We start from the raw sequence: 57,671 nt of genomic DNA on the forward strand, positions 1-57,671 counted from the left end.
CAAAAAACCTGTGAAGATATCTTCACAGGTTTTCATTATTTTTTTTAATAATCGTCAACCTATTTTAGGACGACTCATGAAATTTAGACTAGCGTCTTCTTTCTTGAATTCTAGCTTTTTTACCAGTTAATTCTCTAAAGTAGAAAATACGTGCTCTACGAACTCTACCTTGTTTGTTAACTTCAATTTTTTGAATTGCAGGTAAATTTATTGGGAAAATACGTTCTACACCAACTGTTCCAGACATTTTTCTGATGGTAAATGTTTCAGATGCTCCAGAACCTCTTCTTTGAATTACAGTACCTTTAAAAAACTGAGTACGTGTTTTTTCACCTTCTTTAATTTCATAGTATACAGTAATTGTATCTCCTGATTGAAATTGAGGCACTTCTTTTTTAGTTACAAATTCGTCTTGTACAAACTTTACTAAATTTTCCATTTCTATATTTTTATAAAAGTTTTTCAATAACCAACATTCACGATTTTCGTCAGAGGTTAATTTTGAGTGTGCAAATTTAATAAAAAAGATTAGTCTTCCAACAAATCTGGTCTTATTTTTTTTGTTCTTTCAAAAGATTGTTCATTTCGCCAATCTTCTATTTTTGGAAAGTTACCTGATAATAGGATGTCTGGAACCTTAAGTCCTTTATATTCAGAAGGTCTAGTGTACACTGGAGGCGATAATAAATTGTCTTGAAAACTATCTGTTAATGCAGAAGTTTCATCACCTAAAACTCCAGGAATTAATCTAATAATTGTATCACATAAAACCGCGGCGCCTAATTCTCCGCCACTTAATACATAATCGCCAATTGAAACTTCTTTGGTAATGAATAAATCTCTAACGCGCTGATCTACACCTTTGTAATGTCCGCAAAGAATTATTATATTTTCTTTTAATGAAAGTGTATTTGCTATTTGCTGATTTAAAGTTGGGGCATCTGGAGTCATATAAATAACTTCATCATACGTTCTTTCTGCTTTTAACTTAGAAATGCATTTATCTATTGGTTCAATCATTAAAACCATTCCTGCGCCACCGCCAAACTGATAATCGTCTATTTTTCCGTAATCATTTAACGCGTACGTTCTAAGGTCGTGAAAATGAACTTCAACTAAATTTTTGTCAATAGCACGTTTAATAATTGAATATTCAAACGGACTTTTTATTAATTCTGGTGAAACGGTAATGATATCAATTCGCATGTTGCAAATGTAAATCTTTTAATTTGAAAGTTGAAAATGAAAAGTTGAAAAGAATGATTAAACCAAAGTTGCTTTGATCATTCTGTCAACGTCGTAAAAATCTTTTTTCAAAATGCAGTTTTTAAAGCCTTTTTGCTCTAGTAAAAGTGTTATTTCATCACCCAAGTATTGATTGATTTCAAAATATAAACTGCCATTTTTTGTTAAATTATGTATAGCTAAATCTGCAATTTTATTGTAAAATATTAAAGGATCATTATCTTTTACAAAAAGCGCTAAATGAGGTTCATTGTCAACAACATTTTTTTGCATTAATTCTTTTTCTAATTCTCTAATGTAAGGTGGGTTACTTACTATAATGTCATATTTTTCTTGTAAAATTTCAATATCTAAAATATTAGCTTCTACAAAATTGATATTTACATTGTTTTTTAGGGCATTTGTTTCGGCAACTTTTAATGCTTCAGTAGAAACGTCAACAGCATATATTTGTGCTTTTGGAAAAAATTTAGCTAATGAAATAGCAATACAACCGCTACCTGTTCCAAAATCTAAAATTTTTAATTCCGATTCATTTTTATAGTCATTTACAATCCAATTTACCAACTCTTCTGTTTCTGGACGAGGAATTAAAACACTATTATTTACTTTAAAAATAAGTCCGTAAAATTCTGTTTCACCAATAATATATTGAATTGGAACCTGTTTTTTTAATTCTGATAAAGCATTTTGAAGATAATTTAAATCAACTTCGTTTATTATAAACTCTGGTTGAAGCGCTACTTCAATTCTCGTTAAGTGTAACTTGAATTTTGATAATAAATTAAAAAATGATTGTATTTCAGTTTCAGGAAATAATTCTGAAAGTTCAGAAAAAAAATATTTTTTAAATTGTAATAGTCTCATTATAAATCATTAAGCATCCATAAATTACACGAATAATGACCTGTATCTCCCATTGGAGCATCTAAGTCTTTAAAACCAACCTTTCTGTAAAGTTTTCTAGCATCTTGCATATAAGGTAAGGTTTCTAAATAGCAGTGTTCAAAACCGTATTCTTTAGCTTTTTTTAAGCAAATGTCCATCATTTTACTTCCTAAACCAATTCCTCTCGCTTCTGGTAAAAAATACATTTTTTGTAACTCACAAACGTTACCAGAATAATTGTCAAGTTGTTTAATGCCAGCACCTCCAAAAATTTCTCCATTTTTTTCAACAACAAAGTAAATTGCTTTTTCAATTGTATAGGCTTCAAACAATGTGTCTAAAATTTTATCGGCATATGCAGTTCCCACTTTTGGAACTCCAAATTCAATTAAAACTGATCGAATTGCTGTTGCTATTTTTGAATTATCTTCAGGTTTAATTTCTCTAATTAGAAAGTTGTTAAGAGTCATTTTAATGTACTATTTTTACAACGTGAATATACACGAAAAATATATAAAACGTTGCATACAATTGGCAAAAAGTGGTTTGGGAACCACATATCCTAATCCAATGGTTGGCAGTGTAATAGTTTTAAATGATAAAATTATTGGTGAAGGCTGGCATAAAAAGGCAGGAGAACCGCATGCTGAAGTGCACGCAATAAACTCGGTAAAGGAAAAAAACCTGTTGAAAAAGGCAACTATTTATGTAAGTTTAGAGCCTTGTTCGCATTATGGGAAAACACCGCCGTGCGCAAATTTAATTGTTGAAAGTGGTATTAAAAAAGTAGTTATTGGCATTGTAGATAGCAATAGTAAAGTGAGTGGAAAAGGAGTAAAACATTTAATAGAAAACGGTTGTGATGTAGCGGTTGGAATTTTAGAAAAAGAGTGTTTTAATTTGAATAAACGATTTTTTACGTTTCATAAATACAAACGACCATTTGTTATTTTGAAATGGGCAGAAACCACAGATGGTTTTATTGATAAAATTAGAACTGAAAACTCGGATAATTCTCCAAATTGGATTTCTAATACTTATTCTCAGCAATTAGTTCATAAAATGAGAGCTGAAGAACAAGCAATTTTAGTAGGAACAAACACAGCTTTAAATGATAATCCTAGTTTAACAGTTAGAAATTGGACAGGAGAAAACCCAATACGAATTGTTTTAGATAGAAGCACTAAAATTCCGAAAGCATATAATTTATTAAATGGAAACACCAAAACCATTGTTTTTTCTGAAGTAAAACATAATATTGATTCTGAAAAAAATGTAATTTTTGAACGGATTGATTTCAATAAAAATGTCACAGAACAAGTGTGTGAAGTTTTATATAATTATGAAATTCAATCGGTAATTATAGAAGGAGGGAAGCAAACTTTACAAAGTTTTATAGATGCTAATTTATGGGATGAAGCTTTTGTTTTTATTGGAGATGTTACATTTAATGAAGGGTTGTCAGCTCCCAACATTAAAAAAGCACCATTTAAAACGGTGGTAATTTTAAATGATACTTTAAAAGTTTTTAAAAACTATTAGTTAGTTGGTTTTTTCAAACATTTCAACTTTAGTTTCGCCAGTAGATTTTTTATAGCCTCTAAACATTCCTGTTGAGTTAAAATCCCAATAAACATCGCCATTTTTATCTAATAAAATCATTCCACCTTCACCACCTAATGGCCCAATTTGATTGAAAAGTACTTCGTGCAATGCTTCAGCAGGAGATAAACCTTTGTATTTGATTAAACTAGATACTTCGTGAGCGGCAACAGTTCTAATAAAATATTCACCAGTTCCTGTAGCTGAAATTCCACAAGTTAAATTATTGGCATACGTTCCGGCTCCAATAATTGGAACATCACCAATTCTACCATATTTTTTGTTGGTCATTCCGCCAGTAGAAGTTCCGGCAGCAATATTTCCATTTTTATCAATAGCAACAGCGCCAACAGTTCCAAATTTATGATCATCAATTAATTCATTATTTATTAAAAATGCAGTATGATCTAATTTCGTTTTTTCTTTTCCTTGAAGTTCTTTTAACTGATTCATTCTTTTTTCAGTAAAAAAGTACGAACTATCTACCATTTCAATACCGTATTTAGCGGCTAAAATTTCAGCTCCTTTTCCAGATAGTAACACGTGAGAAGAGCTATCCATTACAATTCTGGCTGCTAAAATCGGATTTTTTATATGGTTAACATTGGCAATTGCCCCTGCATTTAAGGTTTTTCCATCCATAATGGCAGCGTCCATTTCTTGATTTCCTTCGCTATTATAAACAGCACCTTTTCCAGCATTAAAAAGCGGTGAATCTTCCATAATATTAATCGCTGCTTGTACGGCATCTAAAGAAATTCCTCCTTTTTCTAAAATAGCGTAACCAGCTTTCAAAGCTTCTTCAAGCTTAAGCGTATAGGCTTCTTGTTGTTCTTCTGTAAAATATTCTTTTTTAATTCCACCAGCTCCACCATGTATAACAATAGCAAAAGAATTTGGTTCTCTAGTAGTTGTATCTTCTTTTAAATTGCTTTTTTGGTTGCAACTAGCCAAAATGAATGCTAAAACAACTACATAAAATAAATTTTTCATATTGATTTGTATTAATTACTCAAATATATTCATTTTTAAATAGAAATTTTAAAACTTAGAATTGATATATTTGTTTCTTTAAATCACTAGTTATTTTAGAAAAAGATACATATAATACTATTAAAGCAGCTGTTGGAGATGCTTTGTATAAAGAGAAAGGAAGTAAATTTATTGGGTTTGCTTTTCCTGTAACTTCTGAAGATGAGGTAAAAATTTATATAGAAGAATTGAAAAAGAAGCATCATTCCGCAAGGCATTGGTGTTATGCTTGGCAAATGGGTATAGAAGAAATTCAATACAGAGCAAATGATGATGGAGAGCCAAATAATTCTGCGGGTCAGCCTATTTATGGCCAAATTTTATCAAATGAAATTACAAATGTATTGGTAGTTGTTGTGCGTTATTTTGGTGGGACAAAGTTAGGTGTTGGTGGTTTGATAAGTGCTTATAAAACAACAGCAAAATTAATTTTAGATGAAGCCAAAATAATTGAAAAAACAATAGATGTTCATTTTCAACTAAATTTTGAATATGTAGATATGAACAAAGTTATGAGAATAATAAAAGAACATAACATTGAAATTCTGCAACAGAAAATGGCATTAAATTGTGAATTTTTAATTTCAATTAGAAAAAAATACGCTGCTATTGTACAGCAATCTTTTGAAGATTTAAGATGTTTAAAAATTAAAGAGATTACAGAATAAATTTTTCAATTTTTTCTAAAATCGCAGGTGGAATTCTCATAGGTCTGTTTGTTTTCATGTTCACAAAAACTAATGTTGAATTGGCAGTTGTTAATAAATCACCTTTCTCATTTCTTAATTCATACTCAAAATCAATTTTTGCGGTTGGTTTTTTAATTAAGGTTGTTTTTAAAGAGAGTAAATCGTCATATTTTGCAGGGTTCAAGAAATTTGTATTTAGACTAATTACAGGTAACATAATTCCTGACTCTTCCATATTTTTATAGGTAATTCCTAATTCTCTTAACCATTCTGTCCTACCTAACTCAAAGTATTGCGCATAGTTTCCATGGTAAACAAAACTCATTTGGTCAGTTTCTCCGTATCTTACTCTAAATTTAATTATATTTGATAACATTTTTATTTTTTTAAAATGTTATGTTACGTAAAAAAAAAATAATAATCAATAGGTATTTTATTTTTTTATGATGAAAAATATTCACATTTTTGTAATACCAAAAACATTTAGGGTTTACTCTAAATTATCGGCTTAAATAAACATTAAAATACGATTTAACCAACAATGACTAAAACTGCTTCATCAGTTTGGAAGGAATGCCTATCTTTTATACAGGATAATATTAAGCCGCAAGCATATAAAACTTGGTTTGAGCCGATTAAGCCAATAAAATTATCTGGCGAGGCATTAACCATACAAGTACCAAGTAAATTTTTTTACGAATGGTTGGAAGAGCATTATATTAAATTGTTAAGAGTTGCATTATTGAAGCAATTAGGTGAAGATGCTAAATTGATTTATGATGTTAGAATGGAAAATAACTACAGTAGTAATAATCCACATACTGTAAAGTTTCCTAGTTCCAATAGAAACCCAATTAATCCACAGGGAGTTAACGTTCCGATAGATTTAAATAAGCGAGAGTTGAAAAATCCGTTTATTATTCCAGGTATTCAAAAAGTTAAAATTGAATCTCAATTAAATCCAAATTACAATTTTGAAAGTTTTGTGGAAGGAGATTCAAATAGGTTAGCGCGTTCTGCAGGAATGGCAGTAGCAAATAAGCCTGGAGGTACATCATTTAATCCATTATTAATTTATGGAGGTGTTGGTTTAGGTAAAACACATATTGCACACGCAATTGGTGTTGAAATTAAAGATAAATATCCGGACAAAACGGTATTATACATATCTTCTGAAAAATTTACACAACAATATATAGATTCTGTAAAAGGAAATACGCGTATAGATTTCATTCATTTTTATCAAATGATTGATGTTTTAATTATTGATGATGTTCAATTTTTATCGGGTAAAACGGGAACTCAAGATGTATTCTTCCATATTTTCAACCATTTACATCAAAATGGTAAACAGGTAATTTTAACATCTGATAAAGCACCTGTAGACATGCAGGATATTGAACAACGTTTATTGTCTCGTTTTAAATGGGGATTGTCTGCGGAGCTACAAGCACCTGATTATGAAACACGTGTATTAATTTTACAAAATAAATTATATCGTGATGGTGTTGAAATGCCAGATGAAATAGTTGAATATATTGCAAAGCATATAAAATCAAACGTGCGTGAATTGGAAGGAGTTTTAATCTCTATGATTGCACAAGCATCTTTTAATAGAAAAGAGTTTACGTTAGTATTAGCAAAACAAATTGTTGATAAGTTTGTAAAAAACACCAAACGTGAAGTTTCTATTGAATATATTCAAAAAATTGTATCTAATTATTTTGAATTAGATGTTGCAACATTGCAATCTAAAACTAGAAAGCGCCACATTGTTCAAGCACGTCAATTGGCTATGTATTTTGCTAAAAGAATGACCAAAGCTTCATTGGCAAGTATTGGGTCTCAAATAGGTAAAAGAGACCATGCAACTGTACTTCACGCTTGTAAAACTGTTGATAACTTAACAGAAACAGACAAGCAATTTAAAAAATACGTTGAAGACATTACGAAGAAGCTTACTTTTTAAATAAATTTCATGACAAGAATATTAATGGTTTGTTTAGGTAACATTTGCCGTTCACCATTAGCAGAAGGGATTTTAAAATCTAAAGTATTTAGTTTTAAAACTTTTGTTGATTCTGCGGGCACCGGTGCTTACCATATTGGAAAAAAACCAGACCCTCGTTCCATATCAATTGCAAGCATAAATGGATTGGATATTACTGACCAACGTGCTAGAAAATTTACTATTGAAGATTTTGATAGCTTCGATTTAATTTATGCAATGGATAATTCTAACTTTCATAATATTATTGATTTAGCTAGAAATGATGAGGATAAATCTAAAGTAAAACTTATTTTAAACGAAGTTTTTCCAGACGAAAATTTAGATGTGCCAGATCCATATTATGGTGGAGAATTTGGGTTTAAAAATGTATATAAAATGTTAGATGAAGCCTGTGATGTAATTTCAAAAAAAATAAATCCAAATGTCTAAAAATAAAGGATCTTTATATTTAATACCAACTACTTTAGGTGATTGTGACCCTTTAGATGTTTTGCCATTAACTGTAAAAAGAGCTATTGAGACTTTAGATAATTTTATAGTTGAAAATGAAAAAACTGCAAGGAAGTTTATAAAAAGCATTACACCTGAGAAATCACAACCATCTTTAAAACTTTTTAAATTAGATAAATACGCTGATCCAATGGAGGTTTTAACGTATTTAGATGTTTGTGAAGAAGGTATTTCTGTCGGCTTGTTATCTGAAGCAGGTGTACCTGCAATTGCAGATCCTGGAGCTGATATAGTGAAGTTAGCCCACGAAAAAGGAATTAAGGTAATTCCGTTAGTGGGACCTTCATCAATAATTCTTGCCATGATGGCTTCTGGATTTAATGGGCAAAATTTCGCTTTTAATGGGTATTTACCAATTGATGCTTCAGAAAGAAAAGTAGCATTAAAAAACTTAGAGAAATTATCCCTAGAGAAAAATCAATCTCAAATATTTATTGAAACTCCGTATAGAAATGATAAGTTTTTACAAGATTTAAAATCTATATTACATCCTGTAACAAGATTATGTGTTGCTTGTGATGTTACATTGCCTTCAGAATATATTAAGACTTTAAATATCCAAGATTGGAAATCTGAAAATCCAGATTTGCATAAAAGACCTGCAATATTTATAATTCATAGAGAATAAAAAAAGGCTAAACAATTGTTTAGCCTTTTTTTATCGTTCTATTTTAGTGTTTTATTTCAGGTTTCTTATCGGCCTCAATAAATGAAACATCATATCCTGAAAATTGTTTTAAATAATTTCTTACAGAGGATCCAAAGGCATCAGAGAAATAAAAATCTCCATTACTTCTAAGGAATTTCTTTACATTTCCAGCTCCGGCTAAATGTGCTGCTGCTAAAATACCTGATTCTGTAATTTTAATGCCATCAATTTTCTTTCCTACGGTTCTCTCAATATCCTTTCTTAAAATCCATTTATTTAAAGAACATAATGCTAAAAACGCTTGTTCTTGTAATTTTGGAGTGTTTAAAAATCTATGAGTATCGTAAATGTTGAACCGTTCTAAGGTGCTTCTTCCAAATTGGTATTTTCCTAAATAGCCATAAGAGTTTACAATATCATATTGTCCTTGTGATTCTTTAAAAGCAATTGCCTCTCTAAATCCGTTGTACATTTTGCCAACAAAAGGAATGTTATTGTACTCTAAGAAAATACTTTCTTCTTCAGTAGGAACAGTACTTACAACTTCCGCTGCAATCCTGTTTTTGCTGTTGTTGTTTTTGCCTTTTGTAAAACTTGATATAAAAATTACAAGAGCCAAACAACTTAATATTAGTATTGTTTTTTTCATAATTTAAAGGTTTTGAGCCTATTAAATTTCGGGGCAAAGGTAAATTTTATTTTTACACTACCAATATTTTTTGACTAAAATGCACTTTTTTAGTACTTTTTTAACGATTTTTATGTTACGAAAACGTTGTATAAGGTTTTATAAATCAGGAAGTTGTTTGTTAGAATTATCTATTTATTCCTTGTTTTGATAACCAAATTTGATATTTTGCAGCATATTGATTGTGTTGCGATAAGGTTTTTGCAAACTCGTGCGTTCCTATTTTTGTAATGCTTGCACACATAAAAAAGTAATCATGTTTAGCCGGATTTAAAACAGCATTTATAGATGAAATATCAGGCATTGAAATAGGGCCTGGAGGTAAACCTAAATTTTTGTAAGTATTGTAAGGAGAGTCAATTTCAAGATCTTTTGTTAAAACTCTTTTTATAACAATATTAGCAACTAATTTTTGTTTTACAGCAAAAATAATAGTTGGATCAGCTTGTAGAGGCCATTGTTCTTGCAATCTGTTTAAGTATAATTTAGCAACCATTGGTCTTTCACTTACTGTTGAAGTTTCCTTTTGAACAATAGAGGCCAATGTAACTACTTCATTAGGAGTTAAATTTAATTTTTTAGCTTTTTCTAATCGTTCAGAATTCCAAAATCTTTTGTATTCATCGTTCATTTTTGATCGGAAAAGATTGGCAGATGTATTCCAATAAAACTCATAAGTATTTGGAATGTACATAGCTAAAGCTGTATTTTCATTAAATCCACTTTCTTTTAAAAATGTAGTATCTTGAAATGCTTTTAGTAATGTGATAGAATCGGCTTCAATTTGTTGGGAAATTCTTCCAGCTAATTTTTCAAAACTATCTTGGTTGTTAAAAGATAATTTTACCGCTGTCTGCTTCCCATTTCGCAATATGTTAATTAATTTATTATTGCTCATACCTTCGGTAATTTTATATTTACCTGGCTTTATTCCATTAGGGTAATCTTTTAGGTTAGCAATAAAACTAAAGGTATTCACTCTTTTTAAAAAAGGGCGCACTAAATTTTCAACAGTGGCATAATCGCTATTGGTTGGAATGTATATAAAACCTTCTTTTATAGTATTTGGTTTGTAAATTTTAGTATAAAAATTAAAACCTAAAACAATTCCTAAAATCACTAATAGGCTGATAATTAATAAAAAAAGTTTCTTTAAATTCATTGGTGTTATTTAATTAGTTGATAGAGTAACTCGTCTTTATAAGTTGATTTTGTGAAAATCCAGTCCTTTTTTAAACCTGCTAATTTAAAATTAAACTTTTCAAAAAGGGCAATACTTTTTTTGTTATCAGCAGTAATATTGGCAAATATTTGGTGAATATTTAAATATTGAAAAGCATAATCAATAATTAATTCTAACGCTTCCGAAGCAAAGCCATTGTTTTCATATTCAGGTAATAGAAGAATTCCTATTCCCACTCTGTTGTGTTGTGGATTAAAATCAAATAAATCAATCATTCCTACAGGAACATTTTCAGTGTTACAAATTATAAATCGATATTGTTTAGCTTCATAAATATCCTGATGTGCGTTTGCAATATATTGTTTTAATAAATACTTAGAAAAAGGGATTTGTGTGCTGCTAATTTTCCAAAAAGACATATTATTTTCTGTGGTGTACAAAAAATCTAAATCTTCTGGTTCTAAAGCTCTTAAATTAATATGTTTGCCAATTAAGTTAATCATTATATATCAATATCTCCTTCAAAAACAAATTTTGCCGGTCCTTTTAAAAATACATTGGTGTAATTAGAGCCTTCATTTTGAAAAGAAACTTCTAAATTCCCACCTAAAACTTCAATTTTAACAGTGTTTTTATTAGTTTTTTGTGCTTTATGCGCTGCAATTGCAACTGCAGTAACACCAGTTCCACACGCCAAAGTTTCATCTTCAACACCTCTTTCGTAAGTTCTTACTTTAAAAGTATCATCATTTAAAATTTCAACAAAATTCACATTAGCTCCTTCCTGAAAGTAAGGTGAACCATATCTAATTTTTGCACCTTCTTCTTTTACGTTTATTGCAGAAACTGCGTTGCAAAAATTAACGTGATGTGGTGAGCCAGTATTTAAAAAAGAATGTGTTTTTTCTTCAACTATATTGTCAACATCAATCATTTTAAGGCTTACAATTTTATTTTCAACACTTGCAAAATGCAATCCATCAACAGCATTAAAAGTAGTTTCATTTTCAATAATACCTAATTGTTTGGCAAATGCAACCAAACATCTTCCACCGTTGCCGCACATGCTTCCTTCATTTCCATCAGCATTATAATACACCATTTTAAAATCTTGTTCTTCAGAAGGTTCTAGTAAAATAAGTCCATCAGCACCAATCCCAAAACGGCGATTGCATAATTTTTCAATTAGCTGAACGTTTTTTTTAGGAAAAAAGAGACTTCTATTATCTACCATAATAAAGTCGTTTCCTGTACCTTGATATTTGTAAAAATGTAATTTCATTGGTACAAATGTACTAAAATATCTATAGGTTTTATGAAATTAAAATAGTTGAAATTCATTTTTGTTAAAATGCGTTAAATGAGCGTTAATAAAGCGTTAAAGCATTTTTTTGAATATAATAAATGTATAATTTTGAGTGTTAATTAATAAATTTTAAAATAAATAAAGATGAAAAAAATATTGAGTATTGTGCTGTTTTCAGCTTTAGGTGGCGCTTTAACTTTGGGAGCATATAAATTATTTGTTGAAAAACCTCAAGTAGTATTTGAACAATCTAGTTTAGAGAAACCCACTACAGTTCAAGCAAATTATACAAATGCAATGCTTGGTGCGGCTGAAAATACCGACTTTACAGTAGCGGCCGAAAAAACACTAAACTCTGTTGTTCACGTAAAAAACACGATGCTACAAACAGTTAAAGATCCATATGCTGAGTTTTTCTATGGGCAAGGTAATGGAACGCGTCAATTTTCTCAGGTAGGAACTGGAAGTGGAGTTATAATTTCTTCAGATGGCTATATAGTAACAAATAATCATGTAATTAATAAGGCTACAGATATTTCAGTTATTTTAAATAATAAAAAGGAATATAAAGCAAAAATTATTGGTACAGATCCAACAAATGATATTGCTTTAATAAAAGTTGATGCCAAAGATTTACCGTATGTTACTTTTGGAGATTCTGATCATATAAAAGTGGGTGAATGGGTATTGGCAGTTGGTAATCCGTATAATTTAACATCAACAGTTACGGCAGGAATTGTAAGTGCTAAAGGGCGAGATTTAGATGGAAACGGAAGTGTAGATTCTTTTATTCAGACCGATGCGGCTGTAAATCCAGGGAATAGTGGTGGAGCTTTGGTAAATGCACGTGGTGAACTTATTGGAATTAATACCGCAATTTCATCAATGACAGGTTCATTTGTGGGTTATTCTTTTGCGGTGCCTTCAAACATTGCTAAAAAAGTTATTGAAGATTTAATGGAATATGGTAATGTGCAAAAGGCTATTTTAGGAGTTGTTGGAGGTGAATTAGATGGTAAAATTGCCGAAAATCTAGATCTTAAAAATACAGAAGGTTTTTATATTTCTGATGTGTCGGAAAATACGGGAGCTGCAAAAGCTGGGTTAAAAGCAAAAGATATAATTATTCAGTTAGATGATGTTAAAATTTCTACATTTTCAGATTTAACAGGGTTTTTAAGAACAAAAAGACCAAATGATAAAGTTCAGGTTACTTATTTAAGAAATGGAGAGCAAAATAGTGTACAAGTTACATTAACAAAAAATGAAATAAGTAAAGTAAGTACACTTGGCTTGGAATTGAAAAATTTAGAGAAACCAGAACTTAAAAAATTGAAAATTGAAAATGGAGTAAAGGTTTCTGATATTTTAAATAAAGAATTAATAAGTTACGGCGTAAAAAAAGGGTATGTAATTATTGAAATAAATGATAAAAAAGTTTTTTCTGTGGATGATGTAAATGATATGATTTCTGCAAAATCATCTAATGAAGTTTTACGTATAGTAATGCTAAATTTAAATGGTGAATTAGAACGTTATATTTTCAGATAACAGAAAGTTTGTTTGATGTTTAAAAAACCTTTCAATTTTTGAAAGGTTTTTTTTGTTTAAAATAGTTTGCGAAAACGTTTGAAATAGGTATTTTTGCCGAAAATTTAAACAACACAACATAATATGTCATTTAACGAACTTTACGAAAAAGAACTAGCTTTTCAAACCGATAGAAGAAGAGCTACAGTTGAATTTATTAGAATTATTAGTGATTTATGGTATGAAGATACTATTGAATTGGTTTTGTTTAGAAATCAATTAATTGATAGAAATGTAAGTGAAATTTTAAATTTGGTGGAGTACGCAAGCGACTTTGTACAAAAACCTATTTCTATTTTTGATGCTGTTGAAATTGCACGAGAAATTAAAAGTCAAGCATTTCCACCTTCAAAAATTGATATTGGAAAATTAGTGTATGAGTTTCATTTAGATGATGACCAACATTCTATTAGAGATTTTGTAGTTGAACGACTTGAAGCGGCAAATAATTCAGAAGAAATTGAACCAAAAGATGTTGTTTTATATGGATTTGGAAGAATTGGGAGGTTAGTTGCACGTGAATTAATGGCAAAAGCTGGTAAAGGTAATTTAATGCGTTTGCGTGCCATTGTTACACGCGATGAAATTACAGAGGCAATTTTAGAAAAGAGAGCTTCTTTATTAAGAAATGATTCTGTTCACGGAGATTTTCAAGGAACTGTAAGTATTAATTTTGAAAAAAAAGCATTAATAATCAATGGTACAACTGTTCATATAATTAGAGCAAATGCACCAGAAGAAATTGATTACACCCAATATGGAATTTTTGATGCTTTAATAATTGACAATACAGGTGCTTTTAGAGATAAAGAAGCTTTAAGTAGACATTTAAAATCTAAAGGCGCTTCAAAAGTATTACTTACTGCGCCAGGCAAAGGAGTTCCAAATATTGTTCATGGTGTAAATCATAAAGAATATAATCCAAAAGAAGTAAATATTTTTTCCGCAGCTTCTTGTACCACAAATGCAATTACGCCAATTTTAAAGGTTATGGAAGAAAGTTTTGGTGTAGTAAGTGGACATTTAGAAACCATACATGCTTATACTAACGATCAGAATTTAGTAGATAATATGCATAAAAAATACCGTAGAGGTAGAGCTGCAGCTTTAAATATGGTAATTACAGAAACTGGTGCAGGACAGGCAGTAACAAAAGCGTTGCCTTCTTTTGAAGGAAAATTAACATCAAATGCTATTCGAGTTCCTGTACCAAATGGATCTTTAGCTATTCTAAATCTAAAATTGGAAAATGCTGCAAGTAAAGAAACTATTAATACTGTTATGAAAAAATATGCTTTAGAGGGTGATTTGGTGGAGCAAATTAAATATTCCTTAAGTAATGAATTGGTTTCATCTGATATTGTTGGAACATCGGCTCCGGCAATTTTTGATAGCCACGCTACAATTTCAAATAATGATGGCTCTAATGCTGTGTTATATATTTGGTATGATAATGAATATGGATATAGTCATCAAGTTATTCGTTTGGCGCGTTATATTTCTCAAGTGAGGAGATTTGCGTATTATTAATAATTAAAGAAAGCCTCAAGAAAATAGTTTCTTGAGGCTTTCTTTAATTTAATTGTAAAGTTATGTGAAAATTATTTGCGTTCTGTCACCATCACACATTTCATAAAATTCTCCAATGGTTATTATATCAGAAACTTCATCAGACAAGTCTTCTTTTTTTAACTTAAACATATCTACAGCTAATTTACAGGCATAAATTTCGCCTCCACCAGCAGTAATCATTTCTAAAAATTCATCAACAGGTGGCATTCCTAATGCATCCATTTGTTTACGCATCATACTTGAAACTGCAGATTCAACTCCAGGTAATCCACCAAGCATGGTTGGAAAAGGTATTCCACCAGGCATTCTCATTGCAGGATTTCCAGTAGTAGCTGTATGTAAATGATTCATTGCTTTTTTAGTAATACCATCTAATCCAAAAAATGTAAAAAATACTTTGGTTTCTATACCTTCCATTACGGCACCATTTGCCATAACTAAACTAGCATAAACATCTTCTAAACTTCCTTTGGCACATATTAAGCAAACTTTTTCTAAAGGTTTTTTTTCTGTACTCATTTTTTTGTTTTTTATTTATTAAGTAAACTGGTTAAGTATTTTAAATACAACTAGTTGGTTTTGGTATTCCTGCAATTTTAGATGAAAATTTTAATGGTCCTTTTGGAAATAAAACATATAATTGTTTTACATCTACAATTCCTGATTTTCCAACACTTCTAATAGTTAAAGCTTCTTTTGCTAAAGTTTTTTCACGTAAATAATTGATAACTTCAAAATGTTTTGGTGTTAATTCAATTCCTATTTCCGTTGCAATTTCTTTTGCAATTTCTTCATTCCATTGATTCATATCATCTAAGTATCCGTCTTCTGAAACGTTTACTGAAACTCCTGCTATAGTTTTTACTGACATAATTTTTATTTTTTATTGTTATTTTAAATTGTCTATTTTGTTTCTGGTTTAATATCAAATACTTTTCCTTTAAAACTCATGTTTCTCGATACAAAAGGAATTGCAATTCCTTTTAAAAGCATATTCCAGTAAATCCAACGGAAAGCCATTTTCCCCCAATGATTTAATACACTTTCTTTTAATAATTTAAGCGGACCAAATTTTGCGAACGGAAAATTTCCATGAACTGGTTCGGTTACATAATTAAAATCAATTAATAACGCTTTGTTATTTCCTGTTTCAATAAAACAATTTGCGTGGCCATCAAATTCTTTTTTAAGAGGATAACCATCAATGTATAAAAGGATATTATCAGTTAATGTTTCTGCTTGAAAATGTGCTACAGAACCAGCTTTGGAGGCTGGAACATTAGTTGCATCTCCAATCACAAAAATATTTTCATGTGCTTTTGACTGTAAAGTATTGTGATCAGTTGGTATAAAATTTAAATCATCACCTAAACCAGATTTAGCAATAACTTCGTCACCCATATTGGTTGGAATAGTTATCAATAAATCGAACGGAATCTCTCTTTCAGCATAATCTATAATTACTTTTTTATCATTATCGACACTTTCAATAGCAAAATCGGTTTCAATTTTTATGCCTTTATCTTTTAACAAATAATTCAATGCAGTTGTACAAGTTGGTTTTGTGAAAGCGCCTGAAAGTGGCGTTACATAAGTAATTTCTACTTTATCTCTAATCCCTTTTTTACGGAAATAAGCATCAGCTAAAAATGAGAATTCTAATGGTGCAACAGGACATTTTATAGGCATTTCAGTGATATGTACCACTAATTTTCCACCTTCCCAATTTCTAAGTTTGTCTCTTAGGGCTAAAGCACCTTCATAGGTGTAAAAATCAAAAATATCTTTTTTCCATAAAGGACCAATTAATCCTGCGGTTTCTTCCGGAGCAATTTTAGATCCAGTTGCAACTATTAATACATCATAATATAAAGTTTCATCTTCTAATTGTACTTTGTTTTCTTCAGGAAAAATTTGTTCAATTTTCTTTTGAATATATACTACTTCTTTAGGAATAAATTTTTTTCCAACTTTTTTTACTTGTTTTTCAGTATAAATATCAAAAGGAAGAAATAAAAAACCAGGTTGGTAATAATGTGTTTTATATTGATCAACAATAGTAATTTTCCATTGATCTTTATATAATTTATGTATTAAATGGTTTGCCATCATGGTTCCTGATGTGCCCGCACCTAAAATTATTAAGTTTTTCATATCTAGTACTTTAGTTTTAATTATTGCAATTAAAGACATTAAGTTAATTCCTTTAATTTTTAGTAAAGTTACTTTAGTCACATAATATTTAATATGATAAAAGTCAGTATGCAATGTCACTTTAGTTACATTGTGATTATATAATTAATTGATATGCTGTATGTTTTTTGGTTTAGTTTTTCAAAAAAAATATGAGTACTTTTAGCCAACAAAATATAGGTATGCAAGTAACAATTGAACAAAGGATTTTAGATTTACGAAATGAGTTAAATCAACATAATTATAATTATTATGTACTAGATACTCCTATTATTTCTGATTTTGAATTTGATAAAAAATTAAAGGAATTAGAAAAATTAGAATTTGAAAATCCACAATTTTATGATTCAAATTCACCTACACAAAGGGTAGGAGGAGAAATCACCAAAAATTTTACGACCGTTACACATAAAAACAGAATGTATTCGCTAGATAATTCATATTCGAAAGAAGATTTATTTGATTGGGAAAAACGTATTCAAAAAATAATAGGTACTGAAGATATTACATATACGTGTGAATTAAAATATGATGGAGCCTCTATAAATTTAAGTTATGAAAATGGTGTTTTGGTTAGTGCTGTTACCAGAGGAGATGGATTTCAAGGAGATGAAGTGACAGCGAATATTAAAACAATAAAATCTATTCCGTTGGTTTTAAAGGAGCCTTTTTTAGAGAATTTTGAAATTAGAGGCGAAATAATTTTGCCTTTTGATGGATTTAATAAAATGAATGAAGAACGTATTGATATTGGTGAAGAACCTTATAAAAACCCTAGAAATACAGCTAGTGGAAGTTTAAAATTACAGGATAGTGCAGAAGTAGCTAAACGACCTTTAGATTGTTTGTTATATCATATTGTGGCTAATAAAAATCCAATAGCAACCCATTTTGAAACCTTAGAAAAAGCTAGAAAACTTGGATTTAAAGTGCCTCCAGCAATGGCAGTTTGCAAATCTATGGAAGCGGTATTTACTTTTATTGAAAACTGGAATGTCAAACGTTTTGATTTGCCTTATGAAACTGATGGAGTGGTTGTTAAGGTGAATTCATTAGCGCAACAAGATGAGTTGGGTTATACGGCAAAATCACCTCGATGGGCAATTGCTTATAAGTTTAAAACCGAACAAGAAAGTACTATTTTAAATGACATTACCTACCAGGTTGGTAGAACTGGTGCTATAACACCAGTTGCAAATTTAGAACCTGTTCAATTGGCTGGAACTACAGTGAAAAGAGCTTCATTACATAATGCAGATCAAATTGAAAAGTTAGATATTAGAGTGGGAGATACCGTTTTTGTTGAAAAAGGTGGAGAAATAATCCCTAAAGTTGTGGGTGTAGATTTAGATAAGAGACCGGCTAATTCAGTAGCTACTAAATATATAACACATTGTCCGGATTGCAATACGGAATTGGTAAGAACAGAAGGAGATGCAAAACATTATTGCCCAAATGAATATGGTTGTCCGACACAAATTACGGGTAGAATTCAACATTTTATTAGCAGAAAAGCTATGAATATTGATGGCATTGGTTCAGAAACTATAGAGTTGCTTTTTAAAGAAGGACTGATTCATAATTATGCTGATTTGTATGATTTAAAGGAAGAGCAAATTATTCCTTTGGAGAGAATGGCAGAAAAATCCGCACAAAATATAATAGCAGGAATAGAAAAATCGAAAGAAATTCCTTTTGAAAAGGTATTATTTGCCTTAGGAATTAGATTTGTTGGTGAAACAGTTGCTAAAAAGTTGGCAAAACATTTTAAATCAATTGATAATTTAATGAATGCTTCTTTTGAAGAATTAATTACTGTTGATGAAATAGGTGAAAGAATTGCAAATAGTGTTATTGAATTTTCAACCAATTTGGTAAATATTCAACAAATAGTGCGTTTAAAAAGTTATGGTGTTCAATTGGAAGTTTCAGCCGAATCACTTTTAAATACTTCTTCAATTTTACAAGAAAAAATATTTGTGGTTTCAGGTGTTTTTACTCACTTTGATAGAAATGAACTAAAAAAATCCATTGAAGATAATGGAGGGAAAGTGGCGAGTTCCATTTCTTCAAAAACGACCTATGTAATTGCTGGAGATAATATGGGACCTAGTAAATTATCAAAAGCTGAGAGTTTAGGGATTCCAATTATTAGTGAATATGATTATTTGAAGTTTTTGGAGTAATTTAGTTAAAAAATCTCCATAAAAATATCGTAACCATATCTTAAAATCATTAAAGTTACTATTACTAAAAAAATGGTTCTAACAAATGTATTACCTCTTTTTAATGCCATTTTTGTACCTACTATATTTCCAGTTATATTGCATATTGCCATTAAAATTGCCAATTCAAGTATATAGTTGTCAAGTTTTATAAATACAATTAATGCGAAAATATTGGTTACACAATTTATTACTTTAGAGTAAGCAGAAGCCTCTACAAATTCAAACCCAAAAACAACGACAAAAGCCAACACCAAAAAACTTCCTGTTCCAGGACCAAAAAAACCATCATAAAAACCAATAATAAGTCCGATTAAAGAACCATAAATAATCATTTTATTGAATTTTAATTTTTTAGTTTGTATAGAACCTAAATCTTTTTTTATAAAAGTGTAAACAGCTATTAAAATTAAAATAACTAAAATTAATGGCTTTAGTGTATTTGCATTAATGTAACTAACCGTTTTTGCACCTAAAAAGGAAGCAATTGCTGCCCAAAAGGCAATTACAGCTAATACTTTATAATTAAATTTTATTTTTTTTGAATATTGTACGGCTGAAATACTTGTTCCAGAAAGCGCGGCAATTTTGTTTGTGCCAAACAATGTTGGAATATTGGTGTTTGGCAAATTAATTAATAGGGCAGGTAATTGAATTAATCCGCCGCCGCCTACAACGGCATCAATAAAACCAGCAACAAATGAAAAGAAGGCTAGTGAAATAAGACTTAAAAAGCCATAATCTGAAGCAAAGCTTAAAAGTTCCATGTCTTTTTAAGGTAATTAATATGGAAGTCAAATATATTATTTTTTAACTATTGTTAGCGTAATTTGTAGTGCTGTAATTAGGTGATAGTAAAATGCATTTTGAATAAAAGAATTTATAAAAAAGCACTAAAAAAATCACTCTGAACTTATTTTAGAATGGCAATTTATTGAATGGCAATTATTATGAAAACCAGAAACAAGTTTAATTTGTCTGAAATATAACTTTTCAGTAAGGCATATAATTTGCTATAAAAATTAGAGTTTATATATTATCTATAATAATTCTATTTCTTCTAATTTTAATTTTCCCTTCGTTTTCTAGTATTTTTAATAATCTTGAAACTACTACGCGAGATGTGTGAATATCATCAGCAATTTCTTGATGAGTAATTATTAAAGTGTTGTTATTCATAATTTTAACTTTATCAGTTAAATATTTATGAAGTCTGTCATCTAGTTTCATAAAAGCTAAACTATCAATAGATTCTACCATTTCAATTAAACGCATATGGTAACTATCAATAATAAAATGCCTCCAAGATTTATATTTCACCAACCATTCTTCAATTCTTTCAACCGGCACAAAAATTCCTTCTGTTTCTTTTTCGGTAATACCTCTAAACATACTTTTTGTGCGGTTAATACAATTTACAAAAGAAATGGCACAAGTATCACCTTTTTCAAGAAAGTACAATGCAATTTCCTCACCATTTTTATCTTCTCTTATAATTTTTACGGCCCCACATAAAATTAAAGGAACATGAGACATTTTATCACCAATGTCAATTAATAATTCATTGGGTTTTATGGTTCGGAGGATTCCAATATTTACAATTTCATCTATTAGTTCTTTTTCAAAAATAAGTGAATAGTAATCTTTTAATTTTTCACGAATGATTTCTTTATCTGTAGTCATATTTTTTTAATGCTGATTCTACAAATTTAAGAAAATATCATAAAAAAACTCCTGATTTCCATCAGGAGTTTTAGATTCAAATAATTTATAATTAAATAAATTAAAATTTAACTTGTAGTTGCATTAAAAGTGCGTCGTTATCTATAGTTGTAGCTGTTTCAATTTTATTTTGATAATTGATTTGTAATCTTGTATTATCATTAAAGAAATAGTTAACACCTAAAGTCATCATTTCTTGATACCCAATTTTTTTAATATCTAAATCTTGATCAAAAGTTTCATATTTAAATACTGGTTGCCATTGTTTATTTATATCATATGAAACCATTACATAGGCACCATCTCTTTTATTACCTAATTCTAATGGAGTTGATCCACAACCACCTCCGGCAGCTCTATTATAATCACCTTCATCATAAATATATTCACCAGTTACATTAAACTTGTTATAATTTAATGCAATTTCAGCTCCATATGAAGTTCTGTCAGTTTCGTTATTATTAGGGTATCCATATCTAAAGCTACCTCCAATTGTCATAAAGTCAAGAATTTTATACGATGCACGTCCAATAATATCTTTTTTAGTATTATTATCAGCAACTCCTAATCCTCTTCCATTCATTAATGCCAATGCATAACGGAATTTAGTTTTGCTAGTTCCACCTAATAACATTAAACCCATATCTCTTTGTGGTGCAACTAATTGGTCTGAAACAATAGCTCTATCAATAGTAGTTAAACTATGACAAGGAGTGTTAACTTCTAAACCAAATGGTTGTTTAAATGAACCAACAGAAACTTTTGCCCACTCATATTTATCATAAGTAATAAATGCATCCATTAAATACACGTTACCATCAGAAGATATAAAATCACTAGTTTCTAACATTACATAGTATGAAAAGGTTCTGTTAACTCTACCACGAACACCTAAACGAGCTCTTTTAAATTTAAAAGAACTAGTTTCATCATCCGTAAAATGAGAGTCATATTCTGGTTGAATATATCCAAAAAACGTTGTGCTACTAGTTGATGGAACTCCACTTGTACCTGCAGTTGCAGGAGCGTCACCTTCGCAACCTTGTGCAAATGAAGAAGCATAAGAAAGTGTAAAGAAGATTGTAAAAAGGAAAATTATTTTTGTTTTCATAATTTTTGTTATTTTAATTAAAGAAGCCCTAAAAATGTACGTTACTTATTGGTATATAAAACATCATTTAAAACAATGTGTTTACAATTTTTAGGGCTTTATATTATTAATTTTTTTATTATTTAGTTTCCAAATGGTAAATTTTTTGAAACACCAGTACTCCATTTGTTAGAAGTCCATGCAGTATTAGAATTGTACATTCCATTCATTCCAAATGATAAGCTGTATGCATCATACCCTAAAACTCTTAACCAAGCAGTAACAACAGCTGAAGTTTGACCAGTATAGCAGTAAGTAACGACTTTTGCATTTGGATCTAAAGCTAATACACTATTATCAGCTATTGATAATGGTTGAATTCTGTACGCACCTTTAATGTGTCCAAATCCTGTATAGTCAGCTGAACCAAAGAAATTATTTACAAAATAGTTGCTTGGAGCTGCTAATACATCACTTCCTTTAACAGTTTTAAATCCTGCAGCAACAACTTCTTCAACACGCTTTTTAAGAATTGCTTCACCTGTTGTAGATAAGCTAGTAAATGCAGGTTTTGAAAATACTTGATTTGCTGGAGCAGCATCATATGACCAGTTTGAATTTCCTTCTGCAATATTTCCAATATTATTATTCCAAGAACCTGCAGTTGTTGAATTCCATCCTGACATTCCCCATTTTAAAGCTTGGGTGTTTTTAAAGCCATACATACGCATTAAGGCAGTTGCATAACAAGCCGTTTGCCCTGTGTAGCAAACTACTAAAACAGGTTTAGCTCCAGCTGCAGTGCCTTCTGCTAAAATATTTGCAAAAACTACATTTTTTGCGCCTGCAATATGGCTAGTTGCATAATCAGCAGCACTTCTAATGTCTATAATATAATATTTGGCTAAAAAAGCAGGTAAATCAGCTTCTGTAGCTGGAGGAGCTGCAACAAATTTTGCTCCATCAACACTAGTATCTACATTAGGTAAATCTAAATTTGCCGATAGCATATAATCTGCCATTAAAGTTTGTGCAGGAGTTGATTCTATTAAAGTATCATCACCTTTATCGCATGAGGTTAAAAATAGAGTAGGAATTAAAAAAAGTCCAATTAATATTAATGATATTTTTTTCATGATATGTTTGTTTTGGTTATTATAATTAAGCCTTTTTGGCGTTGTTATTCTACTACTGGGTAATTATTAATTTCTTTTGCTGAAAATCCGTTCCAACCTTTACTATTTAAATTGGTATTCATATAGCTATTTGCACCATAGCCTAAATTGTATACATCATAACCTAAAATTTGTAGATAAGCTACAGCATAAGCAGCTGATTGACCAGTTTCGCAACTTACCAATATTTTTTTATCAATAGGTAATGTGTATAAATCTGAAGTTGAAGAAAGTGAAGTTCCTGGTTGGTATCTTAAAGCTCCTGGTACGTGACCAAAATTGTATTTTTCTTCACTTACGTAGTTAGCTGTATAAAAGTCGCTAGGGTTTTCAAAAACCACTTCAGCTTTTACAATAAAATCTTTGTAAGGTTTTGCAAATGCCTCTTTTAAACGAGCTTTTAAAATATCTTTTCCTTCAATTTTCCCCGTTGTGATAGTTGGTGTAGTACTTTTTTCTGGAAGAGGATTAGTTGTAGTTTCTAATTTGTCTGCAAATGCATCGGATGAATTTTTCTTCCAAATGTTTGTTGCAAATTCATCAGCCCAAGAACTCATTCCCCATTTTAAGTTATATACATTATTGTATCCTGCTAAACGTAATAAACCTGCATAATAAGCTGCTGATTGACCAGAGTAACATACAATTGTTATTTTGTCATAATTAGCAGGTATAATTTTTGTTTCAAAGTAATTTAATAATTCTGGACCTTCTACATTTTCTGCATTTTGGATATGTCCATAAGCATACCAGTCCTCACTTCTAATATCTAAAACCAGATATTTTTTGTTTTTAACATTTTCTTTAATTTCTGGAGCTAAAATTATTGCTGGAGCCAATTCACTATTAATGAAATTTCCATTGGCTTCTAAATATTGAACTAATAGTTCAAATTCAGTTGGATCATTTGTTTGTTGTTGGTTACTTTTAAAACTACTTAATAAAATGGTAGCTACAAAAAGTAGTGTTAAATATGATGTTAATTTTCTCATTCTTTAAATTATTTTAAATTAATATTTGGTTACAATTGTTGCTTTTATTTGCTATAATTGTTACATCAAAATTAATTACGAAACCGTTTTCTTTTTATGATTTATGTCATTAAACAGCTATATATAATTGGTCTGTTTAGTTACTTTAGTTACATAAGTAAAATACTGATAATTAAATAGTTATAATGAATTTTTTAAATTCAAATTTAAAGAAAAAGAGGAAGATAAAAGGGGTGGTTTTTTTAGTGCAATTTTGGGGCGTAAAAATATGCTTTTTTCGGCATGAAAAATAATTTGAGTTATAAAAATGTTTGCAAAAAAAAGCTGCTTTAGAAATAAAGCAGCTTATAATAATTTAAACTAACAACCACCTTCGGCGGGTTTTTTCTTCTTTTTTTGTACAGTAATTACTTTTTTAGGAGCAACAATTTTTACTGGAATAGGTTTTGGCTCAATTGAAGCCTTTTTAATGGATTCTTCAATAAATCCTTTTATATCTGCATATGATTTTTCAATCGTATCATTTTTTGAAATTAGCTTATTTTGATAATAACTATTTTCAATAGCAGCCATTTTTATATTAGTATAGCCAAGTTGATTTAACATTAAAAAAGGAATAGTAACATCATTTGTATTTGAACCATATAAAATAATTGTTTTATTCTCAGTTTTTAAGTTATTTAATAAATTGGTATTATAATCATTTAAAATTTCTGGAGTATATATGTTTATAGCATTTTCAATATGTCCTTTTTCAAATTCAAATTGATTTCTAACATCAATTAATGCTAAATTTTCTCCATTTAACTCTTCTAATGTTACAAAATAATTATTATTTGTAATATTTTCTAAAGTGCTTTTAGTATTATTAGTATATAAATGCTTTGGCTTTTTATATGATAAAACAGCTATTAAAACAACTAATATTGTTATTACCGCCGCAATTGATATTCTTTTAGTTTTTTCTAATTCTTTCATCTGTTTAAATTTTTTGTTTTATTGATCAGATGGAATTTGCATACTTTTAATTAATTGTAAGTAATGCATATTTCATAATTAATAATTTAATAAATTAACAACCTCCTTCAGCTGGTTTTTTCTTTTTCTTTTCAACCGTAATTACTTTTTTAGGGGCTGTTTTTTTAACTACAACTGGTTTGTCAACTTTAAATTGTTCTGGATAAGCTACTCCAAAAAACATACTTGCAGCTTTTCTAGTGCTGTAAAGTTCAAAATCTAAAGCTGTCATATTTTCACTTGGTTTGGTTGGATTTATAATTGTTTTGTACCATTCATTTAATCCTCCTTTTAAAACCTTTAAATTTTTATAGTTTAGTCTACTGCATAAAAGCCACGCTTGATCTGCATTAAAATTATCGTTTGAAAATAATATTACATTGTATTGGCTTTGGTTTAAATATGGAATAGAATCTTCATCTAATAATTTTTTTAAAGGAATATTTATAGCATTTGGCAGTGAATATTTTGCATATTCTGCTTCATCTCTAACATCAATTAAAATAAATGATGGGTCTTGATTCACTAATTTTTCAGCTAATAAGTCTGTTGAAATATATCTTTCAGGACTTATTGCTTTGCTTAATAATTCTTCAGGATTAATACCTTCATGTTTTTGATATTTAGGTAATAATACCAAACCTGCAGCAAGAATAACAAGTATTAGTGCTAAAATTGTGTATCTAAAAGTTAAAACTTTTGCTACTTTTCTATTAACCATTTTTATGTTATTTAATTAGTAAAATATTTTTTTTACTCTTTTTTTAATTTGATCTGAAAGTGCAAAAATTATAATTGCTGCTATTGTAAAAACAAAAACAAACCAATATCTATTTACACCAAAAGTATCCATTAATGTTATGTTTCCTTCAAAACTTCCTTCATAAATTGGTTGGAATAGGAAATATAATTCTGAAAAAATGAATACACCTATCATAATACCAATTACATAAATAATTGCATCAACTTTTCCTATAGCTACGGCGCATAAACTTGTTCCTGGGCAAAAGCCTCCAGCAACAAATCCAACTCCCATTATTGCTCCACCAATAATTGCACCCCATAAATATGTTGGATGAACATATAAGGAGCCCATATCTAAATATCCTAAATAATCCATATATAAAATACCTATTAATGATACCAATGCAGCAGTGAAAAATACTTTTAATACTGCAAAATCATAACCATAAAATACGCCAGCTAATTTTCTTGAGGAAGAAAAACCTGAAGCTTCTAACACAAATCCGAAAGCAATACCTATAATTATTGCTATTATATTACTCCATTCGTAAGGAATTACACCATTTGGAATTAAAGGTCCCATATATTTTGTTTTTTTATTTAATTAAATCCAATTTTTTCTAAAGAAATAGGCTACTAAAAATGCGGTCCCAAAGATGGCTAACATAGTTATAAAACCTCCAGTTGAAAGAACAGCCATTCCGCTTAAAGCAGCGCCACTTGTACAACCTCTTGCTATTTGAGCTCCTAACCCAAATAGTATTCCACCACCTAAGGCAAATATTAATCTGCGTTTTCTAGTAATTTTTGGTGAGTGTTGCACTCTCCATCCAATTCTACCTGAAAGACCACCAGAAATAAAGGCACCGATTAAAACTCCTAAAGTTTCAAAAACTAACCAGTTATTCATAGGTGATTCGTTATCTTTTATAAACTTACTGTAATATTCATTTTGCTCGGCATGGGAATGTGTTACAGTATTTACTATAGTTACAACACTACTTTTCATGGCACCACTAGCACCTAATCCTCTTCCAGTCATGTAAAAAGTGAATAGAATTAATATTCCAAGTAGAAATCCTCCAAAATATGGATTCCAATATATATGACTGTTTTTATTTGGGTCTATTTTTAGTTTTTTCATTTTAATATAGATAACGTGTTATTTGTCCAGCTTCCACAATTACAAATCTTAATACTAATCCTCCAATTAATACTAAAAGTGCAGGAACTGCAACAGGAACTTTAAAGCCAATAAGTTCAATTAATTCTAATATGGCAGGGACAATTAATCCCAGGATAATTACAAAGCCAAAGAACATTAAAGTAAATTCTCCTCCAACTAATAATTGCATTGCTTCTAATTGAACTTCTGATCCAGCGTACATTCCCATTAGCATATGTACAATTAAGCCTAATTCTAAAACAATTAGGGCTAAATCTATTTTGCCAAATAAATGTTTTTCTTTTTTAGTTTTTGCTAATAGAATTATTGTAGCTGCACCAGTTGATAACCCAGAAACTAAAAATAATGGGCCTAAAATTGCATTGTTCCATAATGGTCTTGCATTAAAAGCAGATAATAAAATACCTGTATAAACTCCTAAAATAATTGATAACGGAATTAAAGCATATGCCATATTTTTTCTATTATCTTTTAAGAACTTTTCAAAGTTATTTAAAAACTCAAATTTTAATTTCCATTTTGGGAATATTTCAGAGTAATAGCTAAAAACCCATAAGAATGATATTGGTGTAATAATTAACAATACCCAAGCACCCCAACTCATTGGAGATTCTATTCTAATAGTTGTGTATAATCTCCAAAAGTAAAATTTGTGAGTTAAATCATAAAATAAAGCTAACAAACCTAATGTTAATGCTATTGGCGATATTATTGATGCATACTTAACGGCAGCTGGGTAATCTTTTTCTTTTCCCAAAACTGTAATCAAGCTTGCAAAAAATAATAAACCAGCAGCTAAACCTCCTAAAAATAAATAGACTGATATTGGCCAATGCCATATTTCTAATGAAGGATCTATATGTGGTAAGTTTCTTCCACTTGTAAATAATTCTTCTTGCATACTATAAATTTTTAAATTAGATAATAAACGTTAGGTTTTGTTCCAGCTTCTGGAGCCAATGTTTTATGTTTTCTGTTCTTTAATAATTCTGAAACTTCACTGTTTGGATTGTCTAAATCACCAAAGTACATGCACTTTGTTGGACAAACAGAAACGCAAGCAGGAAGTTGTCCTTTTTCTAATCTATGATGACAGAAAGTACATTTGTCTACATAACCATCAGGATGTTGGTAACGGGCATCGTACGGGCAAGATTCTATACAAGCACCACAACCAATACATTCGTCACCAGTAACTAAAACAATTCCATTAACTAATTGATGACTTGCACCAGTTGGACAACAGCGCACACAAGGAGCGTTTTCACAATGATTGCAACGTTCAGATTTTAGTTCTAATTCTATATTAGGATATGCACCATTTACGGTTTCAGTAATCCAATCTCTACAGTACCCAATTGGTACATCATTTTCAGTTTGACAAGCAACAACGCAGTCGCTACAACCAACACATTTTAATGTGTCTATAACCATTGCATATCTCATATCTCAGTATTTTTATGTGGGTTTTCGGTTAAAATTGTTACAAAATTTCCTCTCATTCCAGTTCCACCCATTATTGGGTCAATAGCCACTGATGAAATTAATTCTGTATCGTTGATTCCTTTACCATAAGCACGGCTCAATTTTTTTTCTTGATGACCAAAACCGTGTACCATATAAACAGAATCCCAACGAACTCGTTCTGTTACTCTCACTTTTATTGAAAAGGTTGAAATAATATCATCTTGATTTTTCAACCATACTTCCTGACCCGTTTTTAATCCAAGTATTCTTGAAACTTTAGGGTTCACCCATAAGTTGTTTTCACTCTTTAAATCGTTTAAATTTGGATTGTTTGCCGTTCTGCTAAAAGTATGCATTGGCGCTCTACCGTAATTTAATCTGTAAAAACCTTGTTGAGGTTCTGGATGTTTTGTATAATTTGGTAATGGATCAAATCCTAAATTTTTTAATTCATTAGAATATAATTCTATTTTTCCCGAATGAGTTGGAAATTCATGAGGACCAGTTTCATTTAAATACATGGATCCAGATTTACGAGGGAAGTTTTTAACTCCAATTTTTTCCATTTCTTCTAAAGAAGTTCCCATTTGACCTAATTGCCATTCAATTACTTCTTTATAATCCGTATAATTAAAATATTCGCCAACACCCATTCTTTCTCCAATTTCTTTGGCAATCCACCAAGATGGTTTAGAATCATATTTAGGAGCTACAGCCGGAATTCTTATCGCAATTGATGGTTCTCTATTTGTTGCAGATCTAATTTCATCATAACGTTCTAAATAGGTACATTCTGGTAAAACAACATCAGCATAACCTGTAACATCCATTGGCATTGTATCAATAACAACCATAAAATCTAAAGCTTCTATAGCCTCTTCCAATAATTTTTTATTTGGAATAGATTTTGTGATGTTTGTACCAGCAACCATTAATGCTTTTACAGGATATTTATTATCTTCACTAGGTATTGCACATTTTATTACTTCTGTTGTAATACCCATTTGAGCTAATGGATATTTAGCTCCAATTTCTTTCCATCCCCATTTTGGGTGTGGATATTCTGGAGCTGGAAATTCAGGTACTTTTATACTTTCTTTAAAGTAGAAACCACCTCTGCGTCCCCAAGAACCTAACAAAGCATTTAAAATGGCCATGGCTCTAGCTCGTTGAGAATCATCTCCATACCATACTACGTGGCGACCAGGATGAATTATTACTGCAGGAGATGCATCTGCCATCTCTCTTGCCGTTTTTCTAATTTCTTCTGGTTTAATTCCTGTAATTCCGTATGCCCATTCTGGTGTGAATGTACTTACATGGTCTTTTAATTCATTAAATCCAGTAGCATATTTTTCAATATATTCTTTATCGTAAATATTTTCATTTATTAAAACATTCATCCAAGAAAGCATTAAAGCTATGTCGGTTGCTGGTTTAATAGCTAACCAATATTTAGATTTACTGGCAGCTGTAGAAAAACGTGGATCTACAGTTATAATGGTAGCACCGTTATCAATAGCGTCTGACATTTCTTGTACTTGGCTATTGTGCATGTTTTCTCCAATATGCGAACCAATTAATACTAAACATTTTGTATCTCTAATATCGGTTGGTTCAGGGGATCCAATCCAAGATCCAAAAGTTAAATTAAATCCGGTTTCACGAGGACCTCTACATTGTGCATAAGCTGGCTCTGCAATTGTATCAGAACCAAATGCTTGGTACAAATGCTCTAAATGTTTTCCAGGAGCACCATGTTTAATAAGTGCTAAAGATTCTGCACCAAATTCTTCTTTAATTCCTTTAAATTTAGCAGCAATTAAATCTAATGCTTCGTCCCAACTTGCCTCTCTAAAGGTTTGTTCACCATTAACAGTTGTTCTAATTAAAGGTGTTTTTAATCGGTCTTCATCGTTGTACATTCCTACACCGCCAGTTCCTCTTGGACATAATCGACCATAACAATGTGGGTCATTTTCATTTCCAATTATCTTTTTAACAGCACCTTCTTCATCTGTATAAGTCCAAGCAGCGCACTTCCAAAAACAAACTTCGCAATAGGTTGCAGTTCTTTTAAAAGTTTTCGCAACATTTTCTTTTACCAATTCATCTATGTATGAACTAGCACCAAACATATTTAATGCTGTGGTTGTTGCTGCTACACCTCCCAAACCTAAAGCAGAAATTTTTATAAATTTTCTTCTTGAAGTAGTCATAAGTTTAATTATTTTTTTCTTTGGTAAAGGTATTTACTGAGGGAAGTTTAATGTATGATAAAAGTCATTAAATAGAGGAAGATATAGTAACAATGGTTACATTAAGTGTTTGAAAATCAACATTGTATATGTAACAAAAGTAGCATATGTTATATAATTATCTGTATTAAAATGTGTTACAAAAATGAAGCTTTAAAATCTCTATTATTTTTAGAATTTAAATTCATGTAAATTTGTAATGTATTTTATGTTGAAATGAAAAATAAAAGATTTTTGTATTTTTTTAGTGCTGTTTTAATAATATTATTAATTACTTTTTTATTAACCAAAGGAGATAAAAATTCTACTATTAATAATGCGGATGATTATGTTAAAATAGATGCTATTGAAAAGGAATCTTGTTTAAATTGTCATATAAATACAACAGGGTATTCATCCTATCATAACCCAGATTTAATTGGTTGTGCTAGTTGTCATTTGGGAAATACTTCTTCAAATGATAAAGCTGAATCTCATAAAGGGATGATTTTAATTCCTGGAAATTTGGTTGATGCCAAAGAAACCTGCGGAAAATGTCACCCGAATGAATTAACTAAAATTGAAAATTCATTAATGACTACCAATAGTGGTTTGGTTGCGGTTGATAAATATATTTTTGACGAAGCAGATTCTCCAAATCATCAATATCATATTAAATTACTTAAAAATTCGGCATCTGATAAGCATTTGAGAGATTTATGTGCCAATTGCCATTTAGGCGCTGAGAAAAAAGAATTTGGACACATAACGCAATTAAGTAGAGGTGGAGGTTGTAATGCGTGTCATTTAAATTATAGCGAAGAAGCTAAAAAAGAGTTGGAAGCGTATTTAAAATCAGATAAAAAGATATTACCAAAATTTCATCCTGCAACCAATATTTTTGTGAAAAATGAACATTGTTTTGGATGTCATAGCCGATCAAGCAGGATTTCAACCAATTATGAAGGCTGGCAAGAAACCCTGTTAGAAGAAAATGATATTATAGGTAAAAAAGGTTTTAAAACTTTTGAAGATAAACGCATTTATAAGTTTATTGAAGAAGATGTGCATCATGCAAAAGGATTATTATGTGTAGATTGCCATTCTTCTCATGAAGTAATGGGCGATGGAAAAAAATATACCCACGAAGAGCAAGCTGTAAAATTACAATGTGCCGATTGTCATTTTAAAGAAAAGCCAAATACCATTCCGTATAGTAAATTAGATGCAGAAAGTTTGTTGGTTTTTTTACATAGAGATTATAAACATTCCGATAAGCAAATAATTGCAGTTAAAAAAGATGGGCATCCATTGGTAAATACTTTTATAGATTCTATTGGAAACGCTTTTTTAATTGGTAAAAAAGATGGAAAAACACACAAATTAAATCCTCAATCTGAAGTTTGTTCAAGAGATAATGCGCATAAAAATGTGAGTTGTTCAATGTGTCATTCTTCATGGACTTCCCGTTGTATTGGTTGTCATAATCAGTTTGATAAAAATGAACCACGTGCTTTTGATTTACTAGATAAAAAGTTTGTAAAAGGACAGTGGAAGGAACATGTTGCAGAATTTTCTTCATCATTACCAGCAATGGGAGTTCGAGAGAATTCAGATGGGAAACATATTGAACCAGCAGTTCCTGGAATGATTTTAACAATTGATAAAGGGAGTTATGCTGGAAAAGAAATTGGAACTGATGTTTCTTTTCACAGGTTGTACGCTCCTAATTCTCCACATACAACAATATCAAAAGCTAGAGATTGCAAAAGTTGTCATACAAATTCAGCAACGTTAGGTTACGGAAAAGGAACACTTAAATACATAATTCAAAAAGGAAATGGTACTTGGGAATTTACACCAGAATATGCCCAAAATCCGAATGATAATTTACCGGAAGATGCTTGGGTTCCATTTTTAAAACCTGTTAAAAAGGGAGTTGTAAATTCAACACGGACTGATTTTAGACCTTTTACCGTAATAGAACAACAACAATTATTATTGGTTGGTGCTTGTTTACAATGCCATAAAGAAGATTCTAAAATAATGCAACAAAGTTTAGTTAATGGTATTCAGCCACTATTAAAAAAACTCAATAAAAAGTGTGTTTTGCCAACTTGGAATTAAAAAACGGTTATTAAAAAAGTGATTTTTTAATTCCTAACTCTAATCCTCTTAACTCAGCTAATCCTCTTAATCTTCCAATAGCTGTATAACCTGCATATGCTTTGTCATTTTCTAAATCATTAAGCATTTGATGTCCGTGATCTGGGCGCATCGGAATTTGTACACCGCGTTTATTTTCTAATGTAACCACAGCTTTTACTATTTCATACATATCAGAAGAGCCATCTAAATGGTTATCTTCGTAAAAACTTCCATCGGCTTCTCTTTTTACGTTTCTTAAGTGTAAAAAATGAATTTTATCACCAAATTTTTCAATCATTTTTGGGAGATTGTTTTCAGGATTTGCACCTAATGAACCAGTGCAGAATGTAATTCCATTTGAAGGACTATCAATAAAACCTACTAAATCATCTAAATCTTTTTCTGATTTTATGATTCTAGGTAATCCCATAATATCAAAAGGAGGATCATCTGGATGAATGGCCATTTTCACTCCATTTTCTTCTGCAACAGGAATTACTTCATTTAAAAAATAGGATAAATTTGCTTTTAATGTTTGGTGAGAAACGCCGTTATATTGCGCAATCATTTCTTTAAAAATAGGGATAGTTAAATCATCAACAGTACCTGGTAAGCCTTTTAAAATACTATCTTCTAAACGTTGTTTTTCTTCAGATGACATTTTAGAAAATCTAATTTTAGCTTTTTCAATAATATCAGAAGTATATGAATTTTCAATACCTTGTCTTTTCATTATAAAGCATTCAAAAACTGCCATTTCAACTTTATCAAAACGTAATGCAGTACTGCCATCATTTAATTTCCAATATAAATGAGTACGAGTCCAATCTAATACAGGCATAAAATTGTAGCAAATATTTTTAATACCGCATTCAGCTACGTTTTTTATACTTTGTTTGTAGTTTGCAATGCGCTGTAGATAATCTCCAGTTTGTAATTTTATATTTTCATGTATTGGAATACTTTCAATAAAAGACCAAGTTAATCCTGAAGATTCAATATTGTTTTTTACTTTCAAAATTTCTTCTTTTTCCCAAATTTCACCATTTTTAATGTGGTGTAAAGCAGTTACAACTCCAGTAGCTCCAGCTTGTTTTATGTCGGATAATTTTACAGTGTCAGTTTCTCCAAACCATCTAAATGTTTGTTCCATTTGTCTTTTATTTTAAAATTTATACACCGCTAAAAGCACTGAAACCACCATCAACGGGAATGACTGCACCAGTTATAAATTTTGAGGCATCACTGCATAAAAAATGAACCGCACCATTTAATTCTTCGGCTTTTCCAAAACGTTTCATTGGCGTATTATTTATAATGGTTTCGCCTCTTTTTGTATAAGTTCCATCTTCATTAGTAAGTAAACTTCTATTTTGGTTTCCAATAAAAAAACCTGGTGTAATAGCGTTTACTCTAATGCCATCACCAAATTTTGTAGCCAATTCTACGGCCAGCCATTTAGTGAAATTTTCCATTGCGGCTTTTGCTGCAGAATAACCTGCAACTCTTGTTATAATTCTATCGGCAGCAACCGAAGAATAATTTATAATTGAACCTTGTTTTTGTTTGGCCATTACTTCACCAAATACAATAGAAGGGATTACGGTACCATTTAAATTTAGTTCGGTAACTGTTTTAAAATCTTCAATATTAATATCAAAAATAGTTTGATCTTCAGCAATAGTTGCCCCAGGCATATTTCCACCAGCAACATTAATTAAAACATCAATTTTACCAAATTGTTTTAAAATAAGATCTCGTACATTTTCAACTGATTTTTTATCTAATATATTGGTTGAAAATCCTACTGCAAGCCCATTGTTTTTTGTAATTTCTAATGCTTTATTTTCAACTGTTTGTTGGTCTCTTCCTAAAATTATAATTTTTGCGCGAGAACCAGCTAAACTTTCTGCAACAGTCCCACCTAAAACACCAGTTCCACCAGTTATTACAATTACTTTATCTTTTATATTGAATTGATTCATTATGATTGAAATTTTAATGAGCTAACAAAATTAAGGATTAATTTATTTTTTTGATGATTATTTAAAGATTCGTTAAACATAAAATTAATAAAAATTTATTGGCTAGTTAAAATTTGTATATTTCACACTTTAAATAAAATTTTATATGAATAAAACTAAAATAGCCTTTTTGTTTTTTGTATTTGTATCATTACTAGATATTGTTGGGATTATTTTTAAAATACCAATACTTGTGTATGTTTTTAAGCCTTTAATTATATTTTCGTTAATTTTTTTATATGTATTTTCTTTGCCAAAAAGATTAAAATGGTATGTAATTGCATTGGAATTATCTTTTTTTGGAGATGTTTTATTATTATTTGAAGGGGAATTGTTTTTTATTTTTGGGCTTATTTCATTCTTATTTGCACACCTATTATTTATTAAAATTGTAATTGATAGAATAAAGAAAATTACTTTAAAATCGGTTTTAGTACCTTCAATTCCTTTTTTAGTAGTTTTTGGATTGTTGATTTTTACTTTAAAAGATTCTTTAAATGAATTACTAATTCCGGTTATAATTTATGGTTTAGTAATTTCAATATTTGGAACAGTTTCATTTCTAGATTTTTTAAAAACAAAATCAAAATTATCTTTACTAATGCTTATAGGGGCAGTTATTTTTATAATTTCAGATGCTACTTTAGCAATCAATAAATTTTATTCACCATCGCATTTCTTTGAAATTTTAGTGATGGCAACCTATGTATTAGCGCAATATTTTATATTTAGGTCTATGGTTTTAGTGAAAAAATAATTTTTTGAAGAAAAGGCATAATTTTTTTCATAAAAAAACTTTCTCATATAGACGAGAAAGTTTTTAATTATTACAGTTTTAAATTGAAGTTATTTTGAAAAAACTTCATTATGTTGTTCTTGAACTCTAATAAAAGTAGTTCTTTTGGTGAGTTCTTTTAACCTATTTGCACCAACATAAGTACAGGTCGATCGAAGTCCTCCTAAAATATCTTGTAAAGAATTTTCTACAGAACCTCTAAATGGAATTTCAACTGTTTTTCCTTCGGAAGCTCTATATTCGGCAACGCCACCAACGTGTTTGTTCATGGCTGTTTCTGAGCTCATTCCGTAAAATTGTTTAAATTTTTCGCCATTAATCTCAATAGTTTTTCCACCGCTTTCTGTATGTCCGGCTAACATTCCGCCTAGCATAACAAAATCGGCACCACCACCAAATGCTTTTGCAATATCACCAGGAACTTTGCAACCACCATCAGAAACTATTTGCCCACCTAATCCGTGAGCAGCATCTGCACATTCAATAATTGCTGAAAGTTGTGGATAACCAACACCGGTTTTAACACGTGTTGTACAAACGGAACCTGGCCCAATTCCTACTTTTATAATATCTGCACCCGCTAATAATAATTCTTCAACCATTTCTCCAGTCACCACATTTCCTGCTAAAATAACTTTATCTGGATATTGTTCTCTTGTTTGTTTTACAAAGTTTACAAAATGTTCAGAATAGCCATTTGCAACATCAATACAAATAAATTTTAATTGTGGGTTTTGGGTAAAAATTCCTGCTATTTTTTTAGAATCTGCAGCGCTAGTTCCTGTACTAACTGCAATATAATCTGAAATTTCTTTTGGGGCTGAAGCCATAAAAGTATTCCATTCTTTTAATGAATAATGTTTGTGAATAGCGGTAAATAATTTATGGTTTGCTAATGCTGTAGCCATTTCAAAAGTACCAACGGTATCCATATTTGCTGCCATAATTGGAACGCCTGTCCATTTATGATTGCTGTGTAAAAAAGTAAAAGTTCTATCTAATGATACTTGTGATCTTGAACTTAAAGTTGATCGTTTTGGACGAATCATTACATCTTTAAATCCTAATTTTAAATCGGTTTCTATGCGCATTCTTTCTGGTTATATTTATACAATTATACTTTTTCCTTTACTTTCTAAATTTTTGTCGGTATCAAAATAAAAATCGATTCTTCCTAAATTTAAGCCATAACAGCCAACTTGATTCACTAGTACATTTTCTCCTACAATATTTTTAGTCACTGTCGGTTTTGGTAAAAAAGTATGCGTATGTCCACCAATAATTAAATCAATATCTTTTGTTTTTGCTGCTAATTCTAAATCGCTAATTTTATTTTCTTCTTTTTTGTAATGATAGCCTAAATGCGATAAACAAATAACTAAATCACAGTTTTCTTCTTCATTTAAAATTCTACTCATTTCACGAGCAACTTCAACAGGATTGTTATAAATAGTTTCTTTATACATTCTTGGATCAACCAATCCTTCTAATTTTATTCCTAAACCAAAAACACCTATTTTAATTTCATTTTTTACAAATACTTTATAAGGTTTTACATGCGAGTCTAACACGGTATTTTTAAAATCGTAATTAGCAGATAAGAAATCGAATTTTGCATGTGGAAGTTGCGCATATAAGCCGTCAATTCCATTATCAAAATCGTGATTTCCTATGGTTGCCGCATCATATTTCAGCATACTCATTAGCTTAAATTCTAATTCGCCACCATAAAAGTTAAAAAAAGGTGTTCCTTGAAAAATATCTCCAGCATCTAATAATAATGTATGTGGATTTTCTTTCCTAATTCCATCAATTAACGTGGCTCTTCTGGCAACTCCTCCAAGGTTTGGATATTTATAATGTGAACTTTCAAAAGGTTCTATATGGCTATGCACATCGTTAGTATGTAAAATGGTAATGTGCTTTTTATCTGATGAAGCAAACGACTGTAATGGTAAACCACCTAAAGTTAATAGCGCCGTTGCAGTTGATGTTTTCTTAATAAAATTTCTTCTTTTCATAATGCTATTTTTCTTTCAAAAATCGGCCGTCTAATGCAACTTTAATAGTGTCGTTTTCTTTAAAATAATCTATAATAGTATTTCTAATTTTATAATCTAAATTATAACTGCTGATAGAATTTTTGAAAAAAATCATATTATCTCCACCTGTTTGTAAATAATCTGAAGTAAGTACAAAATAGGTTTTATTTTTATCTAACGGTTTGTTGTTGATTTTTAAATTGTAACCACTTTTTGTAATTACTAAATTAAATTGTTTAGATAGTGGGTGCGCTTTTTCTTCTGTAACCAAATAGTGTACTAATTCTTCAACTTTTTTTGGAGATAATTCAAGAACTACTAAACTGTTTTCAAAAGGCATTAAGTTAAATGCGTTTTGAGTTGTAATGTTTCCTTGTGTAATACCAGCTCTTATTCCACCATAGTTAAAAAGTGCAAAATCAATATTTTTTCCAGTTCTACTATTAAAAATGGGATTTCCTTTCTCATAACATAAATCAGCCATTAAATTTCCTAAAGAACTTTCCAATACACCATCAGTTCTAACCAAATTATGCGGTGTATAACTTAGTACTGTATTCATTTCCTTATCAACACTTTCTTTAAAAGGTTTAATAAAATTCTCAATTTCTACTTTAGGTTTAATTCCTTCAGTTATAGGAAGTTGTTTTCCTTCAATTTTAGTTAAAAATGGCGGGTCACTTTTACAACTTACAAGGAGTGAAATTATAAAAATGTGAATAATAAATTTTTTCATTGTTGAAATACTAATGATTTTAATTAATTTTGTCAATCAATCGTAAATATAAATGATTTTTACAGGATTTAAACGAAAAAGCAATCAAATTTTTTTTAATAAAAATTGGCAAGAACTTCTTGAAAAATCAAGTTTGGTTTCAAATGGAAATATTAAAAATGCATTAATAATTGTTAATAGCCAAATTGAAAAGGATGCGGTTGAAAATGTATTAGTTGAAATTTTAAAGCTATCAGTTGATAAAATTGATTGTATTATTTTTCAGCAAAAAATAAAAAAGGAACAGCGTAATTTAGCTATCATTACTCCAAAAGATTTTGGTTGGAATGGCAAAGTGCCTTCAGAAAAATTGAAAAATATTTTAACAAAAAACTACGATTTGTTAATAAATTATAGTAAAGTTGAAAATGTATATGTCAACCTATTAATTTTGCACTGCAAAGTGGCTTTTAGAGTTGGTTTTGGTCATTTAAATAAAAAACTATATGATTTTATTGTAAAATGTGATCCAACAGAAATAAGTTTATTTCATACAGAGTTAATCAAATATTTAAAGATTTTAAAAAAAATAGAATGAAGGAATTATTAGGAACTGGGGTAGCGTTGGTAACGCCATTTAATAAAGATAAATCAGTAGATTTTGAAGGATTAAAACGGTTGGTAAACTTTCAAATAGATAATGGCGTAAACTATTTAGTAGTTTTAGGCACAACTGGTGAACCTGCAACATTAACTGTTGAAGAAAAAGAGCAAGTTAAAAAAACAATTATTGAGACCAATAAAGGAAGATTGCCATTGGTAATTGGAATTGGAGGAAATAATACAATGAATGTAGTAAATGATATAAAATCCACAGATTTATCAGCTTTTTGTGCAATTTTATCTGTTTCTCCGTATTACAATAAGCCAAGTCAAGAAGGTATTTATCAGCATTTTAAAGCAATTTCAGAAGCTAGCCCACTACCAATAATAGTGTATAATGTTCCAGGAAGAACTGGCCGTAATTTTGAACCTAAAACAGTTTTAAGATTGGCAAACGATTTTAAAAATATAGTTGCCGTTAAAGAAGCAGCAGGAGATTTGGTTCAAGCAATGCGTATTTTACAGCATAAACCAACAAATTTTATGGTTATTTCTGGCGATGATATGATTGCCTTGCCAATGACATTAGCAGGTGGATCCGGTGTAATTTCGGTAATTGCACAAGGCTTACCTAAAGATTTTTCCGAAATGATTCAAGAAGGATTAAAAGGGAATGTTAAAAAAGCTAATGAGTTGCATTACAAAGTAATGGATAGTATTGATTATATTTTTGAAGAATGTAATCCTTCAGGAATAAAAGCGCTTTTAAATGCCATTAATATTTGTTCAACGGATGTTCGTTTACCTTTAGTTGAAGCATCTGAGGCTTCGCAACAAAAAATTAATAACTTTGTAGCAAATTATTAATTAATTTTACACGAAATTTAAATACTTAAAAATATAGAATTATGTTATCAGAAAGAATGCAAAAAGCCTTAAACGATCAAATTAGAATAGAAGCTGAATCTTCACAAATATATTTAGCAATGGCTTCTTGGTCTGAAGTGAAAGGATTAGAAGGAATTGCTCAATTTATGTATGGGCAATCAGATGAAGAGCGTATGCATATGTTAAAAATGTTTAAGTATGTAAACGAACGTGGCGGAAAAGCAGAAGTTTCTGAATTAAATAAACCGGCAGATCAATACGGGTCAATTAAAGAAATGTTTGAAACGTTATTTAAACACGAAGTTTTTGTTTCTCAAAGTATTAATGAGCTGGTTCATATTTCTTTAGAAGAGAAAGATTACGCTACACATAACTTTTTACAATGGTATGTTGCAGAACAAATTGAAGAAGAAGCTCAAGCTAGAACAATTTTAGATAAAATTAATTTAATTGGTGATGATAAAGGAGGTTTATATTTGTTTGACAATGATATTAAACAATTAACTGTTGTTAGTTCAGTAGCTCCAGGAGTTTAACAATTAACAAACAATTAAGATTGTTAACCCGTTTATATTGTAAAAGCGAGTTATTTTTGTGAATTATTGATGTAAAAAAAATCATTTTAATAATCCATATTAAATAACTAATTTTGCCAAATGCAAAAAAATAAAATTTTCATTTTCATTTTATTAGTCGCTATAGGTTTTTCATCTTGTAGTGAATATCAGAAAGTATTGAATAAAGGTACTGTAGAAGACCAATATAAAATGGCTACAGATTTGTATGAATCTCAAAAGTATAATAAAGCAATTCAATTATTTGAGAAAATTACACCTAGCTATAGAGGGAAACCTCAAATGGAACGTATACAATATATGGTTGCGCAAGCACATTATAATACCAAGCAATATAGCTTAGCAGCATATTATTTTGATAAGTTTGTGAAAAATTATCCAAAAAGTTCTAAATTAGAAGAAGCTGCATATTTATCTGCACATAGTTATTATTTAGCTTCTCCAGTATATAGTTTAGATCAAAAGGATACTCAAGAAGCTTTAAACGCTTTGCAAAATTTTATTTATAAGTTTCCAGAATCTGAACATACAGCTGATGCAAATAAAAATATTAAAGAGCTAACACATAAATTAGAAAAGAAATCTTTTGAAATTGCAAAGCAATATTATCATACAGAAGATTATATTTCAGCAATTGCGGCGTTTGATAATTTATTAGCAGATTATTTAGGAACTTCATATAAAGAAGAAGCTTTATATTTAAAATTTAAAGCCTCTTATGAATTAGCAATAAATAGCTATATTTTAAAGAAAGAATCTAGATTAAATGATGCTATTAAAGCACATGAAAAATTCAAAAGAAATTTTCCAGATTCTGAACGTTTAAAAGAAACTGAAAAATTAGTAATAAATATAAATGAAGAGTTAAGCTCTTTACCAGTTATTAAAACTCAAACTAATGGAATATAAAAACACAAAGGCACCAACTTCTACTATTACTTATGATAAAAATAAGATAGAAGCTCCAACAGATAATATTTATGAAGCTATTACAATTATAGCTAAAAGAGCAGATCAAATTAGCAGTGATTTAAAGAATGAACTAATTGAAAAATTAGAAGAGTTTGCCACATATACTGATAGTTTAGATGAGGTTTTTGAAAATAAAGAACAAATTGAAGTTTCAAAATATTATGAAAAATTACCAAAATCTACCGCAATTGCTGTGCAAGAATGGTTAGATGGTAAAATATATCACAGAAACCCAGAAGAAACTCAAAAATAGATGTCAGTTTTAAGCGGTAAAAATATACTATTAGGTGTTACAGCCGGTATTGCTGCTTATAAAACTGCCCATTTAGTTCGACTTTTTATAAAAGCAGGTGCAAACGTTAAAGTAGTTATGACACCTGCTTCTAAAGATTTTGTTACACCGTTAACATTAGCAACACTTTCCCAAAATCCAGTTTATTCAACTTTTTTTGAAAAAGGAGAAAATGAAACTGAAGAATGGAATAGTCATGTAGATTTAGGTTTGTGGGCAGATTTAATGGTTATAGCTCCAGCTACAGCAAATACATTGTCTAAAATGGCAAATGGTGTTTGTGACAATTTGTTATTAGCAACCTATTTATCGGCAAAAAGCACTGTTTATTTTGCTCCAGCAATGGATTTGGATATGTATAAACATCCAACAACAAAGCAAAGTATAGAAAAATTACAGAGCTTTGGAAATGTTTTTATTCCACCATCTACTGGCTTTTTAGCAAGTGGTTTAGAGGGTGAAGGTAGAATGGAAGAGCCAGAAAATATAGTTTCCTTTATAGTGAAAAATTGTATAAAAGGTTTGCCACTTTTTGGAAAGAAAGTATTAATTACTGCTGGTCCAACATACGAGGCTATTGATCCCGTTCGTTTTATAGGAAATCATTCATCAGGTAAAATGGGTTTTGAACTGGCAAAAACTGCGGCAAACTTAGGTGCAGAAGTTTATTTAATTACTGGGCCATCTAACGAGAAAGTTTCCAATAATTTAATTCATAGAATTAATATTGTGAGTGCAGAAGATATGTATAATGAAGTTTATAAATATTATGAAACTTCTAATATTACTATATGTTCAGCAGCGGTAGCAGATTATAAACCTTGTGTTGTAGCAGAAAATAAAATAAAAAAATCAACCGATACTATTTCAATAGAATTGGTGAAAACCCATGATATTTTATCATCATTAGGTAAAAATAAAAAACAGCAGATTTTAGTAGGTTTTGCATTGGAAACTGAAAATGAAATTGAAAATGCTAAAATTAAATTAACAAAAAAGAATTTAGATTTAATTGTTTTAAATTCGTTAAATGATAAAGGTGCTGGTTTTCAGAAAGAAACTAATAAAGTAACAATTATTGATAAATTCGAAAATATTTCGGAATTTAGTTTAAAATCTAAGGCTGAAGTTGCTAAAGATATTTTTAATGAAATTTTAAAAAACAAGTATGTTTAAAGTTTTTAAAATTATTCTTATTTTTTTTTCGGTAATACAATTAAGTGCGCAAGAATTAAATTGTACAATAACTGTTAATGCTGACAAAATTCCAGGTTCTAATAAACAAATATTTAAAACCTTAGAAAATTCTTTAAATGAATTTGTAAATCAAAAGCGCTGGACAAAATTTAGTTATAAGCTTCAAGAAAGAATAAATTGTAATTTAACACTCACTATTCTAGAACAAACTGGAAGTGAATTTAGAGGCCATATCCAAATTCAATCATCAAGACCCGTTTATAATACTTCATATCTTACGCCAGTTTTTAATTTTAAAGATGATAATTTTTCTTTTCAATATACAGAGTTTGAACCCTTGCAGTTTAATCAAAATTCATTTGAATCAAATTTAGTATCTATAGTTACGTTTTATTCATATATCATGTTAGGAATGGATGCAGATACTTTTATGTTAAACGGAGGGGCAACTTATTTTACAATGGCACAAAATGTACTTGTTCAGGCTCAACAAAGTGGTTATGCAGGCTGGAATCAGAATGATGGATCTAAAACAAGATTTACGTTAATTGATAATATAATTTCTCCTACATATAGCATGTTTAAATCTGTTATGTATCAATATCATAGAAATGGTTTGGATATTTTGAGTACTGAAACCAAAAATTCAAAAGAGAATATTGGAGAAACAATTTCAATGTTAAAATCTATTTATGACTCAAGACCAAATGCCTTTTTGTTAAGAATCTTTATGGATTCTAAATCTGATGAAATTGTAAATATTTTTTCTGAAGGCCCAAAATATGATACGTATAAATTAAAAGAAAACCTCATGAAAATTTCGCCTATAAATGCTGCGAAGTGGAGTGAAATTAAGTAAATTGCTTAAAATTTTAAATACAAGTGCTTTCAAATCTTTCTATAAAAAATTACGCCTTAATTGAAAATCTTTCAGTTAATTTTAAAGATAATTTATCAATTATAACTGGTGAAACGGGCGCTGGTAAATCTATTTTGTTAGGTGCATTAAGCTTGGTTTTAGGGAAAAGAGCCGATTCCACAACACTTAAAGATACAACTATCAAATGTGTCATTGAAGCCCAATTTTCAATAGGAAATTATAAGTTAGAACCTTTTTTTAAAGAAAATGATATTGATTTTGAAAAGGAAACCATTATTCGAAGAGAAATTTTACCAAATGGTAAATCCAGAGCTTTTATAAATGATACACCTACAACCTTACAACTCTTACTAGCTTTAAGTGAATTGCTTATTGATGTGCATTCTCAACATCAAACATTAGAATTGGCAGATGTAAATTTTCAATTTCATATTATTGATGCTTTAGCAAATAATTCCGCAAAAATTGAATCGTATAAAAGAGGTTTAATTTTATTTAATAAATTGAATAAAGAATTAAATAAAATTAAAAAAGATCAAGAAGTAGCAAAAGAGCAATACGAATATAATTTACACCTTTATAAAGAACTAAATTTAGCAAAGTTTATTGTGGATGAACAAGAAGAAATTGAACAATCTTTAGACAAATTAAATAATATTGAAGAAATTAAATTAAATCTTTCTGAAGCACAAGCAATTGCATCAAATGAAGAGGTTGGAGTGCAAGCTTTATTGGTTGCTTTTACGCAGAATTTAAATAGAATAGCTAATTATTCATCTGAGTATAAAGAATTGTACGATCGGATGTTGGCTGTAAAAATAGAATTTGAAGATGTTGCCTCAGAAATAGAAAATTTAAATGAAAATGTAGATTTTGATGCTTCTGAATTAGAAAAATTAAATGATAGATTGCAACTTATTTACAATCTTCAGAAAAAGCACAGCGTTAAGTCAATTTCTGAACTATTAGATATTGAAGAGGAACTTTCTGTAAAAGTGGACGCTGTAGAAAATTCATCTGCAGCAATAAAAGCAAAAGAGAAAGAAGTAAAAGAAGTAGCTGAAAAAATTGATATTTTAGCAAAAACAATATTTTTAGAACGACAAAAAGCAATTCCAGTTTTAATTAAAAAATTAGAGACGGCTTTAGCTAATTTGGGAATGGAAAACACCCGTTTCTCCATAAAAATTAATCACAGTAAACATTACTATCAAAATGGGAAAGATGAATTACAACTATTAATTTCGGCTAATAAGGGTGCTAATTTTGGAGAATTAAAAAAAGTAGCTTCAGGAGGAGAAATGTCTAGAATTATGTTAATTGTAAAATCTATTTTATCGGAATACTTAAAGTTACCAACTATTATTTTTGATGAAATTGATACGGGAGTATCTGGGGATGTTTCACAAAAAATGGCGGAAATAATGCAGCAAATGAGCAACAATATGCAGGTAATTACAATAACACATTTACCTCAAATTGCAGCTAAAGGAAAGCAACACTATAAAGTTTACAAAGAAGATATTAATAATAATATAGTTACTCAATTAAAAGAGTTATCTAAAAACGAGCGAGTTGATGAGATTGCCGAAATGTTAGGAGGTAAAAACATTACTTCAACGGCTATTGAACATGCAAAACAACTTTTAAATTAAGAAATTAGTATATTTGCAGACTAAATTAAAAATAAATCAAAACAAATACAATTATGTATAATTTACTGAAAGGAAAAAAAGGGATTATTTTTGGAGCATTAGATTCAAAATCAATTGCCTGGAAAGTTGCTGAAAGAGCGCATGAAGAAGGGGCGAAATTTGTTTTAACAAATGCACCAGTTGCAATGAGACTTGGTACAATAACTGAATTAGCTGAAAAAACTGGTTCAGAAATAATTCCAGCAGATGCAACTTCAATTATGGATTTGGAAGATTTGGTGGATGGAGCAATGAAAATTTTAGGCGGAAAAATTGATTTTGTATTACATTCAATTGGAATGTCTGTAAATGTTCGTAGAGGAAATCATTATACATTACAAGATTATAATTTCACCAAAACTGGGTTTGATGTTTCTGCATTATCTTTTCACAGAGTTATGAGTGTTTTATACAAAAAAGATGCTATGAATGAGTGGGGAAGTATTGTTGCTTTATCTTATATGGCAGCCCAAAGAGTATTTCCAGATTATAATGATATGGCAGACAATAAAGCATATTTAGAATCTGTTGCTCGTAGTTTTGGATATTTCTTCGGTCGTGATAAAAAAGTAAGAGTAAATACAATTTCTCAATCGCCAACACCAACTACAGCAGGAAGTGGAGTAAAAGGTTTTGATGGATTTATTGCTTATGCAGAAAAAATGTCACCACTCGGAAATGCAACAGCTTTAGAATGTGCAGATTATACTATTAGTTTATTCTCAGATTTAACTAAAAAAGTAACACTTCAAAACTTATTTCATGATGGTGGATTCTCTAATATGGGGGTAAGTACTGCAATTATGGAAGATTTTATGAAAGATTACAAACCAGAAGAAGTAGTTGAAGATCCAAAAAAGATAGCTAAAAAATAGTAGTTAATACTTTAAATATTTTAAAAAAGCGAAGATTATATAATCTTCGCTTTTTTTTTATGTGTTTTTTTTACTTCTAATTTTAGAAGTATGAGTATTATCATGGTTTGCGTGAATAAATTCCTATAAATTTATATGCTTAATACTAAAACAACCAAATATTTAAATATGAGACCACTTAAAATTGTAGTTCTCGCCAAGCAAGTTCCAGACACGAGAAATGTAGGTCCGGATGCTATGAAGCCTGACGGAACTGTTAATAGAGGTAAGCTTTCAACGGTTTTTAATCCAGATGATTTACACGCCTTAGAGCTTGCTTTAGATATAAAAGATAGAATTCCAGGAACGGAAATTACCATTTTAACAATGGGTCCGCCAAAAGCAGCTGATATTATTAGAGAAGGTTATTATAGAGGCGTAGATTTTGGTGTTATGATTTCCGATAGAAGATTTGGAGGAGCAGATACCTTAGCAACAAGTTACACCTTGGCTAAAGGAATTGAAAAATTAGCTCCTTTCGATTTAATTGTTGGAGGTAGACAAGCAATTGATGGTGATACAGCACAAGTTGGTCCACAATGTGCTGATAAATTAAATCTTCCACAAGTTACATATGTTGAAGAAATTTTAGAAATTAAAGAAAATGAAATTATAGCCAGAAGAAGATTAGAAAAAGGGATTGAAGTTGTTTCAGCACCTTTTCCTTGTTTAATGACGGTTCACGGATCTTCACCTGCTTGTAGATCTAGACATGCAAAAAGGGTCATGAAATATAAATACGCAAGATCTGCTACAGAATTAAGATCTGCGGATGAATTTATGATTGATTTACACACTAAAAGACCACATTTAACTATTCCAGAATGGAATGTTGAAGATATAAATGCCGATGTTGAAAAAATTGGACTTTCAGGTTCTCCAACAAAAGTAAAAAGTGTAGAAAATATTGTTTTAACAGCAAATGAAGCAAAATTACTAAGTGATTCTGATGCTGATATTGAAATGATGATAAAAGAATTAATTGAACATCATACCATTGGGTAATTTGTATAAATTTTAAAATATAAAGTATGAAAAGTGTAATGGTATATTGCGAAGTTGAAAATCAAAAAGTCGCAGATATAAGTCAAGAATTATTATCAGCTGGGAAACGTTTAGCTCAAAAATTGGGCTGCCCGCTAGAAGCAATGATTTTTGGATCAAGTTTAAATGGCATTGAAAATCAAATAGCTCCTTTTGGTGTAGATAGATTATTTGTTGGAAATAGTATGAGGTTAGAACCTTATAGAACACTTCCTCACGCAGCATTGGCTTCAAAAATATTGAAAGAAGAGGATCCTCAAATAGTATTGTTTGGAGCAACTTCGGTTGGTAGAGATTTAGCACCAAGATTGGCTTCAGTATTAAATTGCGGTTTAACTGCAGATTGTACAATTTTAGATATTGGTGATCATTTTGTTAAAAAAGAGAAAAAAGAATATAAAGATTTATTGTATGCCATTCGTCCAGCTTTTGGTGGAAGTATTATGGCAAATATTATAAATTGGGATATGCATCCGCAAATGGCAACAGTGCGCGAAGGTGTTATGAAAAAAGAAATTTTTGATGAACATTATGCCACAGAAATTGTTGAGGTTGATGTAAATGCCGTATTAAAAGAAGAAGATTTTGTTGTAAAAATAATTGACCGACAAATAAAAGAATCTGGTGTAAATTTAAAAGATGCACCAATTATTGTTGCTGGTGGTTATGGTGTGGGCTCAAGAGAAAACTTTGATTTGTTGGTAGAGCTTGCGCAATTATTAGGCGGAGAAGTTGGAGGCTCTAGAGCAGCTGTTGATGCAGGTTTTATTGAACATAATCGTCAAATTGGTCAAACGGGTACAACTGTTCGTCCAAAATTATACATTGCTGCGGGTATTTCAGGCGCAATTCAACATACAGCCGGAATGCAAGATGCTTCTATGATTATTTCAATAAATAATGATCCCGAAGCACCAATAAATAAAATAGCAGATTATGTAATTAACGGAGATATAGGAGTTGTTGTTCCTAAAATGATCAAATATTACAAGCAAAACGCAAAATAAAATAATAACAAAAGTTAAGGAAAAATTTAAGGAACGTCATTCTGAAATTGTTTCAGAATCTTATAATTACTTTACCAATTTTATAGAGAACTTAAATTAAATTTGGGTTGACGAGATTTTTTAGATAATTTTTTAGAATATAAAATATATAGAAAATGGATAATTTTTTTAATGATACACCTGATTTTAAATTTCATTTAGATCATCCAATAGTAAAAAAAATTGTGAAATTAAAAGAGCGCAATTTTGAAGAATCTGAAATTTATGATTACGCACCTTTAAATCACGAAGATGCAATTGATACGTATGAAAAAATACTAGAAATTGTTGGTGAAATTTGTGCAGATACTATTTCAGTGAATGCCGAAGGGGTAGATATTGAAGGACCTCATATTGAAAATAATGAAGTTATTTATGCTAAAGGAACTACTGCAGATTATAAAGCATTATACGATGCAGGCTTAATAGGAATGTCGTTGCCCAGAAAATATGGTGGACTAAATTTTCCGTTATTGCCATATGTAATGGCGGCTGAAATGGTAGCAAGAGCAGATGCTGGTTTTGCTAATATTTGGGGATTACAGGATTGCGCCGAAACCATTTATGAATTTGGTAGTGATGAACAACGAGAAAAGTATTTGCCTCGTTTTAATAGAGATGGTGCCACAGCTGCAATGGTTTTAACAGAGCCAGATGCAGGATCGGATTTGCAATCGGTGAAATTAAAAGCAACTTTTGATAAAGAAAAAAATACTTGGATTTTAAACGGAGTGAAGCGTTTTATTACCAATGGTGATGCTGATATTTCATTAGTTTTAGCGCGTTCAGAAGAAAATACAACCGATGCTCGTGGATTATCTATGTTTATTTATGATAGAAATGACCACGCAGTTGAAGTACGTCATTTAGAGAAAAAATTAGGAATTAAAGGTTCTCCAACATGTGAGTTGGTATTTAAAAATGCGCCTGCTGAATTAGTTGGAAAAGAGCGTTTTGGACTGATAAAATACGTAATGGCTTTAATGAATTCTGCTCGTTTGGGAGTAGGAGCTCAGTCTGTAGGAATTGCGGATGCAGCGTATAGAGAAGCTTTAAAATATGCAGAAGAAAGAGCCCAGTTTGGAAAGTTCATTGTAAAATTTCCTGCGGTTTATGAAATGCTTACTAATATGAAAGTGAAATTAGATGCGCTTCGTTCTTTATTATATGAAACTACGAGATTTGTAGATGTTTTTAAAGTATATGAAGATGTTTCAACATCTAGAAGTTTGGAAAGTGAAGAGCGCGCTGAAATGAAAGGATATTCAAAATTAGCCAATGTTTTTACGCCACTTATAAAATTAATTGCGAGTGAGGCATGTAATAGAATGGCATATGATTCTTTGCAAATACACGGAGGAACTGGTTTTATGAAAGATTTCCCTATTGAACGTATTTATAGAGATGCCAGAATTACTTCAATTTATGAAGGAACAACACAGTTACAAGCAGTTGCAGCTATAAAAGGTGTAACAACGGAAGTCTTTTTAGACCAAATTAAACAATATGATAGTGAAGTTTTAGAAAAAACTCCAACGAGAGAAAAACTTCAAAAAATGACTGTTAAGTTTGAAACTGTAAGTAAAAAGGTAATTGAAACCAATAATACTGAATATTTAGATTTTCATGCAAGACGTTTGGTAGAAATGGCTGGAAATATTATTATGGGATATTTACTGGTTTTAAATAGTCAGCGTGATGAGAAGTTTGGTAAATCTGCAAAACTTTATGTGAATTTAGTGAGTTCTGAAAATAATGAAAAGTTTGATTATATAGATAATTTTGAAATTGAAAATTTAGAATTATATAAATTAACACAAGTTGAAATTTTAAAAGCTGCAGAAGAATTAGAGGAAGCATAGTAATATTAGTCTACAAGTTAAAAAAACTGTTTGAAATTTACTTTTTAAACAGTTTTTTTGTTTCATATAAAATAAAGTAAATTTGAATTCTTAAAAAAATAGTTGTGGAACTACATTTTTCAATCATCATTCCCGTTTATAATCGTCCTCAAGAAATTGATGAACTATTACAAAGTTTAACCAAACAAACGTATTCAAAAAAGTTTGAAGTTGTAGTGGTTGAAGATGGTTCAGAAAATATTTCAAAAGAAATTGTTGAAAAATATTCCAGTGAATTGAATATTCAATATTTTTTAAAAAACAATACGGGTGCTGGAGCAAGTAGAAATTATGGAATGCAGCTTGCAACAGGAAATTACTTTATAATTTTTGATTCAGATTGTATTATTCCGTCTCGTTATTTGGATGCAATTGAAAATGCGTTAACTAAAAAATATACAGATGCTTACGGTGGTGCAGATGCTGCTCACGAATCTTTTACCAATATTCAAAAAGCTATAAATTATAGTATGACTTCCCTTTTTACAACCGGAGGAATTAGAGGAAGTAAAAAGTCAGTTGATAAATTTCAACCTCGCAGTTTTAATTTAGGGATTTCCAAAAAAGCTTTTGGAGAAACTAAAGGTTTTAGCAAAATGAAAATAGGAGAGGATATTGATTTAACTTTTAGACTTTGGGAACATAACTTTGAAACACAGTTTATTGAGGAAGCATTTGTTTATCATAAGAGAAGAAGTACTTTTCGGCAGTTTTTTAAACAAACATTTGCTTTTGGAAACGGACGACCTTTTTTAAATAAAAAATATCCTGAAACGGCAAAAATAACTTATTGGTTTCCTTCTGTTTTTATTGTTGGATTTTTATTGTCTATAGTATTCTCAATTGTTGGAATACATTTTTTTATAGGATTTTACACAGCATATTTTGTGATTATTTTTGTAGACGCCTTAATTAAAAACAAAAGTTTTAAAGTTGCTTTTTTAAGTATTGTAACAACACTTATTCAGTTTAGTGGTTATGGTTTTGGGTTTTTAAAGGGGATACTAGTTAAATAATTTCAAAAAAAAACTGACTAAAATTTTTAATTTCAATCAGCTTTTTAAATTGTTTTAAGATTTTTTATTCAACCTTTTTTTTACCTTTTCCCTTACTAATTTTAATAGTAAGTTCATTTTTTTCTGTATCTAAATCCATATTTATGGAATCTCCTTCTTTTAGTGAAGAGTTTACAATTTCTTCAGCTAAGGCATCTTCAATATATTTTTGAATAGCACGTTTTAAAGGTCTTGCCCCATATTGTTTATCAAAGCCTTTGTCTGCAATATAATCTTTAGCCTCTTTAGAAAGATTTAATTTATAGCCTAGCCCTTCAATACGAGTTACTAATTTTTCCAACTCAATGTCAATAATGGCATGAATATCTTCACGTTCTAAGGCGTTGAAAACAATTACATCATCAATTCTATTTAAAAACTCTGGAGCAAAAGATTTCTTAAGTGCGTTTTCAATAACGCTTTTTGCATTTGCATCAGCTTGAGCAGTTTTTGAAGCGGTTCCAAAACCAACACCTGCACCAAAATCTTTTAATTGACGAGAACCAATATTGGAAGTCATAATAATGATGGTATTTCTAAAATCAATGCGTCTTCCTAAACTGTCAGTAATATGTCCATCGTCTAAAATTTGAAGTAGCATATTAAAAACATCTGGATGTGCCTTTTCAATTTCATCTAATAATACAACAGCATAAGGTTTACGTCTAATTTTTTCTGTTAATTGACCACCTTCTTCATAACCAACATATCCTGGAGGTGCTCCAATTAAGCGAGAAATGGCAAATTTCTCCATATACTCACTCATATCAATTCTAACAAGCGCTTCTTCAGAATCGAATAATTCACGAGCTAAAACTTTGGCTAATTGGGTTTTTCCAACACCAGTTTGACCTAAAAATATAAATGAACCAATTGGTTTATTAGGATCTTTTAAACCAACTCTATTTCGTTGAATTGCTTTTACAACTTTAGAAACAGCTTCATCTTGTCCAATAACTTTTCCTTTAATTAAAATTGGAAGTTCATTTAAACGTTTAGTTTCTGCTTCAGCAACTCTATTTACAGGAATTCCAGTCATCATTGAAACTACCTCAGCAACATTATCTTCTGTTACAATTTCACGATTTAATTTAGAAGCTTCTTCCCATTTTATTTGTTCTGTTTGAAGTAATCCTTCAACACGTTTTTCATCGTCACGTAAACGTGCAGCTTCTTCATATTTTTGACCATTAACAGCGGCAGTTTTATCTTCTTTTATTTTTTCTAATTGTGCTTCAAGATTTAAAACTTCTTTTGGAACAATAATATTTGTAATATGAATTCTAGATCCACTTTCATCTAAAGCATCAATAGCTTTGTCTGGTAAAAAACGATCGGTCATATATCTGCTTGTTAATTTTACACAAGCTTCAATAGCCTCGTCAGTATACGTTACATTATGGTGATCTTCGTATTTATCTTTAATATTATTTAAAATTTGTATGGTTTCTTCAATATTTGTTGGTTCTACCAATACTTTTTGAAATCTTCTTTCTAAGGCTCCGTCTTTTTCAATATTAGTTCTAAATTCATCTAAAGTTGTAGCACCAATACATTGAATTTCGCCTCTAGCTAAAGCTGGTTTTAACATATTTGAAGCATCTAAAGATCCTGTAGCTCCACCAGCACCAACAATGGTATGAATTTCATCAATAAATAAAATAATATCATCATTTTTTTCAAGTTCATTCATGAGCGCTTTCATACGCTCTTCAAACTGTCCACGGTATTTTGTGCCAGCAACTAAACTTGCTAAATCTAACGATACAATTCGCTTGTTAAAAAGAATTCTGGAAACTTTACGTTGAATAATACGCAATGCCAATCCTTCAGCAATGGCAGATTTACCAACACCAGGTTCTCCAATTAGCATTGGGTTGTTCTTTTTTCGTCTACTTAAAATTTGAGAAACGCGCTCTATTTCTTTTTTTCTTCCAACAACAGGGTCTAACTTCCCTTCTTCCGCTAAACGTGTTAAATCGCGTCCAAAATTATCTAAAACAGGTGTTTTAGACTTCTTTAAGGGAGCTTTTTCTCCAGGTTTAGATTGCTCAAAGGGATTTGACTTTGGTGAATCAAAATCATCATCAGAAGAATTTTCTGCTTTAGGCAAATTAATTTCTTCATCTAAAAACAGTTGTTTAAATACGTTTTTTACATCTTCGTATGATGCATCAAAATTATGCATAAGCTTTGTTGTTGGGTCGTTTTCATTACGCAAAATACAAAGTAATAAATGAGCTGTATTAACAGCTTCACTTTGATATAGTTTAGCTTCTAAAAACGTAGTTTTTAAGGCCTTTTCTGCTTGTCTAGTTAAATGTAAATTCTTTTTTTCATTTGAAAATACATTTGTGGGGTTTGTAGGACTTAAGCCTTCAATTTTTTTTCTTAAATGATCTAAATTTATTTCTAAATAATTTAATATTTCAATTGCTTTTCCTTCCCCTTTTCTTAAAATACCTAACATAAGATGTTCAGTGCCTATAAAATCATGTCCTAAACGTAAGGCTTCTTCTTTGCTGTAAGCAATCACATCTTTAACTTTTGGTGAAAAATTATCGTCCATTTCTTTAAGTTTATATGGTAAAATTAACTGATTTTTTTCTTTTTTATGCACAAAAACAAGTCCACTTTTTATAAATTTAAATATTTAACATTTTTTTAGGTGTAAAAAAGCGAGTTAATTAACTGTTTTCGTGTGTTTTACAGATGTGTTTTGTTGTTGATAAATATTAAAAAAACATCAAGATATTTGCCTTGTAAAAAAGTGAAAAATTGTATATTGCTTTGTTAAATTTAGACACTAAAATAAATTAAAAATATATGGCAGACGGAGAAAAACTGATACCAATAAATATAGAAGATGAGATGAAATCTGCGTACATTGATTACTCAATGTCCGTAATTGTTTCAAGAGCTTTACCTGATGTGAGAGATGGTTTAAAACCAGTTCATAGAAGGGTGCTATATGGTATGCATGAATTAGGAATTAAAGCAACAGGATCTTATAAAAAATCAGCTAGAGTTGTTGGGGAAGTTTTAGGTAAATATCACCCACATGGAGATACTTCTGTTTATGATTCAATGGTTCGTATGGCGCAAAATTGGAGTGTGCGTTATATGATGGTAGATGGGCAAGGTAACTTTGGGTCTGTTGATGGAGATAGTCCAGCAGCAATGCGTTATACAGAGGTTCGTATGCAAAAAATATCAGAAGATATGTTATCTGATATTGAAAAAGACACTGTAGACCATAAATTAAATTTTGATGATACTTTAAACGAACCTACGGTTTTGCCAACTCGTATACCAAATTTATTGGTAAATGGAGCTTCGGGAATTGCTGTTGGTATGGCTACAAATATGGCGCCACACAACTTAACAGAAGTTATTAATGGTACCTTAGCTTATATTGATAACAGAGAAATTGAAATCTCTGAATTAATGCAGCATATTAAAGCCCCAGATTTTCCTACTGGAGGAATTATTTATGGATACGAAGGCGTAAAAGAAGCTTTTGAAACAGGTAGAGGTAGAATTGTAATGCGTGCAAAAGCAACAATTGAAGAAGTTCAAGGGCGTGAATGTATTATTGTTACAGAAATACCGTACCAAGTTAATAAAGCAGAGATGATTAAAAAAACTGCTGATTTAGTTAATGAGAAAAAATTAGAAGGTATTGCCAATATTCGTGATGAATCGGATAGAAATGGAATGCGCGTTGTGTATATTTTAAAGCGCGATGCAATCCCTAATATTGTACTTAATAAATTATTTAAATATACGGCTTTACAAACATCTTTTAGTGTTAATAATATTGCATTAGTAAAAGGTCGTCCACAACAATTAAACTTAAAGCAATTAATTCATTATTTTGTTGAACACAGACATGAAGTAGTTGTTAGAAGAACAGAATTTGAACTTAAAAAAGCAGAAGCAAGAGCGCATATTTTAGAAGGTTTAATTATTGCCAGTGATAATATTGACGAAGTAATTAAAATAATTAGAGCATCTTCTAATGCTGATGAAGCAAGAGAAAGCTTAATGGAGCGTTTTGAATTAACAGAAATTCAAGCAAGAGCTATTGTTGAAATGCGTTTGCGTCAACTTACTGGTTTAGAGCAAGATAAATTGCGCGCTGAGTATGATGATATCATGAAATTAATTATAGATTTAAAAGATATTTTAGCAAACGAATCAAGACGTTACGAAATTATTAAAGAAGAATTAGTTGCTGTTAGAGATAAATACGGTGATGATCGTAGATCTGTAATTGAATATGCTGGTGGAGATTTATCTATTGAAGATATGATTCCAAATTCTAACGTAGTAGTTACAATTTCTCATGCAGGATATGTAAAACGTACTAATTTAGATGAGTATAAAGTTCAAAATAGAGGAGGAAGAGGTCAAAAAGGCGTAGCTACTAGAAATGAAGACTTCTTAGAGCATTTATTTGTTGGAACCAACCATCAATATATGTTATTTTTCACTCAAAAAGGAAAAGTATTTTGGATGCGTGTTTATGAAATTCCAGAAGGAGGTAAAAACTCTAAAGGACGAGCAATTCAAAACTTAATAAATATTGAGCAAGATGATAAAGTAAAAGCTTTCCTTGTTACCGAAGATTTAAAAGATGAAGCATATGTAAATAGCCATTATATTATTATGGCTACTAAAGAAGGACAAGTTAAAAAGACTTCATTAGAACAATATTCTCGTCCAAGAACAAATGGAATAAATGCAATAACAATTAAAGAAGGAGATGAATTGTTAGAAGCAAAATTAACCAATGGAAACAGTCAAATTATGTTAGCTGTTAAATCTGGAAAAGCAATTAGATTTGAAGAAGAGAAAACACGACCAATGGGAAGAAATGCTTCAGGTGTTAGAGGTATTAGATTGGCCAATAAAAAAGATGAAGTTATAGGAATGATTGCTGTAGATGAAATTGGTAGTAATATTCTTGTAGTATCTGAAAATGGTTATGGTAAGCAATCTAGTATAGAAGATTATAGAATAACAAACCGTGGAGGTAAAGGAGTAAAAACAATTAGTGTTACTGAGAAAACAGGAAATTTAGTAGCTATTAAAAATGTAACAGATGAAGATGATTTAATGATTATTAATAAATCAGGAATCACAATTCGTTTAGCAGTAACAGATTTAAGAGTTATGGGTCGTGCTACTCAAGGTGTTAAACTCATAAATATTAAAGATTCCGACTCAATTGCAGCGGTAGCCAAAGTGCCACATGAAGATGATGAAGATATTGAAAATATAGACGGAATAGAAAATGGCACGGAAATTGAAAACAATAATAACGAGAGTACAAATAATGAATAAATAAGAATAAATTAAGAATAAAATGAAAAATCAATTATTATTTCTGTCTGTTTTTTTAATAAGCATGACAATGTTCGGTCAGAAAGATGAAATTAAATCAGCCGAAAAATCAATAAAATCTAACGATTTTAATACCGCAATTACTACAATTAATCAGGCTGAAAGCTTAATTTCAAGTGCAGATGATAAAATGAAAGCAAAATTTTATTATTTGAAAGGTATTGCTTTATATCAAAATGGAGGTCCACAAATGGATATAGATAAAACAGCAGCTGCTTTTAATGAATTAATTAATTTTGAAAAAAGTATAAATTCATATAAATACAGCGATGAAGTTAAAGGTTTAGTAAACACTATGGTAAATGGGTTAGCTTCAAACGCATCTAAAGATTACAGCACTGCAATTGAAACTAAGGAGCCTAGTGATTTTTTAAAAGCAGCGAAACAATTTCATCAAGTATATATGTTAAGTAAAACTGATACAGTATTTTTAGATAATGCTGCATTAGTTTATTATTTCGCA

General features: G+C 30.1%; 56 protein-coding genes (1 of these 56 running past the window's edge). 25 read left to right on the forward strand and 31 right to left on the reverse strand.

What is annotated here, in order from left to right:
* Positions 1 to 88: 88 nt before the first annotated feature.
* The 4 genes from rplS to JEY78_RS11570 all read right to left on the reverse strand — a co-directional run bounded on the left by rplS (position 89) and on the right by JEY78_RS11570 (position 2,603).
* A complete protein-coding gene (gene rplS / locus JEY78_RS11555) occupies positions 89 to 439 on the reverse strand; it encodes a 50S ribosomal protein L19 (RefSeq protein WP_291851294.1) in 351 nt (116 codons plus the stop codon).
* Between the two features lie 89 nt (positions 440 to 528).
* Positions 529 to 1,206 carry a tRNA (guanosine(37)-N1)-methyltransferase TrmD gene (gene trmD / locus JEY78_RS11560; protein ID WP_291851297.1) on the reverse strand — a complete coding sequence of 226 codons (678 nt, stop codon included), beginning with the start codon at positions 1,204 to 1,206 and terminating at the stop codon, positions 529 to 531.
* A 57-nt stretch (positions 1,207 to 1,263) separates the two neighbouring features.
* On the reverse strand, positions 1,264 to 2,112 hold the full coding sequence (gene prmC, locus JEY78_RS11565; RefSeq protein WP_291851300.1) for a peptide chain release factor N(5)-glutamine methyltransferase: 849 nt from the start codon (positions 2,110 to 2,112) through the stop codon (positions 1,264 to 1,266).
* The gene (locus tag JEY78_RS11570; RefSeq protein WP_291851303.1) at positions 2,112 to 2,603 is read right to left on the reverse strand and encodes a GNAT family N-acetyltransferase; all 492 of its coding nucleotides are present in this window, start codon (positions 2,601 to 2,603) and stop codon (positions 2,112 to 2,114) included. The genes prmC and JEY78_RS11570 overlap by 1 nt, the downstream gene beginning before the upstream one ends.
* Positions 2,604 to 2,625: 22 nt before the next feature.
* On the opposite strand from JEY78_RS11570, the gene ribD reads away from it, so the two are divergent.
* On the forward strand, positions 2,626 to 3,675 hold the full coding sequence (ribD, locus tag JEY78_RS11575) for a bifunctional diaminohydroxyphosphoribosylaminopyrimidine deaminase/5-amino-6-(5-phosphoribosylamino)uracil reductase RibD (RefSeq protein WP_291851306.1): 1,050 nt from the start codon (positions 2,626 to 2,628) through the stop codon (positions 3,673 to 3,675).
* Here ribD and JEY78_RS11580 read toward each other — a convergent pair whose 3' ends face one another.
* Complete coding sequence (locus JEY78_RS11580) at positions 3,676 to 4,728, reverse strand: isoaspartyl peptidase/L-asparaginase family protein (RefSeq protein ID WP_291851309.1); 1,053 nt, start codon at positions 4,726 to 4,728, stop codon at positions 3,676 to 3,678.
* A gap of 143 nt (positions 4,729 to 4,871) precedes the next feature.
* Between JEY78_RS11580 and JEY78_RS11585 the strand changes: the two genes are divergently transcribed.
* Complete coding sequence (locus tag JEY78_RS11585) at positions 4,872 to 5,435, forward strand: YigZ family protein (protein ID WP_291851312.1); 564 nt, start codon at positions 4,872 to 4,874, stop codon at positions 5,433 to 5,435.
* Here the strand turns inward: JEY78_RS11585 and JEY78_RS11590 are convergent.
* Positions 5,425 to 5,832, reverse strand: coding sequence for a thioesterase family protein (locus JEY78_RS11590; protein ID WP_291851316.1), 408 nt, complete (start codon positions 5,830 to 5,832; stop codon positions 5,425 to 5,427). The two genes, JEY78_RS11585 and JEY78_RS11590, sit on opposite strands and share 11 nt — an antisense overlap.
* A 165-nt stretch (positions 5,833 to 5,997) precedes the next feature.
* Between JEY78_RS11590 and dnaA the strand changes: the two genes are divergently transcribed.
* The 3 genes from dnaA to JEY78_RS11605 are packed head-to-tail and all read left to right on the forward strand — an operon-like array spanning position 5,998 to position 8,605.
* A complete protein-coding gene (dnaA, locus tag JEY78_RS11595; protein ID WP_291851319.1) occupies positions 5,998 to 7,425 on the forward strand; it encodes a chromosomal replication initiator protein DnaA in 1,428 nt (475 codons plus the stop codon).
* Positions 7,426 to 7,434: 9 nt separating this feature from the next.
* The gene (locus JEY78_RS11600; protein ID WP_291851322.1) at positions 7,435 to 7,896 is read left to right on the forward strand and encodes a low molecular weight protein-tyrosine-phosphatase; all 462 of its coding nucleotides are present in this window, start codon (positions 7,435 to 7,437) and stop codon (positions 7,894 to 7,896) included.
* Positions 7,889 to 8,605 (forward strand): SAM-dependent methyltransferase, encoded by a 717-nt coding sequence (locus JEY78_RS11605; protein WP_291851325.1) that lies wholly within the window; start codon positions 7,889 to 7,891, stop codon positions 8,603 to 8,605. The genes JEY78_RS11600 and JEY78_RS11605 overlap by 8 nt, the downstream gene beginning before the upstream one ends.
* Before the next feature lie 43 nt (positions 8,606 to 8,648).
* Here the strand turns inward: JEY78_RS11605 and JEY78_RS11610 are convergent, their stop codons facing one another.
* The 4 genes from JEY78_RS11610 to dapF form a co-directional block, all read right to left on the reverse strand.
* On the reverse strand, positions 8,649 to 9,275 hold the full coding sequence (locus tag JEY78_RS11610) for a peptidoglycan-binding protein LysM (protein WP_291851328.1): 627 nt from the start codon (positions 9,273 to 9,275) through the stop codon (positions 8,649 to 8,651).
* Positions 9,276 to 9,441: 166 nt separating this feature from the next.
* The gene (mltG, locus tag JEY78_RS11615) at positions 9,442 to 10,476 is read right to left on the reverse strand and encodes an endolytic transglycosylase MltG (protein WP_291851333.1); all 1,035 of its coding nucleotides are present in this window, start codon (positions 10,474 to 10,476) and stop codon (positions 9,442 to 9,444) included.
* Between the two features lie 5 nt (positions 10,477 to 10,481).
* Complete coding sequence (locus JEY78_RS11620) at positions 10,482 to 11,000, reverse strand: GNAT family N-acetyltransferase (protein WP_291851336.1); 519 nt, start codon at positions 10,998 to 11,000, stop codon at positions 10,482 to 10,484.
* On the reverse strand, positions 11,000 to 11,779 hold the full coding sequence (dapF, locus tag JEY78_RS11625) for a diaminopimelate epimerase (RefSeq protein WP_291851340.1): 780 nt from the start codon (positions 11,777 to 11,779) through the stop codon (positions 11,000 to 11,002). The genes JEY78_RS11620 and dapF overlap by 1 nt, the downstream gene beginning before the upstream one ends.
* Before the next feature lie 168 nt (positions 11,780 to 11,947).
* Here dapF and JEY78_RS11630 point away from each other — a divergent pair, with 168 nt between their 5' ends.
* Both JEY78_RS11630 and JEY78_RS11635 read left to right on the forward strand, forming a co-directional pair.
* A complete protein-coding gene (locus JEY78_RS11630) occupies positions 11,948 to 13,354 on the forward strand; it encodes a Do family serine endopeptidase (RefSeq protein WP_291851343.1) in 1,407 nt (468 codons plus the stop codon).
* 123 nt (positions 13,355 to 13,477) lie between these two features.
* Positions 13,478 to 14,923, forward strand: a complete 1,446-nt coding sequence (locus JEY78_RS11635; protein ID WP_291851345.1) for a glyceraldehyde-3-phosphate dehydrogenase — start codon at positions 13,478 to 13,480, stop codon at positions 14,921 to 14,923.
* 60 nt (positions 14,924 to 14,983) lie between these two features.
* Here the strand turns inward: JEY78_RS11635 and JEY78_RS11640 are convergent, their stop codons facing one another.
* From JEY78_RS11640 to JEY78_RS11650, 3 genes are read right to left on the reverse strand one after another with little or no spacing between them, the layout of a single operon-like run.
* Positions 14,984 to 15,484 carry a DsrE/DsrF/DrsH-like family protein gene (locus JEY78_RS11640; RefSeq protein ID WP_291851347.1) on the reverse strand — a complete coding sequence of 167 codons (501 nt, stop codon included), beginning with the start codon at positions 15,482 to 15,484 and terminating at the stop codon, positions 14,984 to 14,986.
* A gap of 40 nt (positions 15,485 to 15,524) precedes the next feature.
* On the reverse strand, positions 15,525 to 15,836 hold the full coding sequence (locus JEY78_RS11645) for a TusE/DsrC/DsvC family sulfur relay protein (RefSeq protein WP_291851350.1): 312 nt from the start codon (positions 15,834 to 15,836) through the stop codon (positions 15,525 to 15,527).
* A 32-nt stretch (positions 15,837 to 15,868) separates the two neighbouring features.
* Positions 15,869 to 17,119, reverse strand: coding sequence for an FAD/NAD(P)-binding oxidoreductase (locus tag JEY78_RS11650; RefSeq protein WP_291851352.1), 1,251 nt, complete (start codon positions 17,117 to 17,119; stop codon positions 15,869 to 15,871).
* A 191-nt stretch (positions 17,120 to 17,310) separates the two neighbouring features.
* Between JEY78_RS11650 and ligA the strand changes: the two genes are divergently transcribed.
* A complete protein-coding gene (gene ligA, locus JEY78_RS11655) occupies positions 17,311 to 19,344 on the forward strand; it encodes an NAD-dependent DNA ligase LigA (RefSeq protein WP_291851355.1) in 2,034 nt (677 codons plus the stop codon).
* A 5-nt stretch (positions 19,345 to 19,349) separates the two neighbouring features.
* Here ligA and JEY78_RS11660 read toward each other — a convergent pair whose 3' ends face one another.
* From JEY78_RS11660 to JEY78_RS11715, 12 genes are all read right to left on the reverse strand, one after another.
* A complete protein-coding gene (locus tag JEY78_RS11660; protein WP_291851358.1) occupies positions 19,350 to 20,150 on the reverse strand; it encodes a sulfite exporter TauE/SafE family protein in 801 nt (266 codons plus the stop codon).
* A gap of 262 nt (positions 20,151 to 20,412) precedes the next feature.
* On the reverse strand, positions 20,413 to 21,066 hold the full coding sequence (locus JEY78_RS11665) for a Crp/Fnr family transcriptional regulator (protein ID WP_291851361.1): 654 nt from the start codon (positions 21,064 to 21,066) through the stop codon (positions 20,413 to 20,415).
* Positions 21,067 to 21,166: 100 nt separating this feature from the next.
* On the reverse strand, positions 21,167 to 22,216 hold the full coding sequence (locus JEY78_RS11670; RefSeq protein WP_291851364.1) for a porin: 1,050 nt from the start codon (positions 22,214 to 22,216) through the stop codon (positions 21,167 to 21,169).
* A 122-nt stretch (positions 22,217 to 22,338) separates the two neighbouring features.
* A complete protein-coding gene (locus tag JEY78_RS11675) occupies positions 22,339 to 23,331 on the reverse strand; it encodes a rhodanese-like domain-containing protein (RefSeq protein ID WP_291851367.1) in 993 nt (330 codons plus the stop codon).
* A gap of 44 nt (positions 23,332 to 23,375) precedes the next feature.
* Complete coding sequence (locus tag JEY78_RS11680; protein ID WP_291851370.1) at positions 23,376 to 24,362, reverse strand: rhodanese-like domain-containing protein; 987 nt, start codon at positions 24,360 to 24,362, stop codon at positions 23,376 to 23,378.
* 360 nt (positions 24,363 to 24,722) lie between these two features.
* The gene (locus JEY78_RS11685; protein ID WP_291851374.1) at positions 24,723 to 25,340 is read right to left on the reverse strand and encodes a rhodanese-like domain-containing protein; all 618 of its coding nucleotides are present in this window, start codon (positions 25,338 to 25,340) and stop codon (positions 24,723 to 24,725) included.
* A gap of 94 nt (positions 25,341 to 25,434) precedes the next feature.
* The gene (locus JEY78_RS11690; protein ID WP_291851377.1) at positions 25,435 to 26,100 is read right to left on the reverse strand and encodes a rhodanese-like domain-containing protein; all 666 of its coding nucleotides are present in this window, start codon (positions 26,098 to 26,100) and stop codon (positions 25,435 to 25,437) included.
* A 15-nt stretch (positions 26,101 to 26,115) separates the two neighbouring features.
* On the reverse strand, positions 26,116 to 26,706 hold the full coding sequence (locus JEY78_RS11695; RefSeq protein WP_291851379.1) for a YeeE/YedE thiosulfate transporter family protein: 591 nt from the start codon (positions 26,704 to 26,706) through the stop codon (positions 26,116 to 26,118).
* Between the two features lie 21 nt (positions 26,707 to 26,727).
* Positions 26,728 to 27,267, reverse strand: coding sequence for a YeeE/YedE thiosulfate transporter family protein (locus JEY78_RS11700; RefSeq protein WP_291851382.1), 540 nt, complete (start codon positions 27,265 to 27,267; stop codon positions 26,728 to 26,730).
* Position 27,268: 1 nt separating this feature from the next.
* Entirely contained in the window at positions 27,269 to 28,210 is a 942-nt protein-coding gene (nrfD, locus tag JEY78_RS11705; protein WP_291851385.1) for an NrfD/PsrC family molybdoenzyme membrane anchor subunit, read from the reverse strand.
* Between the two features lie 11 nt (positions 28,211 to 28,221).
* Positions 28,222 to 28,755: a 4Fe-4S dicluster domain-containing protein gene (locus tag JEY78_RS11710; RefSeq protein ID WP_291851387.1), complete on the reverse strand. Its 534-nt coding sequence runs from the start codon at positions 28,753 to 28,755 to the stop codon at positions 28,222 to 28,224.
* On the reverse strand, positions 28,752 to 30,995 hold the full coding sequence (locus tag JEY78_RS11715) for a molybdopterin-dependent oxidoreductase (RefSeq protein ID WP_291851390.1): 2,244 nt from the start codon (positions 30,993 to 30,995) through the stop codon (positions 28,752 to 28,754). Before JEY78_RS11715 ends, JEY78_RS11710 begins: the two co-directional genes overlap by 4 nt.
* 255 nt (positions 30,996 to 31,250) lie before the next feature.
* Between JEY78_RS11715 and JEY78_RS11720 the strand changes: the two genes are divergently transcribed.
* On the forward strand, positions 31,251 to 33,140 hold the full coding sequence (locus JEY78_RS11720) for a hypothetical protein (RefSeq protein WP_291851393.1): 1,890 nt from the start codon (positions 31,251 to 31,253) through the stop codon (positions 33,138 to 33,140).
* A gap of 10 nt (positions 33,141 to 33,150) precedes the next feature.
* On the opposite strand, the gene uxuA is transcribed toward JEY78_RS11720, so the two are convergent.
* Positions 33,151 to 34,314 carry a mannonate dehydratase gene (gene uxuA / locus JEY78_RS11725; RefSeq protein ID WP_291851396.1) on the reverse strand — a complete coding sequence of 388 codons (1,164 nt, stop codon included), beginning with the start codon at positions 34,312 to 34,314 and terminating at the stop codon, positions 33,151 to 33,153.
* Positions 34,315 to 34,333: 19 nt separating this feature from the next.
* Positions 34,334 to 35,146, reverse strand: a complete 813-nt coding sequence (locus tag JEY78_RS11730; RefSeq protein WP_291851399.1) for an SDR family oxidoreductase — start codon at positions 35,144 to 35,146, stop codon at positions 34,334 to 34,336.
* 145 nt (positions 35,147 to 35,291) lie between these two features.
* Here JEY78_RS11730 and JEY78_RS11735 point away from each other — a divergent pair, with 145 nt between their 5' ends.
* A complete protein-coding gene (locus JEY78_RS11735) occupies positions 35,292 to 35,942 on the forward strand; it encodes a lysoplasmalogenase (RefSeq protein WP_291851401.1) in 651 nt (216 codons plus the stop codon).
* A gap of 89 nt (positions 35,943 to 36,031) precedes the next feature.
* Here the strand turns inward: JEY78_RS11735 and JEY78_RS11740 are convergent, their stop codons facing one another.
* The 3 genes from JEY78_RS11740 to JEY78_RS11750 are packed head-to-tail and all read right to left on the reverse strand — an operon-like array spanning position 36,032 to position 38,759.
* Positions 36,032 to 37,072 (reverse strand): GMP reductase, encoded by a 1,041-nt coding sequence (locus JEY78_RS11740; protein ID WP_291851404.1) that lies wholly within the window; start codon positions 37,070 to 37,072, stop codon positions 36,032 to 36,034.
* Between the two features lie 15 nt (positions 37,073 to 37,087).
* On the reverse strand, positions 37,088 to 38,002 hold the full coding sequence (locus JEY78_RS11745; RefSeq protein ID WP_291851406.1) for a bifunctional UDP-sugar hydrolase/5'-nucleotidase: 915 nt from the start codon (positions 38,000 to 38,002) through the stop codon (positions 37,088 to 37,090).
* Positions 38,003 to 38,006: 4 nt separating this feature from the next.
* The gene (locus JEY78_RS11750; protein WP_291851409.1) at positions 38,007 to 38,759 is read right to left on the reverse strand and encodes a 5'-nucleotidase C-terminal domain-containing protein; all 753 of its coding nucleotides are present in this window, start codon (positions 38,757 to 38,759) and stop codon (positions 38,007 to 38,009) included.
* A gap of 52 nt (positions 38,760 to 38,811) precedes the next feature.
* Here JEY78_RS11750 and JEY78_RS11755 point away from each other — a divergent pair, with 52 nt between their 5' ends.
* From JEY78_RS11755 to JEY78_RS11815, 13 genes are all read left to right on the forward strand, one after another.
* Positions 38,812 to 39,336: a hypothetical protein gene (locus JEY78_RS11755; RefSeq protein WP_291851412.1), complete on the forward strand. Its 525-nt coding sequence runs from the start codon at positions 38,812 to 38,814 to the stop codon at positions 39,334 to 39,336.
* Entirely contained in the window at positions 39,333 to 40,208 is an 876-nt protein-coding gene (gene dapA, locus JEY78_RS11760) for a 4-hydroxy-tetrahydrodipicolinate synthase (protein WP_291851415.1), read from the forward strand. The genes JEY78_RS11755 and dapA overlap by 4 nt, the downstream gene beginning before the upstream one ends.
* 41 nt (positions 40,209 to 40,249) lie before the next feature.
* Positions 40,250 to 40,765 (forward strand): ferritin, encoded by a 516-nt coding sequence (locus JEY78_RS11765; RefSeq protein WP_291851418.1) that lies wholly within the window; start codon positions 40,250 to 40,252, stop codon positions 40,763 to 40,765.
* Between the two features lie 120 nt (positions 40,766 to 40,885).
* Positions 40,886 to 41,713: an outer membrane protein assembly factor BamD gene (locus tag JEY78_RS11770; protein ID WP_291851421.1), complete on the forward strand. Its 828-nt coding sequence runs from the start codon at positions 40,886 to 40,888 to the stop codon at positions 41,711 to 41,713.
* Positions 41,703 to 42,029 carry a DNA-directed RNA polymerase subunit omega gene (locus tag JEY78_RS11775; RefSeq protein ID WP_291851424.1) on the forward strand — a complete coding sequence of 109 codons (327 nt, stop codon included), beginning with the start codon at positions 41,703 to 41,705 and terminating at the stop codon, positions 42,027 to 42,029. Before JEY78_RS11770 ends, JEY78_RS11775 begins: the two co-directional genes overlap by 11 nt.
* Entirely contained in the window at positions 42,030 to 43,244 is a 1,215-nt protein-coding gene (gene coaBC / locus JEY78_RS11780; RefSeq protein ID WP_291851427.1) for a bifunctional phosphopantothenoylcysteine decarboxylase/phosphopantothenate--cysteine ligase CoaBC, read from the forward strand.
* The gene (locus JEY78_RS11785) at positions 43,237 to 44,124 is read left to right on the forward strand and encodes a DUF4835 family protein (protein ID WP_291851430.1); all 888 of its coding nucleotides are present in this window, start codon (positions 43,237 to 43,239) and stop codon (positions 44,122 to 44,124) included. The genes coaBC and JEY78_RS11785 overlap by 8 nt, the downstream gene beginning before the upstream one ends.
* Positions 44,125 to 44,147: 23 nt before the next feature.
* Entirely contained in the window at positions 44,148 to 45,800 is a 1,653-nt protein-coding gene (gene recN / locus JEY78_RS11790; protein ID WP_291851433.1) for a DNA repair protein RecN, read from the forward strand.
* A 50-nt stretch (positions 45,801 to 45,850) separates the two neighbouring features.
* Entirely contained in the window at positions 45,851 to 46,714 is an 864-nt protein-coding gene (locus JEY78_RS11795) for an SDR family oxidoreductase (protein ID WP_291851555.1), read from the forward strand.
* 168 nt (positions 46,715 to 46,882) lie between these two features.
* The gene (locus tag JEY78_RS11800) at positions 46,883 to 47,758 is read left to right on the forward strand and encodes an electron transfer flavoprotein subunit beta/FixA family protein (RefSeq protein ID WP_291851436.1); all 876 of its coding nucleotides are present in this window, start codon (positions 46,883 to 46,885) and stop codon (positions 47,756 to 47,758) included.
* Positions 47,759 to 47,784: 26 nt separating this feature from the next.
* Positions 47,785 to 48,804, forward strand: coding sequence for an electron transfer flavoprotein subunit alpha/FixB family protein (locus tag JEY78_RS11805; protein WP_291851439.1), 1,020 nt, complete (start codon positions 47,785 to 47,787; stop codon positions 48,802 to 48,804).
* Between the two features lie 155 nt (positions 48,805 to 48,959).
* Entirely contained in the window at positions 48,960 to 50,705 is a 1,746-nt protein-coding gene (locus JEY78_RS11810; RefSeq protein WP_291851444.1) for an acyl-CoA dehydrogenase family protein, read from the forward strand.
* Between the two features lie 104 nt (positions 50,706 to 50,809).
* Positions 50,810 to 51,760: a glycosyltransferase gene (locus tag JEY78_RS11815; RefSeq protein ID WP_291851446.1), complete on the forward strand. Its 951-nt coding sequence runs from the start codon at positions 50,810 to 50,812 to the stop codon at positions 51,758 to 51,760.
* 64 nt (positions 51,761 to 51,824) lie between these two features.
* Here the strand turns inward: JEY78_RS11815 and JEY78_RS11820 are convergent, their stop codons facing one another.
* Complete coding sequence (locus JEY78_RS11820) at positions 51,825 to 54,368, reverse strand: ATP-dependent Clp protease ATP-binding subunit (RefSeq protein WP_291851558.1); 2,544 nt, start codon at positions 54,366 to 54,368, stop codon at positions 51,825 to 51,827.
* A gap of 257 nt (positions 54,369 to 54,625) precedes the next feature.
* On the opposite strand from JEY78_RS11820, the gene gyrA reads away from it, so the two are divergent.
* The gene (gene gyrA / locus JEY78_RS11825) at positions 54,626 to 57,148 is read left to right on the forward strand and encodes a DNA gyrase subunit A (protein ID WP_291851448.1); all 2,523 of its coding nucleotides are present in this window, start codon (positions 54,626 to 54,628) and stop codon (positions 57,146 to 57,148) included.
* A 70-nt stretch (positions 57,149 to 57,218) separates the two neighbouring features.
* Positions 57,219 to 57,671 carry the beginning of a tetratricopeptide repeat protein gene (locus JEY78_RS11830; RefSeq protein ID WP_291851449.1) on the forward strand. 783 nt of this gene lie beyond the right edge of the window, so the window shows 453 of its 1,236 coding nt (coding positions 1–453); it begins with the start codon at positions 57,219 to 57,221; its stop codon lies off the right edge, out of view.

Origin of the sequence: Lutibacter sp., from assembly GCF_016342705.1 — a bacterium.
Lineage (GTDB): Bacteria > Bacteroidota > Bacteroidia > Flavobacteriales > Flavobacteriaceae > Lutibacter.

Excerpts from the sequence above, each read along its gene's own strand:
- rplS (WP_291851294.1), bottom strand. The coding sequence starts at position 439 with ATGGAAAATTTAGTAAAGTTTGTACAAGACGAATTTGTAACTAAAAAA.
- trmD (WP_291851297.1), bottom strand. The coding sequence starts at position 1,206 with ATGCGAATTGATATCATTACCGTTTCACCAGAATTAATAAAAAGTCCG.
- prmC (WP_291851300.1), bottom strand. The coding sequence starts at position 2,112 with ATGAGACTATTACAATTTAAAAAATATTTTTTTTCTGAACTTTCAGAA.
- JEY78_RS11570 (WP_291851303.1), bottom strand. The coding sequence starts at position 2,603 with ATGACTCTTAACAACTTTCTAATTAGAGAAATTAAACCTGAAGATAAT.
- JEY78_RS11580 (WP_291851309.1), bottom strand. The coding sequence starts at position 4,728 with ATGAAAAATTTATTTTATGTAGTTGTTTTAGCATTCATTTTGGCTAGT.
- JEY78_RS11590 (WP_291851316.1), bottom strand. The coding sequence starts at position 5,832 with ATGTTATCAAATATAATTAAATTTAGAGTAAGATACGGAGAAACTGAC.
- dnaA (WP_291851319.1), top strand. The coding sequence starts at position 5,998 with ATGACTAAAACTGCTTCATCAGTTTGGAAGGAATGCCTATCTTTTATA.
- JEY78_RS11600 (WP_291851322.1), top strand. The coding sequence starts at position 7,435 with ATGACAAGAATATTAATGGTTTGTTTAGGTAACATTTGCCGTTCACCA.
- JEY78_RS11605 (WP_291851325.1), top strand. The coding sequence starts at position 7,889 with ATGTCTAAAAATAAAGGATCTTTATATTTAATACCAACTACTTTAGGT.
- JEY78_RS11610 (WP_291851328.1), bottom strand. The coding sequence starts at position 9,275 with ATGAAAAAAACAATACTAATATTAAGTTGTTTGGCTCTTGTAATTTTT.
- mltG (WP_291851333.1), bottom strand. The coding sequence starts at position 10,476 with ATGAATTTAAAGAAACTTTTTTTATTAATTATCAGCCTATTAGTGATT.
- JEY78_RS11620 (WP_291851336.1), bottom strand. The coding sequence starts at position 11,000 with ATGATTAACTTAATTGGCAAACATATTAATTTAAGAGCTTTAGAACCA.
- dapF (WP_291851340.1), bottom strand. The coding sequence starts at position 11,779 with ATGAAATTACATTTTTACAAATATCAAGGTACAGGAAACGACTTTATT.
- JEY78_RS11630 (WP_291851343.1), top strand. The coding sequence starts at position 11,948 with ATGAAAAAAATATTGAGTATTGTGCTGTTTTCAGCTTTAGGTGGCGCT.
- JEY78_RS11635 (WP_291851345.1), top strand. The coding sequence starts at position 13,478 with ATGTCATTTAACGAACTTTACGAAAAAGAACTAGCTTTTCAAACCGAT.
- JEY78_RS11640 (WP_291851347.1), bottom strand. The coding sequence starts at position 15,484 with ATGAGTACAGAAAAAAAACCTTTAGAAAAAGTTTGCTTAATATGTGCC.
- JEY78_RS11645 (WP_291851350.1), bottom strand. The coding sequence starts at position 15,836 with ATGTCAGTAAAAACTATAGCAGGAGTTTCAGTAAACGTTTCAGAAGAC.
- JEY78_RS11650 (WP_291851352.1), bottom strand. The coding sequence starts at position 17,119 with ATGAAAAACTTAATAATTTTAGGTGCGGGCACATCAGGAACCATGATG.
- ligA (WP_291851355.1), top strand. The coding sequence starts at position 17,311 with ATGAGTACTTTTAGCCAACAAAATATAGGTATGCAAGTAACAATTGAA.
- JEY78_RS11660 (WP_291851358.1), bottom strand. The coding sequence starts at position 20,150 with ATGGAACTTTTAAGCTTTGCTTCAGATTATGGCTTTTTAAGTCTTATT.
- JEY78_RS11665 (WP_291851361.1), bottom strand. The coding sequence starts at position 21,066 with ATGACTACAGATAAAGAAATCATTCGTGAAAAATTAAAAGATTACTAT.
- JEY78_RS11670 (WP_291851364.1), bottom strand. The coding sequence starts at position 22,216 with ATGAAAACAAAAATAATTTTCCTTTTTACAATCTTCTTTACACTTTCT.
- JEY78_RS11675 (WP_291851367.1), bottom strand. The coding sequence starts at position 23,331 with ATGAAAAAAATATCATTAATATTAATTGGACTTTTTTTAATTCCTACT.
- JEY78_RS11680 (WP_291851370.1), bottom strand. The coding sequence starts at position 24,362 with ATGAGAAAATTAACATCATATTTAACACTACTTTTTGTAGCTACCATT.
- JEY78_RS11685 (WP_291851374.1), bottom strand. The coding sequence starts at position 25,340 with ATGAAAGAATTAGAAAAAACTAAAAGAATATCAATTGCGGCGGTAATA.
- JEY78_RS11690 (WP_291851377.1), bottom strand. The coding sequence starts at position 26,100 with ATGGTTAATAGAAAAGTAGCAAAAGTTTTAACTTTTAGATACACAATT.
- JEY78_RS11695 (WP_291851379.1), bottom strand. The coding sequence starts at position 26,706 with ATGGGACCTTTAATTCCAAATGGTGTAATTCCTTACGAATGGAGTAAT.
- JEY78_RS11700 (WP_291851382.1), bottom strand. The coding sequence starts at position 27,267 with ATGAAAAAACTAAAAATAGACCCAAATAAAAACAGTCATATATATTGG.
- nrfD (WP_291851385.1), bottom strand. The coding sequence starts at position 28,210 with ATGCAAGAAGAATTATTTACAAGTGGAAGAAACTTACCACATATAGAT.
- JEY78_RS11710 (WP_291851387.1), bottom strand. The coding sequence starts at position 28,755 with ATGAGATATGCAATGGTTATAGACACATTAAAATGTGTTGGTTGTAGC.
- JEY78_RS11715 (WP_291851390.1), bottom strand. The coding sequence starts at position 30,995 with ATGACTACTTCAAGAAGAAAATTTATAAAAATTTCTGCTTTAGGTTTG.
- JEY78_RS11720 (WP_291851393.1), top strand. The coding sequence starts at position 31,251 with ATGAAAAATAAAAGATTTTTGTATTTTTTTAGTGCTGTTTTAATAATA.
- uxuA (WP_291851396.1), bottom strand. The coding sequence starts at position 34,314 with ATGGAACAAACATTTAGATGGTTTGGAGAAACTGACACTGTAAAATTA.
- JEY78_RS11730 (WP_291851399.1), bottom strand. The coding sequence starts at position 35,146 with ATGAATCAATTCAATATAAAAGATAAAGTAATTGTAATAACTGGTGGA.
- JEY78_RS11735 (WP_291851401.1), top strand. The coding sequence starts at position 35,292 with ATGAATAAAACTAAAATAGCCTTTTTGTTTTTTGTATTTGTATCATTA.
- JEY78_RS11740 (WP_291851404.1), bottom strand. The coding sequence starts at position 37,072 with ATGCGCATAGAAACCGATTTAAAATTAGGATTTAAAGATGTAATGATT.
- JEY78_RS11745 (WP_291851406.1), bottom strand. The coding sequence starts at position 38,002 with ATGAAAAGAAGAAATTTTATTAAGAAAACATCAACTGCAACGGCGCTA.
- JEY78_RS11750 (WP_291851409.1), bottom strand. The coding sequence starts at position 38,759 with ATGAAAAAATTTATTATTCACATTTTTATAATTTCACTCCTTGTAAGT.
- JEY78_RS11755 (WP_291851412.1), top strand. The coding sequence starts at position 38,812 with ATGATTTTTACAGGATTTAAACGAAAAAGCAATCAAATTTTTTTTAAT.
- dapA (WP_291851415.1), top strand. The coding sequence starts at position 39,333 with ATGAAGGAATTATTAGGAACTGGGGTAGCGTTGGTAACGCCATTTAAT.
- JEY78_RS11765 (WP_291851418.1), top strand. The coding sequence starts at position 40,250 with ATGTTATCAGAAAGAATGCAAAAAGCCTTAAACGATCAAATTAGAATA.
- JEY78_RS11770 (WP_291851421.1), top strand. The coding sequence starts at position 40,886 with ATGCAAAAAAATAAAATTTTCATTTTCATTTTATTAGTCGCTATAGGT.
- JEY78_RS11775 (WP_291851424.1), top strand. The coding sequence starts at position 41,703 with ATGGAATATAAAAACACAAAGGCACCAACTTCTACTATTACTTATGAT.
- coaBC (WP_291851427.1), top strand. The coding sequence starts at position 42,030 with ATGTCAGTTTTAAGCGGTAAAAATATACTATTAGGTGTTACAGCCGGT.
- JEY78_RS11785 (WP_291851430.1), top strand. The coding sequence starts at position 43,237 with ATGTTTAAAGTTTTTAAAATTATTCTTATTTTTTTTTCGGTAATACAA.
- JEY78_RS11800 (WP_291851436.1), top strand. The coding sequence starts at position 46,883 with ATGAGACCACTTAAAATTGTAGTTCTCGCCAAGCAAGTTCCAGACACG.
- JEY78_RS11805 (WP_291851439.1), top strand. The coding sequence starts at position 47,785 with ATGAAAAGTGTAATGGTATATTGCGAAGTTGAAAATCAAAAAGTCGCA.
- JEY78_RS11810 (WP_291851444.1), top strand. The coding sequence starts at position 48,960 with ATGGATAATTTTTTTAATGATACACCTGATTTTAAATTTCATTTAGAT.
- JEY78_RS11820 (WP_291851558.1), bottom strand. The coding sequence starts at position 54,368 with ATGGACGATAATTTTTCACCAAAAGTTAAAGATGTGATTGCTTACAGC.
- gyrA (WP_291851448.1), top strand. The coding sequence starts at position 54,626 with ATGGCAGACGGAGAAAAACTGATACCAATAAATATAGAAGATGAGATG.